The organism is Mesorhizobium sp. M0018, assembly GCF_040323955.1.
Taxonomy (GTDB): domain Bacteria; phylum Pseudomonadota; class Alphaproteobacteria; order Rhizobiales; family Rhizobiaceae; genus Mesorhizobium.
The window spans coordinates 1-42123 of record NZ_JAMYVL010000033.1; the positions used below are offsets into that span (position 1 = coordinate 1).

The window sequence follows — 42123 nt, forward strand, 5'->3', positions numbered from 1 at the left end:
TCCATGGTCAGATCGACCCCTCTACCCGCTCAAGTCAAAATGGCAGTCGCGCCATCTCAGAACGAGGCGCCTCTCCCGCGAAGCGGGTTCGTGCATTAGGCGCAAAGCGGCCATTTAGGCCCGGGCGGACGTCAGTCGCCTTTGGATCATGGGCGTGAATTCGCGGGGCGGACGAGCGGCCGCTTAAGATCAAAACTCGGTCGCTCGAGGTAATTGGGTTTTGACCTCACCGATACTCGAAGATCGACCTGAAAATCCCGGGCGCTATCACCGATAGCGGATTGACCTCCAGGTTCGGCTTGTTGGCGTTGCCCTTGAGCCTGTAGGTGACGCCGATCAGGCCGCGGTCGCGGCCGTTGCCGAGCAGTGCGCCGATCAGCGGCAGTTCGCCGAAGATGCGGTTTACGCCGTAGGCCGGCATGAACGTGCCGGTCATGTCCATATTGTTGTTCTGGTCGTAGAGCGTGCCCTGGAAGGTGGTGCCGATGCGCGAGCCGCGCAGCACGCCGTTGCGCAGCTTGAGATAGCCGCTGCCCTTATCGATCTCGCTGAAACCGCGCTCGAACTTCACCCTCGACGTGTCGAGATTGCCTTTGACCGCCTCGTTGAGGCTGCGGTTGTCGCCGGCCGGCGTCGTCGACACGATCGAGGCGAGCTTCGGCTCGTTGACGATAAAGAAGTTCTTGGCGTCGACCTGGCCTTTCATCGGACCGTCGCCGGCCCCGGTGAGCGCCAGCGTGATCGAGCCGCCTTCCATATGCTCGTAGATATTGAGGAAGCGCAGTATGGCGCCGGCGTCGGCCGACTTCATGTTGAGCGTGCGCAGGCCGCCGCCGGCCGTGTTGCTGATGGTGATGGCGGCTCCCGAACTTGCCGTGGCGCTCACCTTGAGCCCGTTCACCCGGGAGCCTGCGGCGCTGTAGTCGAGCTTCAGATTCGACAGCACCTCGTCGTGGAAGCCGGTCAGGGAGCTGACGTCGGCGCTGACCGAGATCGCATCGACGCCAGTGGTCTTGGTGGCGGTGTCGACATCGGACGTGAATTGCTTGATCAGCGAGCGTGCGTCCAGCGCGCTGCCGCTGACCTCGACCGCATAGGCCTTGCCCGACCGCTTCACCGAGACGGCGACGTCGTCGCCCCTGTTCAACGTGACCTTGCTGAATCGGGCCGAGGACAAGGCGCCGTTGACCAGCACGGCGCTGCCGTCGATGGAAAAGGTCTTGCCATCGAGTTCGAAATTGGAGAGCGTCGTGGTGTCGCCGGTCTTCGCCATGGCGAAGACGACCTTGGCGGGAATGCCGGGCCCCTTGCTCCAGCCGGCCCAGGGAATGTCCAGCCTGGCATTGGTCAGGTCGGCCGACACGTTCTGGTTGCCGCTACCGCTCTTGTCGATCGCCACCTTGATGGTTCCGGAAAGCAGCGTCGACAGGCCAGGCATGGCGGTGGCGCGCGTCTTGTCGTCGAGCACCAGCGCCACTTTACGACTGCGTGGCGGGCCGCCATCCCTGAGCGGCTCGATCAGGTCGAGCTCGGCCGGAATGCCGTTGAGCAGCGCCTTGGCCGAGATCACCGCCCGGTCGGGCGCGACCGTGATCGAGCCGTCGGCATGGCTGACCGTCTGGCCCTCGAACGGCTTGCCCAGCGACAGGTCCTTGTAGTCGAGCGCCACCAGCCAATCGAGTTTGGAAGAGTCGACACCGGACTGCAGCGGAATATCGGCCTTGACGTGGCCGGTCACCGTGCCGGACAGGTCGTCCGGCAGCAGGCCGACATGGCGCATGGCGTTGATCGGATCAAAGGATGCCAGCTCGGCGATTGCCGGCGCCTCGCCGGCGACATCGATGTCGAGCGCGCCGATCACCGGCGGATGGTTCGCCGCCTTGACGGTGAGCGTGCCGTTGCTCGCCGCCACCGTGCGGCCGCTCGGCATATAGACGCTGCCCGACGACAGCGCGACGTCGACGTCATTGCCGTGGAAGCCGACGACGCCGACGGCATCGCGGATCGGCGGAATGCGGCCGGCCGTGTCGAAGCGCGATCCTTCGACCTGGAATCGGCCGAACACTTCATCGGCGGAAAGCGGCACGCCGTTGCCGAGCCGTCCGGGCACGACCTGGAACTGCAGGCTGCCATCGACCACGCGGCCGCCGAACAGGTTCTTGAGCACCCACAGCCTGGCATTGCGCGCCGAAAACCAGGGCCATAATTGCTTGACGTGCGAGACCGGCATGTCGTGGACATTGAGCGCCACCGATATGCCCGGCGCCTGGTTGGCGACGAATGAAACCGAAGCCGTGCCCAGCACTTCGCTGCCCGGTCCGGACCGGACGCCGATCTGCTCGGCGACCAGCTTTTGGCTCGTCGGCTGGTAGACGCCGGCAATACGGGCAATGAAGCTGAGCGCCGGCTCCGGCGAATCCGAAGGCGCCAGGGTCGAACCGTCGCTGGTCAGGTCGTAACGATAGGATGGCTCCTCGCCCGCTGCGCCGGTAGCGGGCTTCGGGCCGATCGAACCGGCGAAATCGAAGGTCGAGCGGCCGGTTTTCACCAGCAAGCTTTCGACCTGGATCTTGTTCGACCCGGCGACGAGCGTCGCATCGAGATCGATGTCGGCCGGAAGCAGGCCGCGCGAACCGAGATCGAGCACCGACCCGGTCAGTGACAGGGCAGCGGTCAGCCGCGAACTGTTGTCGCCGGTCCCTTCCGACCCCGCCAGCTTCAAGGCGATCGCGCCCAATTTGCCGCCTGCTGCCGCAGCGTCGGCATCCGCCGCCTGGATGCTGGCGTCCAGCGTGGTGATGCGTCGCGTCGCCGGATCGCGGGTTGCGGAAGCGGCGATGGTAAGCGCCCTGCCGTCGACATCCGCATCGGATGAAAACTCCATGCTTCCCGGTCCCGTCTGCGACACGGAGGCGTCGGCGATGGTGACCGACTTGACCGATCCGGTCTCGGGCAGTTCCAGCTCGACGTTGCGCAGATCGATCTGGCGCATCGAATCCTCGCGCACCGCATCGAGCGCGCGGCTGACGTTGGCGAAGACGGCGGCGGAAAGTTTTTCCGGATCGATGAGGCCATCCTGGTTGCGCAGCCCGGCCGTCCAGTCGCCGCCGGACGGCATCGCGGCCATGACGATGTGCGCGTCGGAAATCCGGGCGCTGGTCAGCCGTACCTCGCCCGAAAGCAGCGGGATCAGCCGGATGCCGAAGCGGACCCGGCCGGCATCGGCCATCGGTTTGCCGTCGGCGGTCTTGAGGCTGACGTCGCTGACCTGCAGCGCAATGAAGCTCGACCCGTCAAGCGTCAGCCGGGCTGGCCCGACGGCAACGTCGACATCGAAGCCGGCCAATCTCTCGATTGCCGTTTCGGCTTCCGCGCGAAGCCGCTCCGAGCCGAAGCCGGACACGCCGATCGCGTAGACGCCGGCGCCAGCCAGCAGCACAAGGGCGACAAGGCCGGCAAACAGCCGCGCCATCAAACGGACGCCGCGACCGATCGACGCCTGGCCGAGCGGCGGGACGCGGCACGCGGACGGAAAGGTTCCCAGGTCGGTGATCTCGTCACGCCTGAACCTGATCTTCTCGTGCTGCGGTAGCTCCTGATCCACGCAATCTTCCGTTGAAACGAATTCGATCGTGGACGAATCCCCGCTCGACATTATATCGATGCAGCCTGGCGCGTAACTTCAAACAAGGGCATCGGTATGGCTGACCTCGACGTGGGCGATGTTGCGCCGCAGTTCGATCTTCCGCGCGACGGCGGCGGTTCACTCAGCCTCGCCGCATTGCTGGGAAAACCCATCGTACTCTATTTCTACCCACAGGACGACACCACAAGCTGCACCAACGAGGCGATCGGCTTTTCGCAGTTGAAGCCGGAGTTCGAAAAGGCCGGCGCCGTCGTCATCGGGCTCTCGCCGGACAACGTCAAGAAACACGACAAATTCAAGGCGAAATACGATCTGAGCGTCGACCTTGTCGCCGACGAAGAGCGCAAAGTGATCGAGGCTTACCATTTGTGGGTGGAAAAGAAGCTCTACGGCCGCACCTATATGGGCGTCGAGCGGGCGACGTTCCTGATCGCCCGGGACGGACGCATCGCCAGGATCTGGCGCAACGTCCGCGTCAAGGGGCACGCCGAAGAAGTGCTGGAGGCGGTTCGCGCCCTTTGAGAGCTGCGCCAGGCCGCTGCAATTCGATGCCCGTTTTGCGCGAGGACCTTTGCCTGTCGTTCGATCCGGCAAAACTTTGTTAACCCTAATAATGTGTAATCAGGCTCGTCGTTGGTGTCGTAACGAAAGCTTGGTCCCGTGAACGTAGCCAGTCAGTCAGCGGTCTTCGGCAGACGCAAAGAGCCCCACACGGTCATCATCGCCCGGGGCGACCAGATAAGGCATTTCACCGTACGCCCATGGCTGGCTGCATTTTGCGGCTCGGCGCTGGCGGCGGTCGTCATCAGCTACCTGCTGGCGACCTCCTATCTGGTGCTGCGCGACGATCTGATCGGCGCCACGACGGCGCGGCAGGCGCGCATGCAGCAGGCCTACGAAGACCGCATCTCGGCACTGCGCAGCCAGGTCGACCGCATCACCAGCCGCCAGCTACTCGATCAGCAGCTGATGGAAACCAAGGTCAGCGAGCTGCTGGAACGGCAGAGCCAGCTCAGCCTGCGTCACGGCCGTCTCGGCCCGATCCTCGAACGAGCCGAAAACGAGGTCGCAACGCCGCCGGTGCCGGTGGCAAAGCCGGACGAACATGCCGATGCGGCCGGCAGCATCCAGCCGACGGCCTATTCCGTCGCCAGCCTTGCCGCCCCCCTTGCCGCTCCTGTGGGCGTTGACGACACCAGGCCGTTCTCGCTGTGGTCGACCCGCGCCGATCCGCTGCCGAGCGAAAGTGCGGCCGACCGGGCAGACAAGCTCTTCGTTTCGATCAACAACTCGCTGAAGGCCATCGAGAGTCAGCAGCTCACCCGCATCGCCACACTTGCCGACAATGCCTACAAAAGCGCCGACGCGATCTCGCAGGCGCTCGAGGCCGCCGGCCTGCCCGTTGATAGCGAATTCGAAAAGAGCGACGTTGGTGGCCCGCTGATACCACTCGACAGCTCGTTGGTCTTCGACAGCAAGGTCAAGGAGTTGGACGAGGCTCTTGACGCGCTGGATCATCTTAAAAAGGAAGCGCGCCGGCTGCCGCTCGCCAACCCCGCCCCCGGCCGCAGCGTTACCAGCCCGTTCGGCGTGCGCACCGACCCCATCCTCGGCACGGCCGCCTTGCATTCCGGCATGGATTTCAGGGCGCCGGTCGGTATGCCGGCCAAGGTCACGGCAGGCGGTGTCGTCGTCAAGGCCGGCTGGAACGGCGGCTACGGCCGCATGATCGAGGTCGACCACGGCAACGGTTTTGTGACGCGTTACGGGCATCTCAGCGAAATCGACGTCGCCGTCGGCCAGAAGCTCAATGCCGGAGACGTCATCGGCAAGACCGGCAACAGCGGCCGCTCGACCGGCCCGCATCTGCACTACGAGGTCCGCCACAATGGCGAGGCGATCGATCCGCTGCGGTTTTTGACCGTCGGCAAGAAGGTCGAGCGGTATCTATAGAGCCGGCGATTCATTCGGCGTGAAGCCGGCGCGCGGCCAACCGCCCGCCAGGCAATATCAAAGATAGATCGCATTCAGCCCTCAGCAGCGGCCATGAACGCGCCGAGCCGCCGGTTGAACGGCTCACCGGTCTGCTGAACGCTGTGCCCCGCGCCGGCGATCACGGCACGATCGGCACCAAGCACGTTTTCGAGCACGTCGCAGACGGCGTCGAATGCTGCGCTGTGCCCGCCGGATACCACCAGTTTCGGGAACGGCGCATCGGCAAGTTGCCGAAGCGGAATTTCGGCCTCCCATGGCCCGCGTTCGACGACGAGCATGGCCGCGCCTTGCGCGAGCGGGGGCGGCAGCGGGTCTGGCAATTGTGTCGCCGAGCCGACCAGATGGAGGAACTGGCGCAAGAAAAGCGCGGGATCGTCGCGGGGTCCGCTTTGCCAGTGGGCCTTCAGGCGCGTCACGAGTTCATTGACGGCAACATCCCCGCGCGCAAGGTCAAAGGCCGGCGGCTCGATCACCGTGAGCGAACGGATTGCTCGCGGGCGCATCGCTGCTGCAAGAAGAGAGATGACGCCGCCATAGGAATGCCCGACCAGATGGACGCGGTTTTCGTCCCAGAGGTCATGCGTCCGATCGAGGAATCCGGCAACCAGTCCGGCGTCGACGGCGAAATCCTCGCGTTCGGCAGGGGAACTTGATCCGTATCCGGGCCGGTCGACCACAACCAGCTTCCAGCGCTCCGCAAGCGGTAGCTGGGCGGACCATGTCATCATGCCGTTCGTGACGCTGCCGTGGACGAACAGAACCGGCGGCCCGTCGCCCCGCACCTCATAGCCGAGATCAATCCCGTCGAGGGTCAGCTTCGGCATCGCATCTCCTCCCGCAGACCGACGAGAGCAAGTATGCTCCCTGCAACGGAAAGGCGCAACGAACTCCGATCCCTGGCCGGCTCACAGCCGGGTTCCGAAATGGGCTTCAGGGCGCTGATCGGAATGCCGGTCAAAGGTCATGCCTGGCGTCCCGTCCAGCCGGTGGCGCTTCATACTGGAAAATTGCCAGAGTTGGCCCATCCGCCGGCGGGCGCGAATCCGCCGGCGTTAGAAGGCCTTGGCCACAGGCGAATTATTTTTGAATTCCATTTGACTGAATAAATATTCGGTGCGAACCTCTGCTCTCTCGAGAGGGCGCCAGACATGGCATTGCGCGGGACCAATCAGGAGTTCGGGCGGCCGTATAACCGGCGCATCGTGCTCGAATCCATCCGCCTTCACGGACCGATCGCCCGCGGCGATATCGCCAGGCGGGTCGGACTCACCGTGCAGACGGTGTCAACCATCGTTCGCGAGCTGGAAGAGCACGGTTACGTGCTGTCGTTGCGCGAAGAGCCCAAGGGGCGCGGCCTGCCACCGGCAACGCTGCGCATCAATCCGGAAGGCGGCTATGCCGTCGGCATCCACGTCACCCCGCTGGGCATCAATGCCGCCCTGATCAACCTAAGCGGCGATGTTATCGAGAGCACCTACCGCGAAGCCCCAAATGCAACGCCCGACCACGCTTTCGAGCTGATCGGCGCCATGGTGCTCGAATTGACGGCATTGCGGCCCGGTGGCCGCGTTCTCGGCATTGGCATGGCGCTGCCCGGACCGTTCGGCGTGGAGTCCATGAGCTTTGTCGGGCCGACCACCATGACCGGCTGGAAGGATGTGGCGCTGCGCGAGCGGCTGGCCGCCTCGACCGGACTGCCGGCCTTTTTCGAAACCGATATGGCGGCGGCTGCTATCGGCGAGCGCCTCTACGGCCTCGGAACGGCATATTCCGAGTATTACTATCTTTATTTCGGCGTCGGTCTCGGCGGCGTCATGGTGCATGACGGGGCGGCATTGCGCGGCGCCTGGGGAAACGCCGGTGAAATCGGCCACATTCCCGCAGTGCCAGGCGGGGAGCCCTGCCCGTGCGGCAATCGCGGCTGCCTCGAACGGTATCTCTCGCTCGAGGCGCTGCGGCGCCGCAACATCGCCGACGCCGAGTGGGTGAGCGAGATTGCGCCGATCTTCCGCAACGCCGTCACCATCATCGAAAACCTGTTCGATCCCGAAACCATCATCCTCGGCGGGCTGGCGTCCACCGAGCTGCTCGAAAGGCTTGCCGGCGCGGCCGCGCACCTGCCCAATTCGGTCTCGGCGCGAAGCGATCGCACGACGCCCCGCGTCAGCGTCGCGCGCGGCGGCCAGCATGCGGTGTTGCGCGGCGCCGCCGCGCTTGCCGTTTCCGGGGTGCTTTCGCCACGCTTCGGCCAGATCTTCACCGCCGAGCGCGAACGCGGACGAGATCTCTTGCATAACAAGGGGATCGCGGCATGAGCGAACCGCTGCTGGTGCTCGACAACGTAGCCAAGAATTACGGCGCCATCGAAGCGCTGAAAGGCATCAGCTTTTCGATCGACAAGGGCGAAGTGGTGGCGCTTCTGGGCGACAACGGCGCCGGCAAATCGACGCTGGTCAAGATCATTGCCGGCGGCCTGGAGCCAACCTCCGGCCGCATGCTGTTCGAAGGCAAGGAATTCCTGGCCAAATCTCCCGCCGAGGCCAAGGCCGCGGGGATCGAGACGGTCTACCAGGACCTGTCGCTTTGCACCAATGTCGACGTGGTCGCCAATTTCTTCATGGGCCGCGAGATCACCAGGAAGGTTCTCGGCATTCCGGTGCTCGACGAGCGCGCCATGGAGCAGGTGGTGCAAAAGGCGCTGGCCAGCGCCGGCACCCGCATTCCCTCGCTTCGCACCAATGTCGAGCATCTTTCCGGCGGCCAGCGGCAGGCCATCGAGCTCAACCGGTTCGTGCATTTTGGCGGCAAGCTGGTGCTTCTCGACGAGCCGTTCGCAGCGCTCGGCGTCGAGCAGACGCGGCGCGGCCTCGACATGATCCGCCAGGTGGCGAGCCAGGGCATCGGCGTCGTCATCATCACCCATATCATGCAACAGGCCTTCCAGGTCGCCGACCGGATCGTGGTGATCCGGCAAGGCGTCGTGGCGGGCGACGTCGCACGCAACAAAACAAGTCCCGACGCGGTGATCAACATGATCACCGGAGAGACGCTCGCCGGTGCCGGACCGGCGAGCTGAGGGACAAATGAGGGGTCCGGCGCAAGAGGAGCGAACGACATGAAGAAAATACTTCTTTCCGTCTTCGGTATCCTGGCACTGGCCTTTGCCACGCTCACGCCGGCATTCGCCCAGTCCAAGGGCACCGTCTACTACATGGTGCCGACATTGCTCGATGAGTTCCAGACCGGCTCGGTGAGCGCGCTGGAACTGTTCCTGAAGCAGGTCGGCTACGAGATGAAGACGTTGAACGCCGACAACAAGACCGACGCTCAGCAATCGCAGATGAACGACGTCATCGCGCTGAAGCCGGCGGCGATCATCCTTGCCGCCGTCGATTTCAATGCGCTGAAACCGTCGATCGAGGCGGCCCGTGCCGCCGGCATCCCGGTCGTCGAGTTCGACCGCCAGATCACCTCGACCCCGTCCGACTTCACCTCGGTGGCCGGAACCGTCGAGATCGGCTACGTCGCCGCCGACCAGGCACAAAAGCTCCTGACCGCGAAGAACGGCTCGGTGAAGGGCAAGATCCTGCAGGTGCTCGGCGATCCGGGCGATCCCTACACGCTCGACATCCAGAAGGGTTTCGAGGAGAAAATGAAGGCGTTCCCGGACGTCAAGATCATCTCGCTGCCGGCCATGCAATGGGAGGCCAGCAACGCCGGCACCATCGTTGCCGACCAGATGCTCGCCAACCCCGACATCGACCTGATCTTCAGCCATGCCGCGCATCTTTCGGTCGCTGCCGTCGCCTCGCTCGAGGCCGCCGGCAAGAAGCCGGGCGACGTCATGCTGATGAGCTCGAACGGCGCTCCGGTCGGCCTCGACCTGATCCGCAAGGGCTGGCTCAACGTCGAAGTCGAGCAGCCGCTCTACGCGCAGGCCGCGGCGGTCGCGATGTTCATGGACAAGGTGGTCAACAAGCAGGAGATCAAGCCCGGCGAATATGATGTGCTTGGCCTGAAATCAACCCTGACCAAGGAAGCGTGGGGACCGAACATCAAGATCCCCGGCGCTGCGATCACCAAGGAAAATGTCGATAACCCGGCCTTCTGGGGCAACATGAAGCCGCCGACCGAAACCATAAAGCCGGTCGAATAGCGAACTCGCCAGAAGCTCCGGGCCATGCCGGCCCGGAGCCCAGCCCTGCAGCCCGGGTGCGTTCGAACGGACGCGCGCGGGAATGCTGCAGCAATTTTCAACCACGCCTGATAGTCCGAAAACCGAGTGGTTTTTCGGGGTCGGCGCCAACCGGATCCTGAGATGAACCCCCGCACGCGCCAAACCCTCGAGCTCATCCTCGACAATCTTGTCTGGTTCATGCTGGTCTTCGTGCTGGTGGTCTTTTCCATCCTTATCCCGAACTACTTCCAACTCGGTATCTTCGCCAACATCATCGAGGCGTCGAGCGTGCTCGGCGTGATGTCGATCGGCCTGGCGCTGGTCATCATCGCCGGTCACATGGACCTGTCGGTCGAATCGGTCGCGGCGCTCAGCGCCATGGCGGTCGGCATCCTGTTCTGCTCGTCCGGCATCGGCCTTGGCATCCAGTTGCAGCCGCAATGGCTCATGGTTCCGGTTTCGCTGCTCATCGCGCTTGCCATCGGCGGCCTCATTGGCGCCTTCAACGGCTATCTGGTGGTCAGGGTCAAGATGAGCGCCTTCATAATCACGCTGGCTTCTTACATCTGGGTGCGCGGCCTGGTGCTGGTCATTTCCGGCGGCCGCTCGGCGCAGGACCTTGCGCCGGCGATCCGCTGGTTCGCCATCCAGCGCCTGCTCGGCCTGCCGCTCACCGCCTGGATCGCGATTGCCTGTTTCGTCATCTCTTCGCTGGTCATGGCCAAGACGCCCTTCGGCCGCCATCTGGTCATGATCGGTGGCAACGAGACGGCGACCTTCCGCGCCGGCATCCGCGTCAACCGCAACCTCGTCATAGCCTTCGTTCTCGCCGGCGCCATCGCCGGCCTTGCCGGCTGGCTGCTGGCGATTCGCACCTCCGGAGCCAGTGCCAATCTCGGTGCGGGATTCTTGTTCAACGCCTTTGCCGCCGTCGTCATCGGCGGCGTCAGCCTGAAAGGCGGTGTCGGCACCCTGCCCGGCGTCTATGCCGGCGTGCTGCTGCTCTCGGCGATCAACACGGCGATCAATTTGATGGGCCTGCCGGCCAATTTCACCCTGGTGATACACGGCCTGCTGGTGCTTGCCGCCGTGCTGCTCGACGCATTCAGGCAGACAATCCGCCAGAGGCTGGCATGACTAGCGATCTCGGAAGGCTTGTCGGCAAGGTGGCGCTGGTCATCGGTGCTGCCCGCGGCATTGGCAAGGCGATCGCGCAGCGCTTTGCCGAGGAAGGCGCAAAGCTCGTGCTGGCCGATACCGAGACCGAAGCCGGACGAGCGACGGCAGATGAGGTCGGCGCCCACTTCATTCATACCGACATTTCGCAGATGGCCGATGCGGAAGCCGCCGTGGCGCTGGCCCTCGACCGTCACGGCCGACTCGACATCATGGTGCAGAATGCCGGCATCTATCCCTGGCAATTGCTGGAAAACACCAGTTCCGACGACTGGGACCGGGTCATGGCGGTGAACTTGCGCGGCAGCTTCATCGCCGCACGCGCGGCGCTGGTGCCGATGAAGGCGCAGCATTTTGGCCGCATGCTGTTCACCTCCTCGATCACCGGCCCGCATGTCACCAGCCCCGGCCACGGCCATTATTCAGCGACCAAGGCCGGCATCAATGGGCTGATCCGTTCGGCTGCGCTCGAATTCTCTGGCTACGGCATTACGGTCAACGGCGTCGAGCCCGGCAACATCCTCACCGAAGGCATAGAGCAGCATCGCGGTGCGGCCTTCATCAAGAACATGGAAGACGCCATTCCGCTCGGCCGGCTCGGCAGCCCGCGCGACGTGGCCAACGCCTTCCTGTTTCTGGCCTCGGACGACGCCAGCTACATCACGGGCACGACCATCATCGTCGACGGCGGGCAGCTTTTGCCCGAGGGCAAGGATTTCCGGCTGCTGCCGCCATGATCCTCGATTTCGGCGGCGGTTTCTTCCTGCGCCGGGCGACCACCGCCGATCATGCAGCGCTTGCGATGATCTGTCTCAAGACCGGCGATGCCGGCAAGGATGCCAGCGGCCGCGAGAACGACCCGGACCTGCTCGGCTTCCTCTACACTATTCCCTACCAGGTGCTCGAACCCGATCTGGCCTTTATTATCGATAGCCCCACAGGTGCGGCCGGCTATCTGCTTGGCGCAGCCGATACGGGCGCTTTCAATGCCAGCCTGGCATCAGACTGGTATCCGGACCTGCAGCGGCGCGTGGTAGACCCGGGACCCGACAACTCGCGCTGGCGCGGCAGCGACTGGGCGCGGTACCGGATCCACCACCCCGATTTCGCTGTTCCGCCTGCGCTGGCGGCCTACCCGTCGCATGGCCATATCGACCTGTTGCCGCAAGCGCGCGGGAAAGGCATCGGCAGGCGCGCGATGGCCTTCCTCGAGCAGCGCCTTGCCGCGAGCGGCTCGACCGGCATCCACCTCGAAGTCATGCCGGAGAACGATGGTGCGCTAAGGTTTTATAGGACGATCGGATTTCGGGTGCTGCAGCACCCGGACCTGCCGATGCATTGCGTTTACATCGGAAAACGGCTTGCTCATCGGGCAGAAGCTGCACGCTGAGCCGCGGCAAGCAATCGCACAACCTGCATGGACACTGACCGGGAGGATTATGGAAGTACAATGCTGCGGTGCTGCAGCAACCATGTGCCTCCGCGTGAACACCTTTGCCGCACCAACCGAACCTTCTGGAAGGCGCCAGGCCAACACGGTGCGGGCTAATCAGAGTGTTGGCGGAGCGTCTACTAGTGCAGTATGGGCGGCAGGGGAACATCCGCGACCGGTCCCCCGGCCACAATCGAGAGCACATAAAGCAGATAAATGGCTAATACCAACAGGGCGAGGAATGAACCGCTGGCAAAGACTCCTGCAACCGCGGCGTCGGGATAAGCTTCGACTTGTTCTTTCTTGAAGGTGTCTTCTTCGTTACGGGTTGTCTTCACAACCCGATCGCCTGGAAGCCGGTTTTTTTCAGCTTCCTTCGATATCTTATCCGCGAGATCTCCTGCGATCACGGGATCGTCCGGAAGATGACTCGCAAGCCATCCAGGAATATTTTCGCTCCCGCCCATGCCCATACGCAATTGAGATACTGCAAGTTGTAGCTTTCGGCAATCGTTTCCCTCATGAGAGGCAAGCAGATCAGACTTAAGTCCCTGCGGAAAGACAGTTTGAATCAGACCAAAGTCCGAGTAGCACAGTGGTCGGATGCGTCTCACCTGGCGATCAGCTTGAGCGGTGTAGCCCAAACTGAACACATCGAGGAAAATGGTGGGCGATGACGGGCTCGAACCGCCGACATCTTCGGTGTAAACGAAGCGCTCTACCAACTGAGCTAATCGCCCGCTCCGGGCCGGACCTTTAAGCAGTTAGGACCGGCTTCGCAAGGCCAAATGAGCGGCCAGTGGCTTGGCCGGGAGCCGGTTTCGGCAACAAAGTTCGGCTTGTCAAAAAACCTTCTGCTGTTTGCTGTTATGCTGTCCGGGTCCGCTTGACACCCGGTGGCTTACCCCTTATCCACCGCCCCAACGACGAACACGGCTGACACGTGCTCGTCCATGCGCGGGTGTAGCTCAGTTGGTTAGAGTGCCGGCCTGTCACGCCGGAGGTCGCGGGTTCGAGCCCCGTCACTCGCGCCATTTCTCCTTTGGGGTCACGTCCCCTGGTGTCGGAGAAATGTCGACGTTGATTTGTCAAAAACCGTCGTCGTTCATGATGTAATCCATACGGTCTCACCTCTTGGCGAGCAGCGCCTCGACTTCCTGCAGCGTCGGCATGGACGGCGCGGTGCCTGGGCGCGTCACCGAGATGCCGGCGACGGCGCAGGCGAAGCGCACCGCTTCCAGAGGTTCGATCCCCCTCGACAGCGCGGCAGCCAGGCCGCCGTTGAAGGCGTCGCCCGCGCCTGTGGTCTCGACCACCGGGCCGGCGGCGACCGCTGCGACATGCTCGGAACGGTCGGCCGTGTGCAGCAGCGCACCGTTTTCGCCAAGCGTCACGATGACTGCCCCAACGCCCTTCTCAAGCAGGCTGTCGGCGGCACGGCGGGCGTCGTCGATCGAGGACACCTTGATGCCGGTCAGTTCCTCGGCCTCGGTTTCGTTCGGCGTGACATAGTCGCAAAGCGTGTAGATGCGGTCCGGAAGCCTGGCCGCGGGCGCCGGGTTGAGGATGGTGGTCACCCCTGCCCCGCGCGCGATCTCCAGCGCCCGCAGCGCCGCCTCGATCGGCTGTTCGAGCTGGGTGACGAAAACGCCGGCCGCGCGGATCAGGCCGGCATTTGCCTCGATATCGGCGGGCGAGATCAGCATCGCCGCACCCGGACTGACGATGATCGCGTTGTTGCCGCTCGTCTCCTCGATGAAGATATAGGCGGCACCGGTGTAGCTTTCCGGTGTGTCGATGACGGCGCTCTTCACGCCGGCGTGCGACCAGGTCTGTCTCGCCATATCGGCAAAGGGGTCGACGCCGAGGCGGGTAAGGAAGGTGACGTCGGCGCCGAGCCGGCCGGCCGCCACCGCCTGGTTCGAGCCCTTGCCGCCGGGGCCGAGCGTGAAGGACGTGCCCAGGATCGTCTCGCCCATGCGCGGCTGGCGGGCGGCGCGGTAGGCCGTATCGGCGACGAAGACGCCCAATATGACAACCGGCTTCATGACGATCGGATTCGCCGGCATCCCGCTACTCCGCATCCGGTGGCACGACGCCCTTGCGGAACGCGAAACAGCCATAGAAGCGGCGCTCGCCGGTCTGGATGACGCAATAGGCCTTCTTGGCGCGTTCGTAGAAGGCGTAGCGCTCGACCGAGATCATCGGCCAGGCCTTGCCCTCGGCGGCATCGATCTCTTTTTGCACTTCCTTCTGCACGGCGGGAATGTCGTCCGGCTTGCCGACGATCTCCATGCGCGCGGCGGCATCGTCGACGAAGGTGTCCAGCGGATAGAGCGACAGTACCGCCTTGACCACGTCGGCCGCCGACGCATCGATGCGCAGCAGCCGGCCAAGCACGGTCTGGCGCGCCACCGAATCGGACGGGAAATTGGTGTCGGCGATAATCAGATCGTCACCGTGGCCCATCGCCCGCAGCGCCTGCAGCACATCGGCATTGAGCAGCGGATTGATTCCTTTGAGCATGGTATTCCTCGCGAAGTTTGCTGGGGCGAAATCAGAGACGCTTGCCGGTCTCTGCGTCGAAGAGATGCACCTGGTCGAGCCGCGGTTTCAGGTGCAGTGTGTCGCCCGGCTTGAAGTCGTGGCGCTCACGGAACAGCGCCACCATCTCGCCCTCGCCGAAGCGCAGGAACACCAAAGTCTCGGAACCGGTCGGCTCGACCACCGAAATCTTCGCCGGAACACCATCGGGATGGATTTCGAGATGCTCGGGCCGCACGCCGTAGACGACATTACGGCCATCCTCGACGGCACTGGTCGCCGCAATCGGGAACGGCGTCCCGGCGATCTCGACGACGGGCTTGTCGCCCTTGCGCACGACGCCCTTGAGCAGGTTCATCGAGGGCGAGCCGATGAAGCCGGCGACAAACAGGTTGGCTGGCCGGTCGAATAATTCCAGCGGCGCGCCGACCTGTTCGATGCGACCGTCGCGCATCACCACGATCTTGTCGGCCATGGTCATGGCCTCGATCTGGTCGTGGGTGACGTAGATGGTGGTGGTCTTCAGCCGCTGGTGCAGTTCCTTGATCTCGGTGCGCATCTGGACACGCAGCTTGGCGTCGAGATTGGAGAGCGGCTCGTCGAAGAGGAACACCTGCGGGTTGCGCACGATGGCGCGGCCCATGGCGACGCGCTGGCGCTGGCCGCCAGAGAGCTGGCGCGGATAGCGCTTGAGGTAGGGATTGAGGTCGAGGATGTCGGCGGCGCGCTTGACCCGCTCAGTGACCACCGCCGGGTCGGTTTTGCGCAGCTTGAGAGCAAAGGCCATGTTCTGCTCGACCGTCTTGTGCGGATAGAGCGCGTAGTTCTGGAACACCATGGCGATGTCGCGCTTGGCCGGCGGCAGATGGTTGACGACGCGCTCGCCGATGGCAATGGTGCCGCCGGAGACCGTTTCCAGCCCGGCCACCATCCTCAGCAGCGTGGACTTGCCGCAGCCGGAAGGCCCGACCAGCACCACGAACTGCCCGTCGGCGATGTCGACGCTGACATCGTGCAGAACCTTGACGGTTCCGAACGCCTTGGCCACATTGCGGATCGCGACTTGAGCCATCATTCCCCCTTCAGTTGCCGTGAAGCTAAACAACGCAAACGGCGAGGGCAAGTCAGTCTCTTATAGATAAAAAACCCATTCACGTTGACACCGCACTTCGTTGTGCGAATAGTGACAGTGTCCGGCTTATGACCCTGTTCCGGGCGCACCGGTACGCTTGTCCGGCACTGAATGCCAAGCGTCGCGGGAGGGAGAATTCGGGCCGCTATTTACCGGAGTCGCTGTCGTTGGGGAACATAATCGGCGCTCCACCATCTGAACCAATTCACAATTGACCTTCTGGGAGGAACGAAATGAAAGTCAGCCTTTATAACCAACTTGTCCGCGCCGGGGCCACCCGCCGCGACGTGCTGAAGGGAGCGGCCAGCATGGCCGCCCTCGCGGCGGCCTCAAGCGCCGGGCTTGGTGCGCTGACGCGCACGGCTGCGGCCGCCGACGACCTGCGTGCGCAGATCCTGCAGATTCCGGGTGTCGGCAAGGGTCAGCCGACCGATGCCGACTTCCAGCAGGTCGGCGAGCTTTGCCTTGGCGCCACCAAGGCCAATGTCAAGGAAGGCGAATTCGCCGGTGTCGAACTCACCTTCATGGGCCTCAACAACCAGAACCTGCACAATGTGCTGTTTCGCGGCTTCCTGAAGCCGTGGGAGACCTATACCGGCGCCAAGATCAACTGGATCGACCTGGCGCAGGCTGACTACAACGCCCGCCTGCAGCAGTCGATCGCGACCGGCACCGTCGATTTCGACATCATCGAAATGGGGGCACCGTTCGAAGGCGACGTCTGCGGCAAGGGTCTCACCTCCGAGATGCCGGACTGGGTCAAGGACCAGATCGACATGAAGGATGTCGTGGCCTATCTGCAGCCGCCGGTGGGCACCTGGGACGGCAAGCAATATCGCGTGACCGTTGACGGCGACGCACATAATTTCAACTACCGCACCGACGTGTTTGCCGATGCCGACCTCGCCAAGGCCTGGAAGGACGGCGGCGGAGAAGGCGAATGGGGCGTGCCGAAGACCTGGCAGCAGGTGCAGGCGGTGACGAAATTCCTCAAGGGCAAGCAGGTGAAGGGCCAGGATGTCTTTGGCTACCTCGATGCGCCCAAGCCCTGGGGCGGTTTCGGCTTCTATTTCCTCGGCAGCCGCGCCAGCGCCTACGCCAAGCATCCCGATGACAAGGCCTGGCTGTTCGATGCCGACACGATGAAGCCGCGCGTCAACAATCCGGCATGGGTGCGGGCGATCCAGGACGTCATCGATGCCCTGCCCTCCGAACCCGCCGACCAGATCAACGCCGACCCGAACACCACCGCCTTCCAGCAATTCCTGGCAGGCACCGGTTCGATGGTCACCTGGTGGGGCGACGTCGGTTCGAACGTCAAGACCAACGATTCCTCGGTCGTCGGCGACATCACCGGCTTCTCGATCCTGCCGGGCTCGGACGATGTCTACAACTCCAAGACCGGCCAGTGGGACAAGCTCGCCAGCGGCCCGAACCATGCGCCGAACTGCGCCTATCTCGGCTGGGGCGTTTATGTCATGGCCCGCGTCGACAGCGACGAAAAGAAGAAGAAGGCGGCATGGTCTGCCGCTGCCCATCTCGGCGGCAAGGACCTGTCGCTCTGGTGCGCGGCCTATCCGTCGGGTTTCCAGCCCTATCGCAACTCGCATTTCAACATTCCGGAATGGGTGGCGGCGGGCTACGACGAGGCGTTCATCACCTCGTATCTGAAGTCGGAAGCCGACAGCTACAACCATCCGAACGCGGCGATCGAGCCGCGCATCCCCGGCATCTTCCAGTACTACAGCGCCGCCGAGGACATTTTGGCCAACACCTTTGCCGGCAAGATGAAGGCGCAGGAAGGCGCCGACGCCATCGCAGCCGCCTGGGAGAAGCTGACCGACCAGATCGGCCGCGACAAACAGGTCAAGCTCTACAAGGCCTCGCTCGGCATGTAGGCTGAGATCGTGAAACCTGGTCCGGCGGCGCTCAGCCGCCGGACATCCGCTTGACCGGCCCGGCCTCGATCGGCTCGGCCGGTCATCGAGCCTCCTGTGAACAGGCAAGACGCGTGGCTGACCGGACCCTGGCTGACCAGACTTTGTCGACAAGTGAATGGCCGGCAGGCGCCGTGCCATCCGACCTGATTCCGCGGAGCCGCAAACGGCTTGGCTGGGCGCTGATGGCTGCTGCGACGCTCGGCCTTCTGGCGGTGATCGCGCTGCAAATCCTCTACAAGAGCGAGGTCGACACTATCGGCTTCGACACCTGGCGGCCGGTGGTCTATGCCTACGTGCTGTGGGGTGTCGCGCTCGGCATCGGCCAGGTGCTGACGCGCGGCGAGGACGGCCAGCGCGCGCTGTTCCTGCTGCCGGCGCTGCTGTTTACCATTGCCATGGTGATCTTCCCGACGCTGTTCGGCTTCTACATCGCGCTGACCGACTGGAACCTCAGTTCCTTCAGCGGACGGCAGTTCAACGGGCTCGACAATTTCTGGCAGATGCTGAACGACGCCTATTATCGCAACGCGCTGTTCAACATGGTGCTCTACGTGCTGGCGGTGTTCGTCGAATATGTCATCGCCTTCGGCCTGGCGCTGCTGCTCAACGCGCAGATTAGGGCACGAAAATTCTTCCGCGTCGTGTTTCTCATGCCGCTGATGCTGTCGCCGGTGGCGGTGTCGTGGATGATCGGCAAGTCGCTGATGGAATACCGCTTCGGGCCCGCCGCGACGCTGGCGCGCCACCTCGGCTGGGAAAACCCGGCCTTCTTCTCCAACCCGATCACCGCCCGCATCTCGATCATGGTGCTCGACGCGTGGACGTTCATCCCGTTCATGATGATCATGCTGCTCGCCGGCCTGCAGGCGATGTCGCGCGAGGTGCTCGAGGCAGCGCGTGTCGATGGCGCCACTGCCTGGCAGACTTTCTGGCAGGTCACCTTCCCGCTGATGCTGCCGGTGTCGGTGACGGCGGTCATCCTGCGCATCATCTTCAAGCTGAAGCTCGCCGATATCATCATCACCGTCACCTCCGGCGGGCCGGGCGGCGCGACCGATTCGGTGTCCAGTTTCATCTACCGCGAATATCGCGACCGTTCGAACGTCGGCTACGGCACGATGCTGGCGATGGCCTATTTGATCATCATCATCGTGTTCGTGACCTGGCTGCTGAAGTTCGCCAGCCGCTTCGTGCGCAACGTCAACTGATCGGGCCGGCAAGATGAGCGTTCAGACCACCGACTATGCCGCTTCCGAAATCCGCTCGCCGGCGAGCTTCCTCGCTAACCGCGTCTTCATCTATGGCGCGCTCATCTTCTGGGCTTTCATCTGCCTGTTCCCGATCTATTGGACGATAACCACTTCGTTCAAGACCGCGGTCGACGTCACCCAGGGCCATCTGATCCCGTTCGTCGACTTCCGGCCCGACTGGAAAGGCTGGCGTTCGCTCGGCCTGTCGCCGGACTCGATCTTTCGGACGTCGACGGTCCGCGACGAATTCATCAAGCGCTTCATGAATTCGGTCATCACTTCGGTCGGCGCGTCGAGCCTCGCCATCGTCATCGGCAGCCTCGCCGCCTACGGGCTGACCCGCTATCGTTACAAGTTTGCCTGGTTCAGGAACGAGGATATTTCCTTCTTCTTCCTGTCTCAGCTGATCCTGCCGCCGGTGGTTTTGGCCTTGCCCTTCCTCGTGCTTTACCGGGAGGTCGGCCTGCTCGACACACGCGTCGGGCTGATCCTGCTCTATACGCTGATGGTGCTGCCGATCGTCATCTGGATCATGCGCGACCAGTTCAACTCCATCCCGGTGGAGCTGGAGGAGGCAGCACTCGTCGACGGCCTGTCGATCTGGGGCGCCTTCTTGCGCATCGTCATGCCGATCGCGCTGCCGGGCATGGTCGCCGCCTTCATCCTGGCGATGGTGCTGTGCTGGAACGAGTATTTCTTCGCCGCGCTTTTGACCTCGACCGACGCAAAAACCATTCCTGTCATGGTGGCCAGCCAGACCGGCTCACAAGGCATCAACTGGTGGTCAATGGCGGCGCTTGCCACCGCCGCCATCACACCGCTCGCCGTCATCGGCATCGCGCTCGAGCGTTACCTGATCATGGGCATGACAGCGGGCGCGGTGAAATAACTGCGCCGGCTCTCCCTTCTCCCCTTGTTGCGGGAGAAGGGAAAAGCGCGCTAACCCGAAAGTGTTGCCCGCAAATGCTCGAGGATCATGGCAACCCCTTTTTGCCCCAACTCCACCGAGGCTTCGGGCGCACTTGCCGTGTACCAGCCGGTGTTGTCGGCGAAGCGGCCGGCATCCACCGCCTCCGGGCACAGCGCCAGCATCAGCGACGTCTCGCCGATGCCGGCATGGTCGAATGGGTACTGGCTGTGCATTGAGGCCGGCATCAACGGATGCACCTGCACCCAGTTGAAGAAATTGCTGCCCTCGGCGTGTTCGGCATAATAGTCAGCCATCGCCGCAGAGCCCCACCAGCCTTCGCCACGTTCTTTCTCCAGGAAGCGGAAGATCGCCTGCCGGCCGGCGGCCTTGAAGGCGAGATCGGTTGGCATGCCGGCGGCAAAATTTTCGGTCTGGTGGTGAATGATGGCGTGGATGTTGCGGAAGCCGATGCGCAGCAGGCTATAGAACAGTTCTTCCGCGAATGGCGCCAGCACATTGCCGCCGACCTGCAGCGAACCACTGCCCTCCGGTGCTGCAACGGCATAGCTCGCCGCGCCGTAATAGAAGGGCGGCAGAATGACGATTTCGGCTTCTTTTTCGAACAGTTCCAGGCTCTTGACCACCGCCAGCGTGTCCATGCCGACGGCCATGTGCTCGCCGTGATATTCAAGCACACCCAGCGGCAACACGACCGGCCGGTTTTCGGCGATCACCTTGCGTATCTGATGCGGCAGCATCAATTCGTAGCGCATGACACCTACTCCATATTGGTGTGGCGCGCGCGCATCGCTTCCGCCGAGACGCCGGTCAGGTCCCTGAGCTTCAGCACCATCACTTCGAAGAGGACGAACAGCGCGCCTTCGAACACCGAGCCCATCGGCAGGACGGATGTCTTTTCCGGCCCCTGGTCGTCGGCCATGGTCTGAGCCGGGATAAGCAGTGTGAAGTCGGCCAGCTTCGCGGCGGAGCTGTCGGCTTGCGCGGTGAGCAGCAGGACTGTGGCACCGGCCTCGCGCGCGACCTGCATCAAGGTCAGCACCGTCGACGTCTCACCCGGGCCGGAACTGGCGAGGAAGACATCGCCCTCGCCCAGCGGCGGCGTGGTCATGTCGCCGACGACCGACACCGGCAGACCGAGATGGTAGAGCCGCATGGCAAAACCCTTGACCTGCAGCGCCTCGCGGCCGCAGCCATAGGTGACGATCTTTTTCGCGCCGGCCAGGATGGCGCAAGCTGCGTCGATACGGCTTTCGTCGACGCGCTCCAGCACGGTGCCAAGCTCGTTCAGCGCAATCCCAAACAGGTTTTCGCCGGCGTCCGTCATGACATTTGCACCAGCTTGCCGGTGCCGGAGAACCATTTGAATATCTTAGTCACCTTTGCCCCGAACGGCTTGTTTTCATTCATGCTATCACCGCGAAAATCGGTGTCCAACGACACGCAGTGCTTTTGATGCGCCACAGCCGTGATAGTGTCACGGCAAATCGCAAATGAGGAAACGGCAGCATATGAAGACACGGCATTTCGACCGCATCGGCAATGGCGGCATCACCTTCACCGAGCTCGGCTTCGGCACTGCGCCGCTCGGCAATCTTTATCGCGCCGTATCCGATGAGGATGCCAATGCTACGCTGGAGGTGGCATGGCGGGTCGGCTGCCGCTACTACGACACCGCGCCGCTCTATGGGCTGGGCCTTGCCGAAACGCGGCTCAATCCGTTCCTGCGTTCGAAGAAGCGTGACGACTACGTGCTGTCCAGCAAAGTCGGGCGCATCATGCGCGCCTGCCCGCCGGAACAGCGCACCGGCATCGGCAAATTCTTCGACACCCCATCGCGCCGCGAGGTCTACGATTACAGCTATGACGGCGTCATGCGCTCCTTCGAAGCCTCGCTGGAACGGCTCGGCGTTGACCGCATCGACATCCTCTTCGTGCACGATGTCGACATCTTCACCCATGGCAGCAAGGAAGCCTCGGACCAGCGCATCCAGGAATTCATGAGTTCCGGCTACTACGGATTGCTGGCATTGCGCGACCAGGGCGTGATCAAGGCGTTCGGCGGCGGCATCAACGAGTGGCAGGTTGCCCAGACGCTGGCCGAGCGCGGCGATTTCGATCTGTTCCTGCTTGCCGGGCGTTACACGCTGCTGGAGCAGGAAGCGCTGCAGTCTTTCCTGCCGCTATGCCAGCAACGCGGCATCGGCATCGTTCTCGGCGGGCCTTACAATTCCGGCATCCTGGCAACCGGGCCGAAGCCTGGCGCCTACTACAATTATTCGGAGGCGCCGCAGGACATCATCGACCGCGTCACCCGCATCGAGGCGGTCTGCAAACGCCACGGCGTGCCCCTGATCGAGGCGGCGCTGCAGTTCCCGCTGCTGCATCCTTCCGTCGTCTCGGTAATCCCCGGCGGCCAGCGGCCGGGCGAAGTCGAAAGCAATCGCTCGCTGCTCGACGCGAAGCTGCCGTCGGCGCTGTGGACCGATCTCAAGAAAGAAGGCTTGATGCGCACGGACGCGCCGACGGCATAGCGCCGCCTTTTCCATCAGAAAAGAAAAACCGGATATGCCGGCTTTTCTTTTCTCTGAAAGACTTAAGGAGGCGCCTAGTTGACCGCGTCCTTGAGGCCCTTGCCGGCCGAGAACTTCGGCACGGTGCGCGCCGGGATCTTCACTTCCGCACCGGTCTGCGGATTGCGGCCGGTCGACGCGGCGCGTTTTGACACGGTGAAATTTCCGAAGCCGACAAGCCGGACATCGCCGCCCTTTTTCAGTTCGCCGGTGATCACGGAAAACACCGCATCAACCGCCGACTGCGCGTCACCCTTCGAAATACTCGCGGCATCGGCGACAGCGGACACCAGTTCGTTCTTGTTCATAAAAATTCCCTTCCATGAGAAAACCGGAACACTCGACTCATCCGGCAGGAAACGGACTTTAGAAAGAAGCGCTCCGGCAACCAAGTCGAAAAGCGCCGGGAAAGTCGAAAAAAGCCCGGAAATCCGCGGTTCTTCACATGAAAAAGCCGGGCTCAAGGCCCGGCTCTCTCTTTGTGCATTGCAACTTTAGCAAGCACTAATGCGCCAGCGATTTACCAGCCTCGTCTCCGACATCGACCACGGCCGGCGCATTGACGGGTTCGACCCACTGGATCGGTTCCGGCATGCGCACCAGCGCATGGCGCAACACTTCGCCAACCCGTGAGACCGGAATGATCTCCATGCCGCTCTTCACGTTCTCCGGAATCTCCGCCAGATCCTTGGCGTTCTCTTCCGGAATCAGCACCTTCTTGATGCCGCCGCGGAGTGCGGCAAGCAGCTTTTCCTTAAGGCCGCCGATCGGCAGCACCCTGCCGCGCAGCGTGATCTCGCCGGTCATCGCCACATCGGCCCTGACCGGGATACCGGTCAGCACCGAGACGATCGCCGTCGCCATCGCCACGCCAGCCGACGGTCCGTCCTTCGGGGTTGCACCCTCCGGCACGTGGACGTGGATATCGCGCTTGTCGAACAGCGGCGGCTCGACGCCGAAATCGATGGCCCGCGAGCGGACGTAAGAGGCCGCCGCCGAGATCGATTCCTTCATCACATCGCGCAGATTGCCGGTGACGGTCATGCGGCCCTTGCCGGGCATCATGACGCCTTCCACCGTCAACAGCTCGCCGCCGACTTCCGTCCAGGCGAGCCCAGTGACCACGCCGACCTGATCGTCGCTCTCGACCTGGCCGAAGCGGAAGCGCGGAACACCAAGGTAATCGGCAAGATTGTCCGCCGTGATGTTGATCGTCTTCTTCTTCGTCTTCAGGATCTCGGTCACCGCCTTGCGCCCGAGCTTCATCAGCTCGCGCTCCAGGCTCCTGACGCCCGCTTCACGGGTGTAGGTCTGGATGATGCCGCGGATCGCGTCCTCGCCGACGGAGAACTCCTTCGGTTGCAACGCGTGGTCGCGGATCACCTTGGGCATCAGGTGACGCTTGGCGATCTCGATCTTCTCGTCCTCGGTGTAGCCGGCGATGCGGATGATCTCCATGCGGTCCATCAAGGGCGCAGGGATGTTCAGCGTGTTCGCCGTCGTCACGAACATCACGCTCGACAGGTCGTATTCGACCTCGAGGTAATGGTCCATGAACGTCGAGTTCTGCTCGGGATCGAGCACCTCGAGCAAAGCCGATGACGGATCGCCGCGGAAATCCTGGCCCATCTTGTCGATCTCATCGAGCAGGAAGAGCGGGTTGGATTTCTTCGCCTTCTTCATCGACTGGATGACCTTGCCGGGCATCGAGCCGATATAGGTGCGGCGGTGACCACGGATCTCGGCCTCGTCGCGCACGCCGCCCAGCGCCATGCGGATGAACTCACGGCCGGTCGCCTTGGCGATCGACTTGCCGAGCGAGGTCTTGCCCACGCCGGGAGGTCCGACGAGGCACAGGATCGGCCCCTTCAGCTTCTTCTGGCGGCTCTGCACAGCGAGATATTCGACGATGCGGTCCTTGACCTTGTCGAGGCCGAAATGATCGGTATCGAGCACATTCTGGGCAAAGGCCAGGTCCTGCTTGACCTTGGAGTTCCTGCCCCATGGGATCGACAGCAGCCAGTCGAGATAGTTGCGCACGACGGTCGATTCAGCCGACATCGGCGACATCGTCCGCAGCTTCTTCAGCTCGGCTTCCGCCTTTTCGCGGGCCTCCTTGGAGAGCTTGGTCTTCTTGATGCGCGCCTCGATCTCGGCGGCCTCGTCGCGGCCGTCCTCACCCTCGCCGAGCTCCTTCTGGATCGCCTTCATCTGCTCGTTGAGGTAGTATTCGCGCTGCGTTTTCTCCATCTGGCGCTTGACGCGCGAGCGGATGCGCTTCTCCACCTGCAGCACCGAGATTTCGGCTTCCATGAAGCCCATCGCCTTTTCCAGCCGTTCCTTGACGGACAGCGTGGCGAGCATCTCCTGCTTCTCGGGGATCTTGATGGCAAGGTGCGAAGCGACCGTGTCGGCGAGCTTGGAATAGTCGTCGATCTGGCTGGCAGCACCCACCACTTCGGGCGAGATCTTCTTGTTCAGCTTGACGTAGTTCTCGAAGTCGGTGACCACGGAACGTGCCAGCGCCTCGACTTCGACCTCTTCCTCCTCCGGTTCGACCAGCGCCGCAGCACGGGCCTCATGGAAGTCGGGACGGTCGGTGAACGCGACGATTTTCGCGCGCGAGGCACCTTCGACCAGCACCTTCACGGTGCCGTCCGGCAGTTTCAGCAATTGCAGCACATTGGCGAGCGTGCCGATGTCAAAGATGGCATCGGGCTCCGGATCGTCGTCGGCGGCATTCATCTGGGTCGCGAGCAGGATCTGCTTTTCCTGACCCATCACTTCTTCCAGCGCCTTGATCGACTTTTCACGCCCGACGAAGAGCGGAACGATCATGTGCGGGAACACCACGATGTCGCGCAGTGGGAGGACTGCGAAGACGCCGTCGCTGGGAGCCTTGGATAATTTGGCCATTGTCCAACCTTTCATGTCGCGGCCGCCAATCGGCCAACCGCGAATCTCATATTAACGACCGGGGATCGTTCCGCCTACCACCGTTTGTGACGGGAGTTTTACAGCACAGAATTCGGCACCACGGCCTTCCGCCTTTAGTTGGAGGCACAGGGGGTAAAGATCAAGGGTCAACACGGTCCGTCCCTCCAATCCGCAGCCACTACGCGGCGCCGTACGCGGTGTGCGACAGCAAAACGGCGCCCTGCGGCGCCGTTTCAGAAAAATCCATTGCCGGCTCACGTCAGGCGCTGACGTTGCCCTTCTTTTCCTTCTGCTCGGAATAGATGTAGAGCGGCCTGGCGTTGCCTGACACCACCTCTTCCGAAATAACCACTTCGCGCACGCCTTCCAGTGCCGGCAGCTCGAACATGGTGTCGAGCAGGATCGCTTCCATGATCGAACGCAGGCCGCGTGCGCCGGTCTTGCGCTCGATGGCGCGCTTGGCGATCGCCGACAGCGCGTTCTCATGGAAGGTCAGGTCGACATTCTCCATCTCGAACAGCCGCTGATACTGCTTGACCAGCGCGTTCTTCGGTTCGGTCAGGATCTGGATCAGCGCCGGCTCGTCGAGATCCTCCAGCGTCGCCAGGACAGGCAGACGGCCGACGAACTCGGGAATGAGGCCGAACTTCAACAGATCCTCAGGCTCGACCAGGCGGAAAACATCGCCGGTGCGGCGATCCTCGGGCGAAGCGACGATGGCGCCGAATCCGATCGAGGTCTTTCTGCCGCGATCCGAGATGATCTTGTCCAGGCCGGCGAAAGCGCCGCCGCAGATGAACAGGATGTTGGCGGTGTCGACCTGCAGGAATTCCTGCTGCGGATGCTTCCTGCCGCCCTGCGGCGGCACGGAGGCGACAGTGCCTTCCATAATCTTCAAAAGTGCCTGCTGCACGCCCTCGCCCGACACGTCGCGGGTGATCGAGGGATTGTCCGACTTGCGCGAGATCTTGTCGATCTCGTCGATATAGACGATGCCGCGCTGGGCGCGCTCGACATTGTAGTCGGCCGACTGCAACAGCTTCAGGATGATGTTTTCGACGTCCTCGCCGACATAGCCGGCCTCGGTCAGCGTCGTCGCGTCGGCCATGGTGAAGGGGACGTCGATGATGCGGGCCAGCGTCTGCGCCAGCAACGTCTTGCCGCAGCCGGTCGGGCCGATCAGCAGGATGTTCGACTTCGCCAGCTCGACGTCGTTGTTCTTGCCGGCATGGGCGAGGCGCTTGTAGTGGTTGTGGACGGCCACCGACAGCACGCGCTTGGCGTAAGGCTGGCCGATGACGTAGTCGTCGAGAACCTTGAGGATTTCCTGCGGGGTCGGCACGCCCTCGCGCGACTTCACCATCGAGGTCTTGTTCTCCTCGCGGATGATGTCCATGCACAGTTCGACGCATTCGTCGCAGATGAACACCGTCGGCCCGGCGATCAGCTTGCGCACTTCGTGCTGGCTTTTGCCGCAAAACGAGCAATAAAGCGTGTTCTTGGAATCACCGCTGTTGTTGCCGACCTTGCTCATTTTCATGTCCTTTCATGGCCGCCCGCCGATGGTCTGGTTGAAAGGGCGCATATTCAATCTATCGCGGGAATCCGCCGCCGCCAGTGCCCCGGCTCCCGCAACGCATTCCGTACGAAACACAAATCGGAAAACGGGGCAATGATTCGAACAACCCCACGCAAAGCTAAGCCGTCGAAAATCAACATAGCCTTAACGTAGGCAATTGCACCCGTCGAGGGAACAGCCAATTGTGGCCGAAATGCCGCAAGCTGCGCCAAAAGCGCGTGATCCCGCCACTCATTGCCACCGCGGGGCCACCGCGGACCTATAAGGCAATACCTTCGACCGGCTCACGTGACGAAATGACCTTGTCGATGAGGCCGAAATCCCTGGCCTCGTCGGCAGTCATGAAATGGTCACGGTCGAGCGTTTTTTCAATCTCATCATAACTCTTGCCGGTGTGCTTGACGTAGACCTCGTTGAGGCGGCGCTTCAGCTTGATGATGTCCTGGGCATGGCGCTCGATGTCGGAAGCCTGGCCCTGGAAGCCGCCGGAAGGCTGGTGGACCATGATGCGGGCGTTCGGCGTGGCAAAGCGCATGTCCTTGTGGCCCGCCGTCAAGAGCAGCGAGCCCATCGAGGCGGCCTGACCGATGCAGAGCGTCGACACCGCAGGCTTGATGAACTGCATGGTGTCGTAGATCGCCATGCCGGAGGTGACGACGCCGCCGGGCGAGTTGATATAGAGGTTGATTTCCTTCTTCGGATTCTCCGCCTCGAGGAACAGCAGCTGCGCGCAGACCAGCGTCGCCATGCCATCCTCGACCGGGCCGGTGATGAAAATGATGCGCTCCTTGAGGAGCCGCGAGAAAATGTCGTAGGCCCGCTCGCCGCGATTGGTCTGTTCGACCACCATCGGAACGAGGTTCATGTAGGTTTCGACGGGGTTCTTCATGGACTATCCCTTTTTGAGGATGGGATTCCGGCGCCGGAGATTTGCAATCGGGCAGAATCGGTTCTGGATCGTTATTGTGTAAATAGGATGCCGGCTCACCCTAGCGCAAGGCCGCCTCTCCTAGCCACTTGGTTAAAACGAATCAAGCTTGCCGGACGGTGCCCGGAGGACGCGGCACGGATCCTGGTGGATTGACTTCACCTCTTTGATCCCACGGTTTCGCGCGGCCATGGTGGCACTGGCGTCGCTCGCAACGCGAAGGACCTGGAACGTCGTATCGGGCGAGGAAGATTGACTGCGTTCCCGGGACGGCTAAGTAGCTGCCTCCGCAGGATTAAGCAGGCATTACCTGGCCCAACAGAAGCCGAACGCGCAACCACTCACTGATACTTTTTGCGAGACCGCGAAGGAATTCGACTCATCGAGTGCGATACGGATCAGCCTTGACCTGTCGCGGGGCCGGAACATGTTCTGAAACTCGTCCGGCAACGCGTCGGCGACCGACAGAATCTTTTCGACTGTTCCTCTTGCACGCTCGGTTCCGTTACCCACGTCGACCGCCATTCCTTCGCGCAGCGAAAACAGATAGTTGTCCGGCAGATAGGCGAGGACGTAGGACTTGCCGCCGTCGATCTGTAGAAGCGGATCGCCGAACCGCAGCACCTGGCCAGGGACCGGCACCTTGGCGCCAACGACCCCCTCCGTGACCGAGCGGATGTTTCCGCCGTCATATATGGCCTTTACCTCATCCATAGCCTCGCCCGATCTCGCACGGAATTGCGCCACCAGGGCGAGTTCGGATTTGGTCGCTTGCAATTGACCGGTCAGATCAGCCAGATGTTCGGCGGCCTGGAAGCTGCCACGAACGGCTTCGTCCTTCGTCGAAGTCGAGACGATGCCTGCCGTGACGATGGTGTCGATTCTAGCAAGTGTCGTCCTGGTTTCACGCGCTGTCCGCTCGGCCAGCAGCATCACGGACTGTATCGCTTCGTGTCGGCTGTGGAGCTGGCCCTCGCGAACGGCGAGTTCACCCTGTCGCAACAGCAGCTCCGCGAGCTCCTTGACCATGTCGAACGATTCAAGCTCGACGAGCAATGTACCGGGCTCGACCTGGTCTCCCGCCTTGACAAAGACATGCGTTACCTTGGCCGGATAGGCGGCATCGACGGCATACCGATCCTTCAGGACAATACCGTCCGCTGACAAGACGACCGCATCACCAATGAGGTAGTAGACGATCGAAGAGGAAAACAAACCGAGGAGAGCGAGGTAAACGATGCGACCCCAACTTCCCACACTCGCGCGCTGCTGTTTTCCCAGATTGTCCACTCGGACATGTTTTCGAATGTATTTCATCTGAAGCTCGTTCTCTACCAGGGCCGCTCTAGCCGAACTTTGATCGGCGTGTAGTTGTCGCGATGTGAACCTGAGAACACCCATTCATCGATATAGGCGATCAATCGAACGGGTCTCATCACATAGGTCATGAACAGGGAGTAGCCGGGCAGGAACCATATGCTTCGCCAGAACCCCCGTCGCTCGGTGGTCCAACTGGCCAGCGCCAGCACAAACACGTCGAGAACCAGGAGGCCGCACTGCATGCCGATGAGGATCGCGGGCGTGAAAGAGCCGTACTGGAGGGCAAGCCAGACGAGATAGAGCGGGAATATCGCGGCACCAACGACGTTGAAAAGGAGGAAATCCCATTGGTGTAGGGCCTCCGGAAGCCGGAAACCCGAGTCCGAGACACGAAACAGGCGGTAGTGTTTGCGAAAGCGTAGCCAAATGGCATCGCGTTCCCAGCGCAATCGCTGGCGGATATATTGGTATGCGGTTATCGGGACGTCCGTATAGCAGATCGCATCCGGGACATAGGCCATGCGCCAGCCGGCCCGCCGCAATCTCAGCGTGACATCCAGATCCTCGCCACCGCCTACGTCGAACCCCCCAACCCCCAAAAGGGCTTTGCGCCTGAAGGCGCTGAACGCTCCCGAAATGCAAACGACCTGATCGAGAGCTCCAGCAATACGCTTTCCGACCGAAATCGACTGTAAATATTCGATCTCCTGAAACTGGGCGACGATACTCGCGTGGCCGTTGCGCGGTGCAATATCGCCGCATGCCGCTCCAACCGCTGGATCCGAAAAGGGACCGAGAATATTCTCGATCGCGTACCGATCAAACGAACAGTCGCAATCGACATTGATCAGTATGTCGCCTTTGGCTACGCGGCACGCCAGATTGATCCCGCTCGCCTTGCCGCCCCTCAGATCCGTCGAAATGATGCGCGAGGCATAACCTTTCTTGACCAGAGCTTGCGAGACCCTGCTCATCCGATCGGTCGAACCATCACTGACAATGACAACTTCGAAGTCATTGAAAGACTGTTCCCGCAACGAGCGGACGCAGGTTTCGATGGACTCAGCCTCATTATGGCCAACCAGAATGATGCTTACATTGGGCCGTAATGGTCGCTCATGCTCAATCGAACCCGCGGCATCACGCGAACGCATGGTCACAGCGGCCGCGACGAACGGAATGATGTAGCGGGGGAACTCAAAGACCAGCGTGTACCAGAAAACGGAGGCCAGGCTCGCCGTCGATTGAGCTAGCAGGAACGCAAATCCGAGTTCGAGATCATTCAACGCGAGGCTTGCCCCGTTTTGGTCGCCACCCGAGGGCGAGGGTCAAGCTTTTCGCCCAAAGACGCCTCGCAGATTGAAAGCATTGCCGATATCTGCTCCGACAATGTCTCGTCGCCCTTCGCCGTCATGATGAAATAGTCGGCGGCGGCGCCTTTGTGCACCGATCCTGTCTCCGCAAGGTAATTGCTCAGGTTTTCGATGAAGAGACGGCGCAGTTTCTCAAACACGTCCTGGCCCTTTGATTTTATGAGCGAATCTCGTGCTCCGTAACGCAATTCCGTGACCGCCAACGGCGGGCCCTTCGCTCCGGTCATGCGTGCGCGGTCGAGTTCCTGAACCAGGGATGGCGGCAACCCCAACAAGGACGTTGGCAGCTTTTTCTCCGGACTGGTGAGCAGAGACAGCGCCTGATCCGTGAGTGCGTAGGAAAAAAAGTCGATACGTTTAACGCTGTCGCCATCAGCCCGCGCATCACAATCCTGGCAGACGAATCCAACAGCCGGCTCCGATGTCGAATCCTTGCACCTCCTGCAGATTTGCGAGTGGCCGGGCTTGTCATAGTCCTTTCCATAGTGACGCAATTGCTGGCTGCATTTGGGGCAGACCAGTGCGCTTCCCTGCCGAAAATCGCCTTCAGGACGAAGAGCCGCGCAACGATAATGATGAATAAGCTCGGCCTCGAACATATCGGCCGAACGGCAGGAGGGACATTCCTCGCGAACGGTAAGCCGCCGCGACCCGCAGGCGCCGCACTCATGCACGCGGTCGAAGAAGGTCTTAAGCAGAAGTCCGCGATGGGAGAGATCTTCGGCGATCGGGATCGTCTTGGCCGCCGACGGAAAGCCCGGATAGCTTATGGAGGCCGACGTCATCGGATAGCGCTTGGCTTCGATGCTTCTGCCGGCGACGAAGGCATGCGCAAGAAAGCGCGTTTCGGGCGTATTTGTCGAACGGATGTGCGCGGCAAGCTGTTCGCGGCGGCGGCGAAAATCGAGAATGCATTTTGCCGTCTCCGCCCAAGTCGTTTGCTGCATCAGATCGAAATGTACATCCGCGAACCGGCCGGCACGGCCGCCCAGATCGATGACAGGCACCATCGCCAGCGGAATGTGGTCACGCAGGTTGTCCAGCGGCGAGTTACGCCGCTCATCGGCCAGAAGAACGGCATCGATGTCCCCTTCCGACGAGGAGTCGAACATCGTGCGGTAGATCGCCGAATGCAGAACGACCACGCGTGGGAACCATTCGACGGCAGGCTTCCAGGACAATCCCATTCTGGCCCAGAGTGCCAGGCAAAGGTCGGTGAGTTCATGGCTTGCGGTGGAAGCCGTCGGTGCCGGCAGTTGCACAACGGATTTCGCAACAGGTTCTGCGGGCATGTCGGCCTCCATTTGCCCGGCGCTCGCAAAGGAACGCCGCCACAGGTACGACTTGCAGCCTGGGTGGAGGATCCAAGGGCAACGTCACATTTACTGAAAGGATTGTTGCAGGACGAGATATGCGGAAAACGCGGGATCGCATGCGACACCGGATGGCCAGCTACGTCCCCCCACGACGTTCCTGACCAGCGACCAAGTCAATCAACTCGAATACGTCAAATGTTATTCGTTGATTGTTAGCGGATGCTTAATTGGCAGCAAGAATTTGTGTGTCGGACTCAGGTAGTCGAATTAACGAAGTTTGATGAATCGCCTTTTCCACGACATGGCTTTCCCTACAGTTCAACGTTGAACCCGCTTCATGCGGTTCGAACAGGGGGAGTTCCATGACCAGGAAAGCTTCTTCCTTCGCCATTGCCGGCCTGACCATGCTCGGCACAATGTCGGAAACGGCGGCCGGCGGACGCGCGGTCGAATGCTACGAGCAGGTCAATCGGCCGGCCGTCTACGACACCGTCTACGAGGATGTGCTCGTCAGCCCAGCCGGCCAGCAGGTGGAATACGAGGCGCCAATCTACGGGACGCGCGAGCGCGTGGTGCAGATCGCGCCGGCGCGCGTCAGCTACGAGATCGTGCCCGCCATCACCCGCACCATCTACCGGTCCGTGAGGGTCGATGACGGCGGCTATTCCTGGGAATGGCGCATCATCAATGGCCGCAAGGTGCTGTGCAAGGTCAGGCACAAGGCGCGCTATGAACGCGTGGCCGAGATCGTCGTGATTGAGCCGGAACGCCGGCGGCGCGTTGTCCTGCCCGCCGAATACGAGAGCGTCGCCGAAGAGGTTCTCGTGCGGCCGGAGCAACAGCGCATCGTCGACATTCCGGCGTCTTATCAGACAGTGGCTCGCCGCGTGGTGGTCAGGGAGGGCTCATCCAGCTGGCGGCGCGTGCACATCCCACGCCACTGCCGGTACTAGCAGCCGCTCAGGCCACCTCTGCCCTGAGCCATTTCTTCAGGCCGTCGACATCGCCATTGCCGACGCAGGCCGCAACCCTTCTGCCGACTGCCGCGCCGAACTTGTAGCCGTGGCCGGAGCAGGCCGAGACGACCAGGCATCTGCCTTTCTGGTGTGCCAGAAATTTCTCGTCGGCGGTGAATGTGTAGGCGCAGGTGACCACCTCGGTGACCTTATACTCCTCGATACGGGCAAGCGGCGGCGAAAACAGGTTGCGGATCGCCTCACCCTCGCCCGGCACCGGCTGACGGTTCCAGTCGGCATCGCTGGTCGGCACCCTGTGCAGGCCCGAGCCGAATTTCATGCCGGCGCCGCCTGTCGGCGGGATTGCGTAGCCGTCGACAGTGCCGCCAATGTCGAGGACAACCGGCGCTGCCTGCCAGGCTGCCTGCAGATCCGCCGGCGGTTCGACATAGGCGAGCGCGGTGCGCCAGGTTTTCAGCTCGCCGTCCAGCTCCGGGAACAGTTTCAGCACCCAGGCGCCGGCAGCGACGACGATCCGGTCGGCCTGCATCGTTTCGCCGCCTGCCAGCACGATATGCCCGGCCTCGGCGTCGATCTCGACCACCTTGCTGTTCTCGTAGACATTGGCGCCGTTCGCGCGCAGCCACCTGGCGAGGCCGGCGGCGATCTTGCGGCAGTGCAGCGCGCCGCCGTCCGGCGAAAAATACCCATAGCGGAATGAACCAGGTTCCAGGAACGGCCAGCGTTCGACCGCGGCATCCGGCTCGAACAATTCGAACGGGTAGTTCCCGGCTTCCATGCCTTCTCGGTATTCCTCGGCCTCATCTCCCGGCTGGCGCGAAATGCAGATGAAGCCGCGCGGATCGAGATGGCTTTCGCCGAGATCGGCCCACATCTCATCCCAGGCTTCATAGGCTTCGGTGATCAGCCGGCCGTAGCCCGTTCCGGCCCGGTAGGCGCGGCGGATGATGCGGTGATGATCGCCCGAGGCGGCGAGCGGATTGGGGATCGGTCCCTGCTCGACGATCGGGACGAGGTGCCCGGCCCTGACCAGTGACCACGCCGTGGATAGCCCGGCAATGCCTGCACCGACCACGATCACATTCATGAAAACCGTCCTTCCGCAACCGCTTCGGCGGCTCACCTCACTGGAGGGCCAACATACGGTCTGGCACCAGACTGGCAAGCCGCGCTAATGATCTGGCATGACCGAATTGAAGCCGCCCTACCTTGCTTTTGATCCAGCCACGCGTCGCCTGCGGCTCGATCCGCACGAGCCGGCGTTCTTCCAGAATCCGTACGAAGCCTACGCCTTCCTGCATGGCGCATTGAACGCCTTCTTCTGGGAGGAGTTTGGTTTCTGGTGCTTTGGCGGCTTCGACGACGTCAACCGGCTGCTGCGCGATCGCCGCTTCGGCCGGCAGAACCCGGCCGGCATTCCGGACAGCCGAGGCATCGGTCAGGACCGCACGCACCTCAGCGCGTTCGACGGCATCGAGGCCAATTCGATGCTGGAGCTGGAGCCGCCTGTCCACACACGGCTCAGAACGCTGGTCAACCGCGCCTTCGTCTCGCGCCAGGTCGAGCGGCTCAGGCCACGTGTCGAGGCGCTGGCCAACGAACTGATCGACCGTTTCGAACCAGGAGGAGTCGACCTGCTGCCGGCATTCGCAGCTCCCTTGCCGATCACCATCATTGCGGAAATGCTCGGCGTGCCGGTCGACATGGGGCCGCAGCTGCTCGACTGGTCGCATCGGATGGTCGCCATGTACATGCATGGCCGCACCCGCGAGACGGAGGACACGGCCAATCGCGCCGCGCGCGACTTTTCCGATTTTCTGCGCGGCTACGTCGCCGAGCGGCGAAAGAGGCCGGGCGAGGATCTTCTGTCGCTGCTGATTGCGGCACAGGAGGACGGCCAGAAACTGTCGGAGGACGAGCTGGTATCCTCGGCCATCCTTTTGCTCAATGCCGGCCATGAAGCAACTGTCCACCAGACCGGCAATGCGGTGCGCTCGATCCTTGCGCAAGGCGGCGACCCGCGCCGCTTCTTCGCCTCACCGGAAGCAACAGCCGCGACGGTCGAAGAGTGCCTGCGCTTCGACGCGCCGCTGCACATGTTCACGCGCTACGCCTATCAGGAGGTCGAGGCCGGGCCGGGGATCATCGTCCAGCCGGGCGAGACGATCGGTCTGCTGCTCGGCATGGCCAATCGCGACCCTACTGCGTTTGCCGAGCCCCTCGCCTTCAGGCCGGACCGTGCCGACCAGAAGAACGTGTCGTTCGGCGCCGGCATCCATTTCTGCATCGGCGCGCCGCTCGCCCGGCTCGAACTGCAGGTGTCGCTGAAAACCTTGTTCGAACGCCTGCCGCGGCTCCAAATGGCCGAACAGCCGCGCTTCCGTGACACGTATCATTTCCACGGGCTGGAAACGCTTGCCGTCAGAATCTGAGGACGGCTTCCGACGACAGGCTTCGAAGCCGGCTCCGGCGAATTCCGGTCAAATAGGTAACATCTCAAGGCCGCGAGTGCCAAATAATCGCTGATCGAACGATGAAGCTACCGGAAGCAGGACCTCACACTAACAATCCCGGATGCCTATAGAAATTCGGTCATGAAGCTTGAAGAGAGACGGGATTTGAATCTTTTTGCGTCGTCTCGCGGACGATGTCGAGGAAGGCCTTCAGCACCGGCGAGGGTTGTTCATGCCGGTAGATGATTGAAGTGTCGATAGACAAGGTTCGTCCCTGGATAGGGCGATAAACGACGCCGCTCCGGCGCAAATTTTGCAGACAGGCGGGCAGCAGCGAGACGCCCAGCCCGACGGATACAAGTCCGATGATTGTCTGCTTCGGCGTCGCTTCTCGAACGATCCTCGGGCTGAACCCGGATGAACGGCACAACCCGACGATCTCGTCATAGAGGGATGGATTGATGCTGCGCGGGAACTGAATCAACGCTTCGGAGGCCAAGTCGGCTAGCGCGACCTCTGCTTCCGAGGCTAGCCGATGCGTTTCCGGCAAGGCCACGATCAGGGGTTCGACCAGTATGCTTTCGACCTTCAATGCCTTGTGAACGACGGGAGGATGAACAAAACCGATATCGAGCTGGCGTTCGGCCACAGCCCTGACTTGATTGGGAATGCGCAGGTCGGTCAGGCTCAACTCGACCTCGGGATAGCGCTTGGTGAAACGTTGGACGACAGAAGGCACCACGCTGTAGATAGCCGCGTCGATGAATCCGACAGCAAGATGGCCGGTTTCGCCACGATCGGCTTTGCGAGCAAGCTCCACCGCCTGCTCTGTCTGCTGAAGCACGGCCCTAACCTCATCAAGGAACACACGCCCCGCCGCAGTCAGCTCGACCTTGCGCTTGGTGCGCTCCAGCAAGCGCACACCCATCGCCTGTTCCAGTTGCTGGATCTGCTTTGTCAGGGGCGGCTGTGAGATATGCAAGCGCGCTGCCGCGCGCCCGAAATGCAGCTCTTCGGCGACGGCCATGAAGGACTGCATCAGCTTGTGGTTCATCTTCAGCCTTTAATTTCCCAAATAGAATTACCCATGGCTCAAACGATATTGGACGGAAAGTATCGGAATCTGCAAAATCCGGAAAGCTGCAAAATCCGGGAGACACGCTTTGAAAAATTCCGAGATTTCACGCCGCCAGATGCTGAAAGTGCCGCTCATCGGCGCGACGATCGCCGCGACATCTCAATCCGGTCTTGTCTGCGAGGCCCTTGCCCAACCCGTTCCAGCTTCGTCGCCAGCGCCCCCTGGCGCTTTCGCCCACAATGTCGAAGCTGTGGGCTATACCGATCTCGATCATCGCCCAGCCTTCAAAATGGCGATCAGGCAGGTTGGCGAACGTTGGTATCTCTACACTGGGCACTTCTGGCACTCCGGCTGGAGCATCGTGGACGTGACCGACCCGGCCAAGCCCGAGACGGTCAAGTTCGTGCCCTATCTCGGCACGAATACTTGGACTCTACAAATAGATTTGTCCGGCGACACGATGGTGACCGCCCTCGAAAAGCCCTTTGCTAATTTCGGCGGTGACCCCGACGCACCGTTCGGCGAAGGCGTTCTGATCTGGGATATCGCGGACCCCATCAATCCGAAACAACTCAGTCACTACCGCACCGGCGGAAACGGCACGCATCGCAACCTCTATCCCGGTGGACGTTATGTCCACCTTGCCGCCGGCATGCCGGGTTACAGGGGCAACATCTACGTCATCCTCGATATTTCGGATCGCTCGAATCCGCGCGAAGCCGGACGCTGGTGGGTGCCGGGCCAGCACGAGGCCGGCGGCGAGAGCTTTGCGGCTGCGAAGCCCGCCGCCGACCAGGAGACCGCCGATCGCTACCGGTTGCGACTGAAGCCGCAATGCATGTGCGGCGCCTTCTGCGCCAGCACGGGCGAGGATGTCTCGCTGCACGGCCCGCCTTATGTCACTGGCGATCTTGTCTATTTGCCTTATGGTGCGGCGGGAATCGTTGTGCTCGATATTAGCGATGTCTCCCAGCCGAGGCAGGTCGGCGGCCTGAGCTTCAGCCCTCCGTTTCACTCGCGCTTCGGTGTGCATAGCGTGCTGCCGATTCCAGAGCGCGGCATTGCCTTCGCCAATTCGGAGAACGTCACCTATGGACTTGGTCCGATGCATCACGCTTCGATCGTCGATATTTCCGATTCCAGTGAACCCTTTCTGCTGTCGCTGTTGCCCGAACCAGTGCCACCCGAAGGCGCTCCCTATTCGGATTTCACAACTCGTGGCGGCTGGCGCGGACCGCACAACATCAACCACCACCAGCATCATCCCGATGTCCAGAAACAAGGCGATCTGTTCTATATCGCGCACTTCAACGCTGGGCTCAGGGTCTATGACGTCTCGAATACTCGGCTTCCGCGCGAGGTCGGCTACTTCATCCCGCCGGAGCCAGTCCGACGCTACGGCCCTATGCCGGAAGACAAGCTGGTTGTTCAGACCGAGGACGTGGTCGTGGACCGGCGCGGCTTCATTTACATAACTGACAAGAACCAGGGGCTCTGGATTGTCCGCTACACCGGCCCGCGGCCGGAAACGGATCGAACGTGACGGTCACATTCACCCTGCAGTTTCATGGCACCGCGACATGATGAGCCGATACGGATTTTCCGACGCGGACATCGATCGCCTTTTGTAAAGTCCGGCGCGATGCGAGATCAAAGCTTGATTACATACTCCTTGCGCGTCGTTTCAAGCACTTCCCAGCTTCCTCTAAAGCCCGGCCTGAGCACGAAGCTGTCGCCTGCCCTGACGGTGCGCGCATCGCCGCCGTCTTCGGCGATCACCGAAACCCCTGACAGGATGTGGCAGAACTCCCACTCATCATATTCGATGCGCCATTTGCCCGGCGTTGCTTCCCAGATGCCGGCATAAAGGCCACCGTCCTGTTCCTCGACATTCCAGGTGCGGAATTTCGGATCGCCCGAAATCAGGCGATCCGGCGCTGGTGCGCCAAGTTCCGGTTCGACGGTGTCGACGCCGACGGAAAGAAATTTCGGCGTGGTCATGGCGATCAAACCTTGGCGAGAGCCTGTTCCAGATCGGCGACGATGTCGTTGACGTCCTCGATGCCGACCGAAAGCCTGACCGTGTCCGGTCCTGCCCCGGCATTGATCTTCTGCTCGTCGGAAAGCTGGCGATGCGTGGTCGATGCCGGGTGGATGACCAGCGACTTGGTGTCGCCGACATTGGCCAGATGCGAGAACAGTTCGAGCGCCTCGACGAACTTGATGCCCGCCGCATAGCCGCCCTTCAGCCCGAATGTGAACACCGCGCCGGCGCCAAGCGGCGAGTACTTCTTCTGCAGCGCATTGTTTTTGTCGCTGGGCAGCCCGGGATAGGACACCCAGGCGACCTTGGGATGATTGGAAAGCCATCCGGCGACCGCCGCCGCATTGTCGCAGTGGCGCTGCATCCTGAGCGGCAAGGTTTCCAGACCGGTCAGGATAAGGAATGCGTTGAACGGCGAAATCGCCGCGCCGATGTCGCGCAGGCCGAGCACGCGAGCAGCGATGGCGAAGGCGAAATTGCCGAAGGTCTCGTGCAGGACGAGGCCGCCATATTCGGGGCGCGGCTCCGACAGCATCGGATATTTGCCCGACTTCGACCAATCGAAGGTGCCGCCGTCGACAATGGCGCCGCCGATCGAGTTGCCGTGACCGCCGATGAACTTGGTCAGCGAATGCACGACGATGTCGGCGCCATGTTCGATCGGCCGCAGCAGATAGGGCGAGGCCAGCGTGTTGTCGACGATCAGCGGCAGGCCGTGCTTGCGGGCAATGTCGCCGATCTTCTCGACATCGACGAAGACGCCGCCCGGATTGGCCAGGCTCTCGATGAAGATTGCCTTGGTCCTGTCGTCGATCTGGCTCTCGAAGGTCGAGATGTCATTGGTGTCGGCCCAGCGCACCTGCCAACCGAAATTCTTGAAGGCGTGGCCGAATTGGTTGATCGAGCCGCCGTAAAGCTTTGTCGCTGAAACGAAATTGTCGCCGGGCTGCATCAGATTGTGGAAGACCAGCACCTGCGCGGCATGGCCGGAGGCGACCGCAAGGCCTGCCGTGCCGCCTTCGAGTGCCGCGATGCGCTCTTCCAGCACCGCCTGGGTCGGGTTCATGATGCGGGTGTAGATGTTGCCGAACGCCTTCAGCCCGAACAGCGAGGCGGCATGGTCGGCATCGTCGAAGACGAAGGAGGTGGTCTGGTAGATCGGCGTCGCTCGCGCGCCGGTCGCCGGATCCGGCTTGGCGCCGGCATGGACGGCGAGCGTGTTGAAACCGGGCGTGCGGGCCATCGAAAAACCTCCCTCAATGGTGAATAGTGAATGGTGAATGGTGAATGGTGAATGGCAAAGTCGGCCAGCCCCACCTTGATTGCAAGCGGCTCATATGCCGCCTTGCCGGCCTTCCAGAAAAATCCTTCTATTCACCATTCACCATTCATTACCTACTTCTGGCGAACGCCGAAACTCTGGAATCCCGGCCGCATGAGCGGCTTCTTCGAGGACAAGACGCCGGAATTGACGCCGGTCCAGCCGATCTCGCCGGACAGCTTGCCATATTCGATCTTGGGGCAACGGTTCATCACCACCTTGATGCCGGCGGCTTCGGCGCGTGCGGCCGCCTCGTCATGGCGTATGCCAAGCTGCATCCAGATGACCTTCGGCAGCGGATCGAGCCGCAACACCTCGTCGACAATGCCCGGCACGGCAGCGGAAGCGCGAAACACGTCGACCATATCGACAGGTTCCGGAACGTCGGCGAGCCTGGCATAGGTCATCTGGCCGAGGATCGCCTTGCCGGCCTGGCCGGGATTGATCGGGAACACCGAAAACCCCTTGCCGAGTAGATATTTCAGCACGAAATAGCTCGGCCGCACGTCATTGGCCGACGCGCCGACCATGGCGATGGTCTTCACCGAATTGAGGATGCCGGCAATATAGGCGTTGTCGTAGGCGTCGTGGTTCATGCCTCGTCATACAGCGCTTCGGAGTGAGGTGCCAACAGCCGAGCAAGTGGCTTGCAATGGGCCAGGGAGAACGTCGTCAGGCCGGCAGCGAGATCGTTCCGTCTTCCGCAATCGGAAAGGCCGGATTGTGCGCGACTTCCCAGACATGCCCGTCGGCATCGGCGAAATAGCCGTACCAGCCGCCCCAGAAGGCGCGCCCGGCCGGCTTGACGATCTTGCCGCCAGCCTTCTCAGCCGCCGCAAGCACTTCGTCGACCTCGGCGTCAGAGCGGGTGTTGTAGGCGAGGTAGACGGCCGACGGCGCCTTCGAGAAGCTGACGCCCGAATCCTCTTCGGCGCTTGGGCGCGGAAACAAGCCAAGAATGGCGCCGCCCATCTGGAAGAAGGCAACGCCGTCGGTGATCCCGGCATGGCGGGTCAGGCCCATCGCCTCATAGAAGCGCGTCGCACGGTCGAGATCGTCGGTGGCGATGGTGACGATGGAGATGCGCGGTTCCATATCCGCCTCCTACTCCTCCGGCCATTCCGGCTTGCGCTTGCCGATGAAGGCGCCAATGCCCTCTTCCGCATCGCGCGCCAGCATGTTCTCGACCATGACGCGCCCGGTGTAATCATAGGCCTCGGCCAGCCGCATTTCTGCCTGTTCGTAGAAGGCTTCCTTGCCGATCTTGACGACCAGAGAGGATTTGGACGCAATGGTTTGCGCGTATTTGGTGACAATCTGATTCAGATATTCGCGCGGCACGACGCGGTTGACCAAGCCGAATTCCTTGGCGGTTGCCGCATCGATCGTCTCGCCGGTCAAAAGCATTTCCAAGGCGTGCTTGCGCGAGACGTTGCGCGACAGCGCCACCATCGGCGTCGAGCAGAACAGTCCAATATTGACGCCAGGCGTGCAGAAGGTCGCCTCGTGCGAGGCGATGGCGAGATCGCAGCTGGCGACCAACTGCAATCCGGCCGCCGTCGCCAGGCCGTCGACTTCGGCGATCACCGGCTTAGGATGGCGAACGATCGCCTGCATCAGTGAAGCGCAGGCGGAAAACGTCTTTTCGAAGAAGCCCCTGCCGCGATCGGCATCGGCGCGGTGCGCGCTCAACTCCTTGAGGTCGTGTCCGGCGCAGAACACCTTGCCGACCGCCCCGAGGACGATGACGCGGACGGATTTGTCGGCCTTGGCGCGGTCGAGTTCCGCCGTCAGCGCCGCCATCACTGCAAGCGAAAGAGCATTGGCCGGCGGATTGGCGAGCGTCAGGCGCAGCACGCCGTTGTCCAGCCTGGAGACGACCGGCCCTTCGGCAACGGCAGGCTTGATGGCGACGATTTCGGCCATAGGTCGTTCCTCCGCGATTCCGGATCGATGATGGACTAATCTAGTATGTCGTCTCGCTTCGTCCAACTTCCTCGTCCG

38 protein-coding genes and 2 tRNA genes are annotated in these 42123 nt (G+C 62.1%); 17 read left to right on the top strand and 23 right to left on the bottom strand.

What is annotated here, in order from left to right:
- Positions 1–226 precede the first annotated feature (226 nt).
- Complete coding sequence (locus NKJ81_RS29375; RefSeq protein ID WP_352542598.1) at positions 227–3604, bottom strand: hypothetical protein; 3378 nt, start codon at positions 3602–3604, stop codon at positions 227–229.
- A gap of 96 nt (positions 3605–3700) precedes the next feature.
- On the opposite strand from NKJ81_RS29375, the gene NKJ81_RS29380 reads away from it, so the two are divergent.
- On the top strand, positions 3701–4168 hold the full coding sequence (locus NKJ81_RS29380) for a peroxiredoxin (protein WP_352542599.1): 468 nt from the start codon (positions 3701–3703) through the stop codon (positions 4166–4168).
- A gap of 138 nt (positions 4169–4306) precedes the next feature.
- On the top strand, positions 4307–5599 hold the full coding sequence (locus tag NKJ81_RS29385; protein WP_352542600.1) for a M23 family metallopeptidase: 1293 nt from the start codon (positions 4307–4309) through the stop codon (positions 5597–5599).
- Between the two features lie 74 nt (positions 5600–5673).
- Here the strand turns inward: NKJ81_RS29385 and NKJ81_RS29390 are convergent, their stop codons facing one another.
- On the bottom strand, positions 5674–6465 hold the full coding sequence (locus tag NKJ81_RS29390) for an alpha/beta fold hydrolase (RefSeq protein WP_352542601.1): 792 nt from the start codon (positions 6463–6465) through the stop codon (positions 5674–5676).
- A gap of 33 nt (positions 6466–6498) precedes the next feature.
- Here NKJ81_RS29390 and NKJ81_RS29395 point away from each other — a divergent pair, with 33 nt between their 5' ends.
- From NKJ81_RS29395 to NKJ81_RS29425, 7 genes are all read left to right on the top strand, one after another.
- Positions 6499–6747 (top strand): hypothetical protein, encoded by a 249-nt coding sequence (locus tag NKJ81_RS29395; protein ID WP_352542602.1) that lies wholly within the window; start codon positions 6499–6501, stop codon positions 6745–6747.
- A gap of 42 nt (positions 6748–6789) precedes the next feature.
- Positions 6790–7956, top strand: coding sequence for an ROK family transcriptional regulator (locus tag NKJ81_RS29400; RefSeq protein WP_352471948.1), 1167 nt, complete (start codon positions 6790–6792; stop codon positions 7954–7956).
- Positions 7953–8717: an ATP-binding cassette domain-containing protein gene (locus NKJ81_RS29405; RefSeq protein WP_292663106.1), complete on the top strand. Its 765-nt coding sequence runs from the start codon at positions 7953–7955 to the stop codon at positions 8715–8717. The genes NKJ81_RS29400 and NKJ81_RS29405 overlap by 4 nt, the downstream gene beginning before the upstream one ends.
- Positions 8718–8756: 39 nt before the next feature.
- The gene (locus NKJ81_RS29410; protein ID WP_352471951.1) at positions 8757–9797 is read left to right on the top strand and encodes a sugar ABC transporter substrate-binding protein; all 1041 of its coding nucleotides are present in this window, start codon (positions 8757–8759) and stop codon (positions 9795–9797) included.
- Positions 9798–9959: 162 nt separating this feature from the next.
- Positions 9960–10955, top strand: coding sequence for an ABC transporter permease (locus NKJ81_RS29415; RefSeq protein ID WP_352542603.1), 996 nt, complete (start codon positions 9960–9962; stop codon positions 10953–10955).
- Positions 10952–11731: an SDR family NAD(P)-dependent oxidoreductase gene (locus tag NKJ81_RS29420; protein WP_352542604.1), complete on the top strand. Its 780-nt coding sequence runs from the start codon at positions 10952–10954 to the stop codon at positions 11729–11731. Before NKJ81_RS29415 ends, NKJ81_RS29420 begins: the two co-directional genes overlap by 4 nt.
- Positions 11728–12384, top strand: coding sequence for a GNAT family N-acetyltransferase (locus NKJ81_RS29425; RefSeq protein ID WP_352542605.1), 657 nt, complete (start codon positions 11728–11730; stop codon positions 12382–12384). Before NKJ81_RS29420 ends, NKJ81_RS29425 begins: the two co-directional genes overlap by 4 nt.
- A gap of 182 nt (positions 12385–12566) precedes the next feature.
- Here NKJ81_RS29425 and NKJ81_RS29430 read toward each other — a convergent pair whose 3' ends face one another.
- Both NKJ81_RS29430 and NKJ81_RS29435 read right to left on the bottom strand, forming a co-directional pair.
- Positions 12567–13070, bottom strand: a complete 504-nt coding sequence (locus NKJ81_RS29430; protein ID WP_352542606.1) for a hypothetical protein — start codon at positions 13068–13070, stop codon at positions 12567–12569.
- A gap of 20 nt (positions 13071–13090) precedes the next feature.
- A tRNA-Val gene (locus NKJ81_RS29435) sits at positions 13091–13166 on the bottom strand.
- 217 nt (positions 13167–13383) lie between these two features.
- Between NKJ81_RS29435 and NKJ81_RS29440 the strand changes: the two genes are divergently transcribed.
- A tRNA-Asp gene (locus tag NKJ81_RS29440) sits at positions 13384–13460 on the top strand.
- Positions 13461–13553: 93 nt separating this feature from the next.
- On the opposite strand, the gene rbsK is transcribed toward NKJ81_RS29440, so the two are convergent.
- From rbsK to NKJ81_RS29455, 3 genes are read right to left on the bottom strand one after another with little or no spacing between them, the layout of a single operon-like run.
- The gene (gene rbsK / locus NKJ81_RS29445) at positions 13554–14495 is read right to left on the bottom strand and encodes a ribokinase (RefSeq protein WP_352501556.1); all 942 of its coding nucleotides are present in this window, start codon (positions 14493–14495) and stop codon (positions 13554–13556) included.
- Positions 14496–14499: 4 nt separating this feature from the next.
- A complete protein-coding gene (locus NKJ81_RS29450; RefSeq protein ID WP_352471958.1) occupies positions 14500–14952 on the bottom strand; it encodes an RbsD/FucU family protein in 453 nt (150 codons plus the stop codon).
- A 31-nt stretch (positions 14953–14983) separates the two neighbouring features.
- Complete coding sequence (locus tag NKJ81_RS29455; protein WP_352456634.1) at positions 14984–16042, bottom strand: ABC transporter ATP-binding protein; 1059 nt, start codon at positions 16040–16042, stop codon at positions 14984–14986.
- Between the two features lie 293 nt (positions 16043–16335).
- On the opposite strand from NKJ81_RS29455, the gene NKJ81_RS29460 reads away from it, so the two are divergent.
- The 3 genes from NKJ81_RS29460 to NKJ81_RS29470 all read left to right on the top strand — a co-directional run bounded on the left by NKJ81_RS29460 (position 16336) and on the right by NKJ81_RS29470 (position 20181).
- Positions 16336–18000, top strand: a complete 1665-nt coding sequence (locus NKJ81_RS29460) for an ABC transporter substrate-binding protein (RefSeq protein ID WP_023674663.1) — start codon at positions 16336–16338, stop codon at positions 17998–18000.
- A 128-nt stretch (positions 18001–18128) separates the two neighbouring features.
- The gene (locus NKJ81_RS29465; RefSeq protein WP_352456633.1) at positions 18129–19250 is read left to right on the top strand and encodes a carbohydrate ABC transporter permease; all 1122 of its coding nucleotides are present in this window, start codon (positions 18129–18131) and stop codon (positions 19248–19250) included.
- A 13-nt stretch (positions 19251–19263) separates the two neighbouring features.
- Positions 19264–20181 carry a carbohydrate ABC transporter permease gene (locus NKJ81_RS29470; protein WP_352471960.1) on the top strand — a complete coding sequence of 306 codons (918 nt, stop codon included), beginning with the start codon at positions 19264–19266 and terminating at the stop codon, positions 20179–20181.
- A gap of 50 nt (positions 20182–20231) precedes the next feature.
- On the opposite strand, the gene NKJ81_RS29475 is transcribed toward NKJ81_RS29470, so the two are convergent.
- Both NKJ81_RS29475 and hxlB read right to left on the bottom strand, forming a co-directional pair.
- The gene (locus NKJ81_RS29475) at positions 20232–20975 is read right to left on the bottom strand and encodes a creatininase family protein (RefSeq protein WP_352501555.1); all 744 of its coding nucleotides are present in this window, start codon (positions 20973–20975) and stop codon (positions 20232–20234) included.
- A 5-nt stretch (positions 20976–20980) separates the two neighbouring features.
- Positions 20981–21547, bottom strand: a complete 567-nt coding sequence (gene hxlB / locus NKJ81_RS29480) for a 6-phospho-3-hexuloisomerase (RefSeq protein ID WP_352542607.1) — start codon at positions 21545–21547, stop codon at positions 20981–20983.
- A gap of 184 nt (positions 21548–21731) precedes the next feature.
- Between hxlB and NKJ81_RS29485 the strand changes: the two genes are divergently transcribed.
- Positions 21732–22754, top strand: a complete 1023-nt coding sequence (locus tag NKJ81_RS29485; RefSeq protein ID WP_352542608.1) for an aldo/keto reductase — start codon at positions 21732–21734, stop codon at positions 22752–22754.
- Positions 22755–22828: 74 nt separating this feature from the next.
- Here NKJ81_RS29485 and NKJ81_RS29490 read toward each other — a convergent pair whose 3' ends face one another.
- The 7 genes from NKJ81_RS29490 to NKJ81_RS29520 form a co-directional block, all read right to left on the bottom strand.
- On the bottom strand, positions 22829–23101 hold the full coding sequence (locus NKJ81_RS29490; RefSeq protein ID WP_006201846.1) for an HU family DNA-binding protein: 273 nt from the start codon (positions 23099–23101) through the stop codon (positions 22829–22831).
- 196 nt (positions 23102–23297) lie between these two features.
- Complete coding sequence (gene lon / locus NKJ81_RS29495) at positions 23298–25709, bottom strand: endopeptidase La (RefSeq protein WP_352501552.1); 2412 nt, start codon at positions 25707–25709, stop codon at positions 23298–23300.
- Between the two features lie 280 nt (positions 25710–25989).
- Positions 25990–27264, bottom strand: a complete 1275-nt coding sequence (gene clpX / locus NKJ81_RS29500) for an ATP-dependent Clp protease ATP-binding subunit ClpX (protein WP_006332719.1) — start codon at positions 27262–27264, stop codon at positions 25990–25992.
- 304 nt (positions 27265–27568) lie between these two features.
- Positions 27569–28198: an ATP-dependent Clp protease proteolytic subunit gene (locus NKJ81_RS29505; RefSeq protein ID WP_023674655.1), complete on the bottom strand. Its 630-nt coding sequence runs from the start codon at positions 28196–28198 to the stop codon at positions 27569–27571.
- Positions 28199–28543: 345 nt separating this feature from the next.
- Positions 28544–29638: an HlyD family secretion protein gene (locus tag NKJ81_RS29510; protein ID WP_352542609.1), complete on the bottom strand. Its 1095-nt coding sequence runs from the start codon at positions 29636–29638 to the stop codon at positions 28544–28546.
- Positions 29569–30843 carry a glycosyltransferase family 2 protein gene (locus NKJ81_RS29515; protein ID WP_352471966.1) on the bottom strand — a complete coding sequence of 425 codons (1275 nt, stop codon included), beginning with the start codon at positions 30841–30843 and terminating at the stop codon, positions 29569–29571. The genes NKJ81_RS29510 and NKJ81_RS29515 overlap by 70 nt, the downstream gene beginning before the upstream one ends.
- Positions 30840–32222, bottom strand: a complete 1383-nt coding sequence (locus tag NKJ81_RS29520) for a TackOD1 domain-containing metal-binding protein (protein ID WP_352542610.1) — start codon at positions 32220–32222, stop codon at positions 30840–30842. The genes NKJ81_RS29515 and NKJ81_RS29520 overlap by 4 nt, the downstream gene beginning before the upstream one ends.
- A 386-nt stretch (positions 32223–32608) precedes the next feature.
- On the opposite strand from NKJ81_RS29520, the gene NKJ81_RS29525 reads away from it, so the two are divergent.
- Entirely contained in the window at positions 32609–33199 is a 591-nt protein-coding gene (locus NKJ81_RS29525) for a hypothetical protein (RefSeq protein ID WP_352542611.1), read from the top strand.
- A 7-nt stretch (positions 33200–33206) separates the two neighbouring features.
- Here NKJ81_RS29525 and NKJ81_RS29530 read toward each other — a convergent pair whose 3' ends face one another.
- On the bottom strand, positions 33207–34310 hold the full coding sequence (locus NKJ81_RS29530; protein ID WP_352542612.1) for an NAD(P)/FAD-dependent oxidoreductase: 1104 nt from the start codon (positions 34308–34310) through the stop codon (positions 33207–33209).
- Between the two features lie 97 nt (positions 34311–34407).
- On the opposite strand from NKJ81_RS29530, the gene NKJ81_RS29535 reads away from it, so the two are divergent.
- Entirely contained in the window at positions 34408–35655 is a 1248-nt protein-coding gene (locus NKJ81_RS29535; RefSeq protein ID WP_352542613.1) for a cytochrome P450, read from the top strand.
- Positions 35656–35815: 160 nt separating this feature from the next.
- Here the strand turns inward: NKJ81_RS29535 and NKJ81_RS29540 are convergent, their stop codons facing one another.
- Complete coding sequence (locus NKJ81_RS29540; protein WP_352471971.1) at positions 35816–36730, bottom strand: LysR family transcriptional regulator; 915 nt, start codon at positions 36728–36730, stop codon at positions 35816–35818.
- A 139-nt stretch (positions 36731–36869) separates the two neighbouring features.
- Between NKJ81_RS29540 and NKJ81_RS29545 the strand changes: the two genes are divergently transcribed.
- Positions 36870–38297, top strand: coding sequence for an LVIVD repeat-containing protein (locus NKJ81_RS29545; protein WP_352542619.1), 1428 nt, complete (start codon positions 36870–36872; stop codon positions 38295–38297).
- 107 nt (positions 38298–38404) lie between these two features.
- Here NKJ81_RS29545 and NKJ81_RS29550 read toward each other — a convergent pair whose 3' ends face one another.
- From NKJ81_RS29550 to NKJ81_RS29570, 5 genes are all read right to left on the bottom strand, one after another.
- Positions 38405–38755, bottom strand: coding sequence for a cupin domain-containing protein (locus NKJ81_RS29550; protein WP_352542614.1), 351 nt, complete (start codon positions 38753–38755; stop codon positions 38405–38407).
- Between the two features lie 5 nt (positions 38756–38760).
- Positions 38761–40041, bottom strand: coding sequence for an O-acetylhomoserine aminocarboxypropyltransferase (locus NKJ81_RS29555; RefSeq protein WP_352542615.1), 1281 nt, complete (start codon positions 40039–40041; stop codon positions 38761–38763).
- 152 nt (positions 40042–40193) lie between these two features.
- Positions 40194–40715 carry a CoA-binding protein gene (locus NKJ81_RS29560; protein ID WP_352542616.1) on the bottom strand — a complete coding sequence of 174 codons (522 nt, stop codon included), beginning with the start codon at positions 40713–40715 and terminating at the stop codon, positions 40194–40196.
- A 76-nt stretch (positions 40716–40791) separates the two neighbouring features.
- On the bottom strand, positions 40792–41214 hold the full coding sequence (locus NKJ81_RS29565) for a VOC family protein (protein ID WP_352542617.1): 423 nt from the start codon (positions 41212–41214) through the stop codon (positions 40792–40794).
- A gap of 9 nt (positions 41215–41223) precedes the next feature.
- Positions 41224–42045, bottom strand: coding sequence for an enoyl-CoA hydratase (locus NKJ81_RS29570; RefSeq protein ID WP_352542618.1), 822 nt, complete (start codon positions 42043–42045; stop codon positions 41224–41226).
- Positions 42046–42123: the final 78 nt, after the last annotated feature.

What these genes read in the sequence shown, in the direction of transcription:
- NKJ81_RS29475 (WP_352501555.1), bottom strand. Translation starts at nt 20,975, where the DNA reads ATGCGCTACGAATTGATGCTGCCGCATCAGATACGCAAGGTGATCGCC.
- NKJ81_RS29530 (WP_352542612.1), bottom strand. Translation starts at nt 34,310, where the DNA reads ATGAATGTGATCGTGGTCGGTGCAGGCATTGCCGGGCTATCCACGGCG.
- NKJ81_RS29485 (WP_352542608.1), top strand. Translation starts at nt 21,732, where the DNA reads ATGAAGACACGGCATTTCGACCGCATCGGCAATGGCGGCATCACCTTC.
- NKJ81_RS29540 (WP_352471971.1), bottom strand. Translation starts at nt 36,730, where the DNA reads ATGAACCACAAGCTGATGCAGTCCTTCATGGCCGTCGCCGAAGAGCTG.
- NKJ81_RS29535 (WP_352542613.1), top strand. Translation starts at nt 34,408, where the DNA reads ATGACCGAATTGAAGCCGCCCTACCTTGCTTTTGATCCAGCCACGCGT.
- NKJ81_RS29455 (WP_352456634.1), bottom strand. Translation starts at nt 16,042, where the DNA reads ATGGCTCAAGTCGCGATCCGCAATGTGGCCAAGGCGTTCGGAACCGTC.
- NKJ81_RS29460 (WP_023674663.1), top strand. Translation starts at nt 16,336, where the DNA reads ATGAAAGTCAGCCTTTATAACCAACTTGTCCGCGCCGGGGCCACCCGC.
- NKJ81_RS29560 (WP_352542616.1), bottom strand. Translation starts at nt 40,715, where the DNA reads ATGAACCACGACGCCTACGACAACGCCTATATTGCCGGCATCCTCAAT.
- NKJ81_RS29425 (WP_352542605.1), top strand. Translation starts at nt 11,728, where the DNA reads ATGATCCTCGATTTCGGCGGCGGTTTCTTCCTGCGCCGGGCGACCACC.
- NKJ81_RS29405 (WP_292663106.1), top strand. Translation starts at nt 7,953, where the DNA reads ATGAGCGAACCGCTGCTGGTGCTCGACAACGTAGCCAAGAATTACGGC.
- NKJ81_RS29395 (WP_352542602.1), top strand. Translation starts at nt 6,499, where the DNA reads ATGCTCCCTGCAACGGAAAGGCGCAACGAACTCCGATCCCTGGCCGGC.
- NKJ81_RS29415 (WP_352542603.1), top strand. Translation starts at nt 9,960, where the DNA reads ATGAACCCCCGCACGCGCCAAACCCTCGAGCTCATCCTCGACAATCTT.
- NKJ81_RS29510 (WP_352542609.1), bottom strand. Translation starts at nt 29,638, where the DNA reads ATGGGTGTTCTCAGGTTCACATCGCGACAACTACACGCCGATCAAAGT.
- NKJ81_RS29490 (WP_006201846.1), bottom strand. Translation starts at nt 23,101, where the DNA reads ATGAACAAGAACGAACTGGTGTCCGCTGTCGCCGATGCCGCGAGTATT.
- lon (WP_352501552.1), bottom strand. Translation starts at nt 25,709, where the DNA reads ATGGCCAAATTATCCAAGGCTCCCAGCGACGGCGTCTTCGCAGTCCTC.
- NKJ81_RS29400 (WP_352471948.1), top strand. Translation starts at nt 6,790, where the DNA reads ATGGCATTGCGCGGGACCAATCAGGAGTTCGGGCGGCCGTATAACCGG.
- NKJ81_RS29520 (WP_352542610.1), bottom strand. Translation starts at nt 32,222, where the DNA reads ATGCCCGCAGAACCTGTTGCGAAATCCGTTGTGCAACTGCCGGCACCG.
- clpX (WP_006332719.1), bottom strand. Translation starts at nt 27,264, where the DNA reads ATGAGCAAGGTCGGCAACAACAGCGGTGATTCCAAGAACACGCTTTAT.
- NKJ81_RS29555 (WP_352542615.1), bottom strand. Translation starts at nt 40,041, where the DNA reads ATGGCCCGCACGCCCGGTTTCAACACGCTCGCCGTCCATGCCGGCGCC.
- NKJ81_RS29420 (WP_352542604.1), top strand. Translation starts at nt 10,952, where the DNA reads ATGACTAGCGATCTCGGAAGGCTTGTCGGCAAGGTGGCGCTGGTCATC.
- NKJ81_RS29545 (WP_352542619.1), top strand. Translation starts at nt 36,870, where the DNA reads ATGCTGAAAGTGCCGCTCATCGGCGCGACGATCGCCGCGACATCTCAA.
- NKJ81_RS29565 (WP_352542617.1), bottom strand. Translation starts at nt 41,214, where the DNA reads ATGGAACCGCGCATCTCCATCGTCACCATCGCCACCGACGATCTCGAC.
- rbsK (WP_352501556.1), bottom strand. Translation starts at nt 14,495, where the DNA reads ATGCCGGCGAATCCGATCGTCATGAAGCCGGTTGTCATATTGGGCGTC.
- NKJ81_RS29505 (WP_023674655.1), bottom strand. Translation starts at nt 28,198, where the DNA reads ATGAAGAACCCCGTCGAAACCTACATGAACCTCGTTCCGATGGTGGTC.
- NKJ81_RS29470 (WP_352471960.1), top strand. Translation starts at nt 19,264, where the DNA reads ATGAGCGTTCAGACCACCGACTATGCCGCTTCCGAAATCCGCTCGCCG.
- NKJ81_RS29390 (WP_352542601.1), bottom strand. Translation starts at nt 6,465, where the DNA reads ATGCCGAAGCTGACCCTCGACGGGATTGATCTCGGCTATGAGGTGCGG.
- NKJ81_RS29410 (WP_352471951.1), top strand. Translation starts at nt 8,757, where the DNA reads ATGAAGAAAATACTTCTTTCCGTCTTCGGTATCCTGGCACTGGCCTTT.
- NKJ81_RS29550 (WP_352542614.1), bottom strand. Translation starts at nt 38,755, where the DNA reads ATGACCACGCCGAAATTTCTTTCCGTCGGCGTCGACACCGTCGAACCG.
- NKJ81_RS29525 (WP_352542611.1), top strand. Translation starts at nt 32,609, where the DNA reads ATGACCAGGAAAGCTTCTTCCTTCGCCATTGCCGGCCTGACCATGCTC.
- NKJ81_RS29380 (WP_352542599.1), top strand. Translation starts at nt 3,701, where the DNA reads ATGGCTGACCTCGACGTGGGCGATGTTGCGCCGCAGTTCGATCTTCCG.
- NKJ81_RS29570 (WP_352542618.1), bottom strand. Translation starts at nt 42,045, where the DNA reads ATGGCCGAAATCGTCGCCATCAAGCCTGCCGTTGCCGAAGGGCCGGTC.
- hxlB (WP_352542607.1), bottom strand. Translation starts at nt 21,547, where the DNA reads ATGACGGACGCCGGCGAAAACCTGTTTGGGATTGCGCTGAACGAGCTT.
- NKJ81_RS29450 (WP_352471958.1), bottom strand. Translation starts at nt 14,952, where the DNA reads ATGCTCAAAGGAATCAATCCGCTGCTCAATGCCGATGTGCTGCAGGCG.